General features: G+C 47.6%; 52 protein-coding genes, 2 pseudogenes and 1 riboswitch (2 of these 55 only partly in view). Of the genes and pseudogenes, 19 read left to right on the forward strand and 35 right to left on the reverse strand.

Annotated features, from left to right (window positions below; translation table 11 throughout):
- Positions 1-154: the 3' end of an NUDIX domain-containing protein gene (locus Q8L79_RS17230; protein ID WP_305273755.1), read on the forward strand. The gene continues 470 nt to the left of window position 1, outside the view; the window shows 154 of its 624 coding nt (coding positions 471-624); the start codon falls outside the window, past its left edge; it ends in the stop codon at positions 152-154.
- Positions 155-223: 69 nt separating this feature from the next.
- Here the strand turns inward: Q8L79_RS17230 and Q8L79_RS17235 are convergent, their stop codons facing one another.
- The 17 genes from Q8L79_RS17235 to Q8L79_RS17315 all read right to left on the reverse strand — a co-directional run bounded on the left by Q8L79_RS17235 (position 224) and on the right by Q8L79_RS17315 (position 17,960).
- Positions 224-529: an integration host factor subunit beta gene (locus tag Q8L79_RS17235; RefSeq protein WP_006893893.1), complete on the reverse strand. Its 306-nt coding sequence runs from the start codon at positions 527-529 to the stop codon at positions 224-226.
- 64 nt (positions 530-593) lie between these two features.
- The gene (gene rpsA / locus Q8L79_RS17240; RefSeq protein WP_305273759.1) at positions 594-2,255 is read right to left on the reverse strand and encodes a 30S ribosomal protein S1; all 1,662 of its coding nucleotides are present in this window, start codon (positions 2,253-2,255) and stop codon (positions 594-596) included.
- A 102-nt stretch (positions 2,256-2,357) separates the two neighbouring features.
- Positions 2,358-3,014: a (d)CMP kinase gene (cmk, locus tag Q8L79_RS17245; RefSeq protein ID WP_305273761.1), complete on the reverse strand. Its 657-nt coding sequence runs from the start codon at positions 3,012-3,014 to the stop codon at positions 2,358-2,360.
- Positions 3,014-4,333: a 3-phosphoshikimate 1-carboxyvinyltransferase gene (aroA, locus tag Q8L79_RS17250; protein ID WP_305273763.1), complete on the reverse strand. Its 1,320-nt coding sequence runs from the start codon at positions 4,331-4,333 to the stop codon at positions 3,014-3,016. The genes cmk and aroA overlap by 1 nt, the downstream gene beginning before the upstream one ends.
- A gap of 1 nt (position 4,334) precedes the next feature.
- Positions 4,335-5,213 (reverse strand): prephenate dehydrogenase/arogenate dehydrogenase family protein, encoded by an 879-nt coding sequence (locus tag Q8L79_RS17255; RefSeq protein ID WP_305273765.1) that lies wholly within the window; start codon positions 5,211-5,213, stop codon positions 4,335-4,337.
- Positions 5,213-6,322, reverse strand: coding sequence for a histidinol-phosphate transaminase (hisC, locus tag Q8L79_RS17260; protein WP_305273767.1), 1,110 nt, complete (start codon positions 6,320-6,322; stop codon positions 5,213-5,215). Before hisC ends, Q8L79_RS17255 begins: the two co-directional genes overlap by 1 nt.
- Before the next feature lie 53 nt (positions 6,323-6,375).
- On the reverse strand, positions 6,376-7,461 hold the full coding sequence (gene pheA / locus Q8L79_RS17265) for a prephenate dehydratase (RefSeq protein ID WP_305273769.1): 1,086 nt from the start codon (positions 7,459-7,461) through the stop codon (positions 6,376-6,378).
- A 31-nt stretch (positions 7,462-7,492) separates the two neighbouring features.
- Positions 7,493-8,572: a 3-phosphoserine/phosphohydroxythreonine transaminase gene (gene serC / locus Q8L79_RS17270; protein WP_305273771.1), complete on the reverse strand. Its 1,080-nt coding sequence runs from the start codon at positions 8,570-8,572 to the stop codon at positions 7,493-7,495.
- Positions 8,572-11,205 (reverse strand): DNA gyrase subunit A, encoded by a 2,634-nt coding sequence (gene gyrA, locus Q8L79_RS17275; protein ID WP_305273773.1) that lies wholly within the window; start codon positions 11,203-11,205, stop codon positions 8,572-8,574. Before gyrA ends, serC begins: the two co-directional genes overlap by 1 nt.
- A 238-nt stretch (positions 11,206-11,443) precedes the next feature.
- The gene (locus tag Q8L79_RS17280; protein WP_305273775.1) at positions 11,444-12,163 is read right to left on the reverse strand and encodes a dienelactone hydrolase family protein; all 720 of its coding nucleotides are present in this window, start codon (positions 12,161-12,163) and stop codon (positions 11,444-11,446) included.
- 4 nt (positions 12,164-12,167) lie between these two features.
- Positions 12,168-12,662, reverse strand: a complete 495-nt coding sequence (locus tag Q8L79_RS17285) for a low molecular weight protein-tyrosine-phosphatase (RefSeq protein ID WP_305273776.1) — start codon at positions 12,660-12,662, stop codon at positions 12,168-12,170.
- Positions 12,663-12,787: 125 nt separating this feature from the next.
- Positions 12,788-13,147 carry a hypothetical protein gene (locus Q8L79_RS17290; RefSeq protein WP_305273778.1) on the reverse strand — a complete coding sequence of 120 codons (360 nt, stop codon included), beginning with the start codon at positions 13,145-13,147 and terminating at the stop codon, positions 12,788-12,790.
- A 20-nt stretch (positions 13,148-13,167) separates the two neighbouring features.
- Positions 13,168-13,734 (reverse strand): HdeD family acid-resistance protein, encoded by a 567-nt coding sequence (locus tag Q8L79_RS17295; RefSeq protein ID WP_305273781.1) that lies wholly within the window; start codon positions 13,732-13,734, stop codon positions 13,168-13,170.
- 456 nt (positions 13,735-14,190) lie between these two features.
- Complete coding sequence (locus tag Q8L79_RS17300; protein ID WP_305273783.1) at positions 14,191-16,392, reverse strand: pentapeptide repeat-containing protein; 2,202 nt, start codon at positions 16,390-16,392, stop codon at positions 14,191-14,193.
- A gap of 127 nt (positions 16,393-16,519) precedes the next feature.
- The gene (locus tag Q8L79_RS17305) at positions 16,520-16,714 is read right to left on the reverse strand and encodes a hypothetical protein (RefSeq protein WP_305273785.1); all 195 of its coding nucleotides are present in this window, start codon (positions 16,712-16,714) and stop codon (positions 16,520-16,522) included.
- An 82-nt stretch (positions 16,715-16,796) separates the two neighbouring features.
- A complete protein-coding gene (locus Q8L79_RS17310; protein ID WP_305273787.1) occupies positions 16,797-17,117 on the reverse strand; it encodes a hypothetical protein in 321 nt (106 codons plus the stop codon).
- Positions 17,118-17,483: 366 nt separating this feature from the next.
- Complete coding sequence (locus tag Q8L79_RS17315; RefSeq protein ID WP_370870032.1) at positions 17,484-17,960, reverse strand: hypothetical protein; 477 nt, start codon at positions 17,958-17,960, stop codon at positions 17,484-17,486.
- A 360-nt stretch (positions 17,961-18,320) separates the two neighbouring features.
- On the opposite strand from Q8L79_RS17315, the gene Q8L79_RS17320 reads away from it, so the two are divergent.
- The 4 genes from Q8L79_RS17320 to Q8L79_RS17335 all read left to right on the forward strand — a co-directional run bounded on the left by Q8L79_RS17320 (position 18,321) and on the right by Q8L79_RS17335 (position 23,324).
- On the forward strand, positions 18,321-19,985 hold the full coding sequence (locus Q8L79_RS17320; RefSeq protein ID WP_305273791.1) for a multicopper oxidase domain-containing protein: 1,665 nt from the start codon (positions 18,321-18,323) through the stop codon (positions 19,983-19,985).
- 8 nt (positions 19,986-19,993) lie between these two features.
- Positions 19,994-20,638 carry a copper oxidase gene (locus Q8L79_RS17325; protein ID WP_305273793.1) on the forward strand — a complete coding sequence of 215 codons (645 nt, stop codon included), beginning with the start codon at positions 19,994-19,996 and terminating at the stop codon, positions 20,636-20,638.
- 126 nt (positions 20,639-20,764) lie between these two features.
- Positions 20,765-21,745, forward strand: a complete 981-nt coding sequence (locus tag Q8L79_RS17330) for an exo-beta-1,3-glucanase (RefSeq protein WP_305273795.1) — start codon at positions 20,765-20,767, stop codon at positions 21,743-21,745.
- 391 nt (positions 21,746-22,136) lie between these two features.
- Positions 22,137-23,324 (forward strand): D-alanyl-D-alanine carboxypeptidase family protein, encoded by a 1,188-nt coding sequence (locus Q8L79_RS17335; RefSeq protein WP_305273797.1) that lies wholly within the window; start codon positions 22,137-22,139, stop codon positions 23,322-23,324.
- Between the two features lie 334 nt (positions 23,325-23,658).
- Here Q8L79_RS17335 and Q8L79_RS17340 read toward each other — a convergent pair.
- The 4 genes and pseudogenes from Q8L79_RS17340 to Q8L79_RS17355 all read right to left on the reverse strand — a co-directional run.
- Positions 23,659-23,799 (reverse strand): annotated as a pseudogene (locus Q8L79_RS17340) (GTP-binding protein); the annotation flags it as partial.
- A 158-nt stretch (positions 23,800-23,957) separates the two neighbouring features.
- On the reverse strand, positions 23,958-25,973 hold the full coding sequence (locus tag Q8L79_RS17345) for a TonB-dependent receptor (RefSeq protein ID WP_305273798.1): 2,016 nt from the start codon (positions 25,971-25,973) through the stop codon (positions 23,958-23,960).
- 160 nt (positions 25,974-26,133) lie between these two features.
- Positions 26,134-26,646 carry a transcriptional repressor gene (locus tag Q8L79_RS17350; protein ID WP_305273800.1) on the reverse strand — a complete coding sequence of 171 codons (513 nt, stop codon included), beginning with the start codon at positions 26,644-26,646 and terminating at the stop codon, positions 26,134-26,136.
- Positions 26,647-26,851: 205 nt separating this feature from the next.
- The gene (locus Q8L79_RS17355; protein WP_305273802.1) at positions 26,852-26,986 is read right to left on the reverse strand and encodes a hypothetical protein; all 135 of its coding nucleotides are present in this window, start codon (positions 26,984-26,986) and stop codon (positions 26,852-26,854) included.
- Positions 26,987-27,691: 705 nt separating this feature from the next.
- Here Q8L79_RS17355 and Q8L79_RS17360 point away from each other — a divergent pair.
- From Q8L79_RS17360 to Q8L79_RS17380, 5 genes and pseudogenes are all read left to right on the forward strand, one after another.
- Positions 27,692-27,985, forward strand: a complete 294-nt coding sequence (locus Q8L79_RS17360; protein ID WP_305273804.1) for a hypothetical protein — start codon at positions 27,692-27,694, stop codon at positions 27,983-27,985.
- Between the two features lie 78 nt (positions 27,986-28,063).
- Positions 28,064-28,216: a hypothetical protein gene (locus tag Q8L79_RS17365; RefSeq protein ID WP_305273806.1), complete on the forward strand. Its 153-nt coding sequence runs from the start codon at positions 28,064-28,066 to the stop codon at positions 28,214-28,216.
- A 45-nt stretch (positions 28,217-28,261) separates the two neighbouring features.
- Positions 28,262-29,557: a J domain-containing protein gene (locus tag Q8L79_RS17370; RefSeq protein WP_305273808.1), complete on the forward strand. Its 1,296-nt coding sequence runs from the start codon at positions 28,262-28,264 to the stop codon at positions 29,555-29,557.
- 74 nt (positions 29,558-29,631) lie between these two features.
- Positions 29,632-30,135 (forward strand): annotated as a pseudogene (locus Q8L79_RS17375) (siphovirus Gp157 family protein).
- 114 nt (positions 30,136-30,249) lie between these two features.
- The gene (locus Q8L79_RS17380; protein WP_305273810.1) at positions 30,250-30,480 is read left to right on the forward strand and encodes a helix-turn-helix domain-containing protein; all 231 of its coding nucleotides are present in this window, start codon (positions 30,250-30,252) and stop codon (positions 30,478-30,480) included.
- Between the two features lie 303 nt (positions 30,481-30,783).
- Here Q8L79_RS17380 and Q8L79_RS17385 read toward each other — a convergent pair whose 3' ends face one another.
- Positions 30,784-32,847: a hypothetical protein gene (locus Q8L79_RS17385; protein WP_305273812.1), complete on the reverse strand. Its 2,064-nt coding sequence runs from the start codon at positions 32,845-32,847 to the stop codon at positions 30,784-30,786.
- 533 nt (positions 32,848-33,380) lie between these two features.
- Between Q8L79_RS17385 and Q8L79_RS17390 the strand changes: the two genes are divergently transcribed.
- Both Q8L79_RS17390 and pntB read left to right on the forward strand, forming a co-directional pair.
- Positions 33,381-34,943 carry a Re/Si-specific NAD(P)(+) transhydrogenase subunit alpha gene (locus tag Q8L79_RS17390; RefSeq protein ID WP_305273814.1) on the forward strand — a complete coding sequence of 521 codons (1,563 nt, stop codon included), beginning with the start codon at positions 33,381-33,383 and terminating at the stop codon, positions 34,941-34,943.
- A gap of 12 nt (positions 34,944-34,955) precedes the next feature.
- Positions 34,956-36,347, forward strand: a complete 1,392-nt coding sequence (pntB, locus tag Q8L79_RS17395) for a Re/Si-specific NAD(P)(+) transhydrogenase subunit beta (protein ID WP_305273816.1) — start codon at positions 34,956-34,958, stop codon at positions 36,345-36,347.
- Between the two features lie 66 nt (positions 36,348-36,413).
- On the opposite strand, the gene Q8L79_RS17400 is transcribed toward pntB, so the two are convergent.
- From Q8L79_RS17400 to Q8L79_RS17415, 4 genes are all read right to left on the reverse strand, one after another.
- On the reverse strand, positions 36,414-37,523 hold the full coding sequence (locus tag Q8L79_RS17400; protein ID WP_305273817.1) for a sensor domain-containing diguanylate cyclase: 1,110 nt from the start codon (positions 37,521-37,523) through the stop codon (positions 36,414-36,416).
- A gap of 227 nt (positions 37,524-37,750) precedes the next feature.
- Complete coding sequence (locus tag Q8L79_RS17405) at positions 37,751-38,305, reverse strand: MarR family winged helix-turn-helix transcriptional regulator (RefSeq protein WP_305273884.1); 555 nt, start codon at positions 38,303-38,305, stop codon at positions 37,751-37,753.
- 107 nt (positions 38,306-38,412) lie between these two features.
- Positions 38,413-39,468 carry a hydantoinase/oxoprolinase family protein gene (locus Q8L79_RS17410; protein WP_305273819.1) on the reverse strand — a complete coding sequence of 352 codons (1,056 nt, stop codon included), beginning with the start codon at positions 39,466-39,468 and terminating at the stop codon, positions 38,413-38,415.
- Positions 39,458-40,444: an ATP-grasp domain-containing protein gene (locus Q8L79_RS17415; protein ID WP_305273886.1), complete on the reverse strand. Its 987-nt coding sequence runs from the start codon at positions 40,442-40,444 to the stop codon at positions 39,458-39,460. Before Q8L79_RS17415 ends, Q8L79_RS17410 begins: the two co-directional genes overlap by 11 nt.
- Before the next feature lie 83 nt (positions 40,445-40,527).
- On the opposite strand from Q8L79_RS17415, the gene Q8L79_RS17420 reads away from it, so the two are divergent.
- Positions 40,528-41,235 (forward strand): HisA/HisF-related TIM barrel protein, encoded by a 708-nt coding sequence (locus Q8L79_RS17420; protein ID WP_305273821.1) that lies wholly within the window; start codon positions 40,528-40,530, stop codon positions 41,233-41,235.
- Positions 41,236-41,274: 39 nt separating this feature from the next.
- Here the strand turns inward: Q8L79_RS17420 and fae are convergent, their stop codons facing one another.
- The 9 genes from fae to Q8L79_RS17465 form a co-directional block, all read right to left on the reverse strand.
- On the reverse strand, positions 41,275-41,784 hold the full coding sequence (gene fae / locus Q8L79_RS17425; protein WP_027150261.1) for a formaldehyde-activating enzyme: 510 nt from the start codon (positions 41,782-41,784) through the stop codon (positions 41,275-41,277).
- Between the two features lie 117 nt (positions 41,785-41,901).
- A complete protein-coding gene (locus tag Q8L79_RS17430) occupies positions 41,902-42,750 on the reverse strand; it encodes a triphosphoribosyl-dephospho-CoA synthase (protein WP_305273826.1) in 849 nt (282 codons plus the stop codon).
- Positions 42,747-43,667 carry a RimK family alpha-L-glutamate ligase gene (locus tag Q8L79_RS17435; RefSeq protein WP_305273828.1) on the reverse strand — a complete coding sequence of 307 codons (921 nt, stop codon included), beginning with the start codon at positions 43,665-43,667 and terminating at the stop codon, positions 42,747-42,749. Before Q8L79_RS17435 ends, Q8L79_RS17430 begins: the two co-directional genes overlap by 4 nt.
- Before the next feature lie 9 nt (positions 43,668-43,676).
- Positions 43,677-44,660 (reverse strand): methenyltetrahydromethanopterin cyclohydrolase, encoded by a 984-nt coding sequence (gene mch, locus Q8L79_RS17440; protein WP_305273829.1) that lies wholly within the window; start codon positions 44,658-44,660, stop codon positions 43,677-43,679.
- A 5-nt stretch (positions 44,661-44,665) separates the two neighbouring features.
- Positions 44,666-45,757, reverse strand: a complete 1,092-nt coding sequence (locus Q8L79_RS17445; RefSeq protein ID WP_305273831.1) for an ATP-grasp domain-containing protein — start codon at positions 45,755-45,757, stop codon at positions 44,666-44,668.
- 13 nt (positions 45,758-45,770) lie between these two features.
- Entirely contained in the window at positions 45,771-46,757 is a 987-nt protein-coding gene (locus tag Q8L79_RS17450; RefSeq protein ID WP_370870035.1) for a beta-ribofuranosylaminobenzene 5'-phosphate synthase family protein, read from the reverse strand.
- A gap of 41 nt (positions 46,758-46,798) precedes the next feature.
- On the reverse strand, positions 46,799-47,461 hold the full coding sequence (locus Q8L79_RS17455) for an HAD family phosphatase (protein WP_305273833.1): 663 nt from the start codon (positions 47,459-47,461) through the stop codon (positions 46,799-46,801).
- Positions 47,449-48,384 carry a hypothetical protein gene (locus Q8L79_RS17460; protein WP_305273835.1) on the reverse strand — a complete coding sequence of 312 codons (936 nt, stop codon included), beginning with the start codon at positions 48,382-48,384 and terminating at the stop codon, positions 47,449-47,451. The genes Q8L79_RS17455 and Q8L79_RS17460 overlap by 13 nt, the downstream gene beginning before the upstream one ends.
- An 82-nt stretch (positions 48,385-48,466) precedes the next feature.
- Positions 48,467-49,189 (reverse strand): DUF5765 domain-containing protein, encoded by a 723-nt coding sequence (locus Q8L79_RS17465; RefSeq protein WP_305273837.1) that lies wholly within the window; start codon positions 49,187-49,189, stop codon positions 48,467-48,469.
- Between the two features lie 629 nt (positions 49,190-49,818).
- On the opposite strand from Q8L79_RS17465, the gene Q8L79_RS17470 reads away from it, so the two are divergent.
- The 6 genes from Q8L79_RS17470 to Q8L79_RS17495 form a co-directional block, all read left to right on the forward strand.
- Positions 49,819-51,447 carry a Na+/H+ antiporter gene (locus tag Q8L79_RS17470; protein WP_305273840.1) on the forward strand — a complete coding sequence of 543 codons (1,629 nt, stop codon included), beginning with the start codon at positions 49,819-49,821 and terminating at the stop codon, positions 51,445-51,447.
- A gap of 220 nt (positions 51,448-51,667) precedes the next feature.
- A riboswitch (cobalamin riboswitch) is annotated at positions 51,668-51,897 on the forward strand.
- Between the two features lie 122 nt (positions 51,898-52,019).
- Positions 52,020-52,217: a CbtB domain-containing protein gene (locus Q8L79_RS17475; RefSeq protein ID WP_305273842.1), complete on the forward strand. Its 198-nt coding sequence runs from the start codon at positions 52,020-52,022 to the stop codon at positions 52,215-52,217.
- A complete protein-coding gene (locus Q8L79_RS17480; protein ID WP_305273844.1) occupies positions 52,217-52,894 on the forward strand; it encodes a CbtA family protein in 678 nt (225 codons plus the stop codon). The genes Q8L79_RS17475 and Q8L79_RS17480 overlap by 1 nt, the downstream gene beginning before the upstream one ends.
- Positions 52,891-53,193: a ferredoxin gene (locus Q8L79_RS17485; RefSeq protein ID WP_305273846.1), complete on the forward strand. Its 303-nt coding sequence runs from the start codon at positions 52,891-52,893 to the stop codon at positions 53,191-53,193. Before Q8L79_RS17480 ends, Q8L79_RS17485 begins: the two co-directional genes overlap by 4 nt.
- Positions 53,186-57,247, forward strand: a complete 4,062-nt coding sequence (locus Q8L79_RS17490; protein ID WP_305273848.1) for a cobaltochelatase subunit CobN — start codon at positions 53,186-53,188, stop codon at positions 57,245-57,247. The genes Q8L79_RS17485 and Q8L79_RS17490 overlap by 8 nt, the downstream gene beginning before the upstream one ends.
- A gap of 208 nt (positions 57,248-57,455) precedes the next feature.
- Positions 57,456-57,671, forward strand: the beginning of a protein-coding gene (locus Q8L79_RS17495) for a putative cobaltochelatase (protein ID WP_305273850.1). The gene runs 1,680 nt beyond the window's last position; 216 of the gene's 1,896 nt are visible here — the first part of the coding sequence; its start codon is at positions 57,456-57,458; its stop codon lies beyond the right edge, outside the window.

Below are 57,671 nucleotides of genomic sequence, written 5' to 3' on the forward strand. Positions count from 1 at the left end.
ACGCGCTGTTGATTTTGATGAGGCCTATCTGATGCTGGAAAATGGCGACATAGAATCGGCAATACCCATTATCGCGATTCAATGGCTGGCATTGAATAGGCAGACACTTAAACTAAAATGGGAGGGTATAAAAAAGGAAGGGGTAAGGCTTTAACGCTTTTTACTCAAAAATTGTAACATTAAAGCTCTGCATAAGTTTTACAGAGCTTCAACGCACTAACTATTAGTCAACTATCTTGCATTTTTCCCGTGAAGCATCTACTCGATCACGTAGTTCTTTACCAGGCTTAAAATGCGGTACATGTTTTTTTGATAATGCTACTGATTCACCTGTTTTAGGGTTACGCCCCATACGAGGAGGACGCAAATGTAGTGAAAAACTACCAAAACCCCTAATCTCGATTCGTTCACCGGAAGATAACGCCTGATTCATTTGTTCAATGATGCATTTGACCGCTATTTCTACATCTTTTTGTGCCAGGTGCGGCTGATGTTTGGCAAGTGCTTCAATTAATTCTGATTTTGTCACATTCTATCCTGCGAAAACAAATAAAATTAAAGGGGTATGCATGAGCGCATACCCCTCATGATTTTTATTTTTCCATCTGCTTAAAGATATCAGCGAAAGTAGGTGCGCCAATCGTTTGCTGAGAATGATCTTTAATAGTATGAGACTCTTCATCGCTATCTTTAGCTTTAATAGATAAAGAAATTGATTTGCTTTTCTTATCTACGCCGATGAATTTCGCTTCAAGTTCATCACCTTCTTTTAACAAGGTTCTGGCATCTTCAACGCGATCACGTTGAATTTCAGAAGCTCGCAAATAACCTTCAACGTTATCAGCTAAAGTAATAACCGCGCCCTTGGCATCAACTTCTTTAACCGTTCCTTTTACCAAGCTACCTTTTTCATGAGTAGCCAGGAAGTTTTGGAATGGATCTTGTTCAAGTTGCTTGATACCTAAAGAGATACGCTCACGCTCAGAATCAACCGCTAAAATAACAGTTTCCAGTTCATCGCCTTTCTTGAATTCACGAACCGAAGCTTCGCCTTCATCTGCCCAAGAAATATCAGACATATGAACCAGACCGTCGATGCCGCCATCCAGACCGATGAAAATACCAAAATCAGTAATTGATTTGATTTTTCCTGAGATTTTGTCGCCTTTGTTGTGCGTTGCGGCAAATTCGTCCCAAGGATTGGTTTTGCATTGTTTCATGCCTAAAGAAATACGACGACGTTCTTCATCGATTTCCAGAACCATAACTTCGACTTCATCGCCTAATTGAACGAGTTTAGAAGGATTAACGTTTTTGTTGGTCCAATCCATTTCGGAAACGTGAACCAAGCCTTCTACGCCTTCTTCAATTTCAACAAAGCAGCCGTAATCGGTTAGGTTGTTGACTTTACCGAATACACGTGTGCCGGCTGGGTAGCGACGGGCGATGTTTTGCCATGGATCTTCACCCATTTGTTTCATGCCTAATGAAACACGGTTTTTATCTTTGTCGTATTTCAGAACTTTAACTTTAATTTCTTGACCGATTTCTACACACTCGGACGGATGACGCACGCGTCTCCATGCCATATCGGTGATGTGTAACAGACCGTCAATACCGCCAAGATCGATAAACGCGCCGTAATCGGTCAGATTTTTAACCACACCGGTAACAACTGCGCCTTCTTCCAGCGTTTTCAGCAATTCTTCTCTTTCGGCGCTGTATTCTTTTTCTACAACAGCACGACGAGACAGAACCACGTTGTTGCGTTTTTGATCGATTTTTATAACTTTGAATTCCAGATCACGATTTTCCAGGAAAGTCGTATCTCTGATTGGGCGAACATCAACCAATGAACCAGGCAAGAAAGCACGTAATGCACCCACAGCCACGGTGAAACCACCGCGAACTTTACCGGTAATACGACCGATAATGGTTGCTTCTTTTTCAAACGCATTTTCAAGTTCGGACCAAGCTTTATTTTTCTTCGCTTTATCACGAGAAAGAAGTGTAGCACCCAGGCCGTCTTCAAATAAATCAAGGGCAACCTCGACTTCGTCGCCAATGGCAACTTCTAATTCGCCATCGTTATTTAGAAACTGCCATTTTGGAATGACACCTTCAGATTTAGAATGCGTACTGACGATGACCATATCGTTTTCGATATCAACAACCGTACCCATTAACATGGCACCAGGACGCATTTCCGTCTTGATTAGACTTTCTTCAAATAATTCAGCAAAGCTTTCGCTCATTTTCCATTCCCAAGCCTGTCGAAACACGAACAAGCCTTTTCTTTATCAAAGTTAAAAAAAGACCACACCCAAACCATTTTGAGGTGATCACGTAAAAAATCCTTAACGGATTAAATTCAGTACTTCTTCAATAACAGATTCCAGTGTCATATCGGAAGAATCGATATAAAGCGCGTCACTCGCCATAGCTAACGGAGCGGTTTTACGCCCCATATCCCGACGATCACGTTCTTCTATCTCATTGGTTATTTTTACTAGATTAGCATCAATCCCTTTTTCTATCAACTGTTTATATCGCCTTTTGGCTCTTTCGGTAGAGCTGGCGGTTAAAAACACCTTATTTTCAGCCTCAGGAAAAACTACCGTTCCCATATCGCGACCGTCTGCAACCAGTCCCGGCAACTGTTTAAAATCTTTCTGTTTTTGCAATAAAACGTTCCTGACTTCCGGAAGGGCTGCAACGATGGAAGCAGCATTACCTGTACTTTCAAAACCTAGTTGGGCGGTTATGTCTTCCCCATCCAGCCTGACGACCAATTCATCACCGCAATCAAACTCCAGCATCATCGCCTGGGCTATATTGACAATGGCAGCTTCATCTTCCAAATCAACTTGTTGTTTTAACGCTGAAACCGCCAGTGAGCGGTAGATAGAGCCGCTATCCAGATAGTTCCAGCCCAGCTTTTTCGCTACCGCCCTGCTGACCGTGCCTTTTCCGGCACCGCTAGGACCGTCAATGGTTAGTACAGGAACAGTCACTATTCTTCCCTGCAAACAAGATCAAGACCCAAGCGCTTGGCCAAGTCCCTAAACTCGGGAAATGATGTATTCACATTTTCGCAATCACGAATAGTAATCGGCGAATTAGCGCGCAACCCGGCAATTGAAAACGACATTGCAATTCTGTGATCGCCATGCGATATAACCTCACCGCCACCAATCGAACCGCCCTGAATAATCATGCCATCCTCAGTTGACTGAGCGTCTACGCCCAATATTTGCAAGCCGTCCGCCATGACCTGAATACGATCCGACTCTTTTACCCTGAGTTCTTCCGCGCCGGTTAACCGTGTTTGACCTTCCGCACAAGCTGCAGCAACAAACAATACCGGGAACTCATCAATAGCCAGCGGCACCAAAGTCTCGGGAATATCTATGCCTTTAAGAGGACTGTAAACAACATGCAAATCGGCTACCGGCTCGCCGCCGACAGTGCGCTCATTAAGAACTTCAATGTTGGCGCCCATCAACCTGAGGATGTCGATGACTCCGGTACGCGTAGGATTAATGCCGACATGCTTTAATAGCAGATCGGAACCCGGCGCAATCGATGCCCCGACCAGAAAAAATGCCGCCGATGAAATATCGCTGGGCACATCAATATCGGTTGCTGTTAAACGGCCTTCGGCGGTAATGCTGACCTTATTGCTTTCTTGCTTCACCGGATAATTAAATCCGGTCAGCATACGCTCGGTATGATCGCGGGTAGGCGCAGGCTCGGTAACGCTGGTTACACCTTGCGCGTACATGCCTGCCAGCAGCAGACAGGACTTGACCTGTGCGCTGGCTATCGGCATCGCGTAATCAATGCCGACCAACTGCCCTGCCCTGCCCGTAATATGAAGAGGTGCCGTACCGCGCTCAGTCGTTTTTATATCGGCCCCCATTGCTGCCAATGGCTCCGTGACTCTTTTCATCGGCCTGCCGGACAATGATTTATCGCCGGTTAATACCGAGTTGAATGACTGACCTGCCAATAAACCGCTCAGCAAACGCATTGATGTCCCTGAGTTGCCCAGATACAAATCATTTTTAGGCGCTTTCAAGCCGTGCTTGCCGACTCCGTGTATAGTCAATTCGCCATTAACCGGACCTTCAATTTCAACGCCCATATCGCGAAAAGCCTGCAAAGTTGCCAGCGCATCTTCCGCTTCGAGAAAGCCTTTTACATGAGTTACACCTTCTGCCAGCGAACCCAGCATGATTGAACGGTGCGACATGGATTTATCACCGGGCACACGTGCCTCGCCTTGTAACACACCACCTGGTTGAACCTGAAATGTTATTGATTTTGACATATTAATTATTATCGAACTGGTCAAGAAAGCGTTGCCGTGCATTTCTGGCATACGTAAAGGTTTCAAAAAGTTGCCGGGTATCGTTAGTTTCCAGCAAGCGTTGTATTTTATCCAATTCTCCCTTTAACTGCTCAATTAAAGGGATGATCTCGTCTTTATTGGCGGCGCAAATATCTTTCCACATAGTCGGATCGCTCGAAGCAATCCGGGTAAAATCCTTGAAGCCGCCAGCCGCGTATTGAAAAATCTCGCTCTGCTCGTCTTTATGGCCGAGCATATCGACCAAAGCAAAGGCCAGAATATGCGGTAAATGACTGGTCGCCGCCAACACGCCGTCATGATGGCTCACATCCATCACCGACACCAACGACCCCAGCCGTTCCCAGAAACATTGGATTTTTTGCACCGCTTCCGGCTTGGTATTGCCGACCGGCGTGATAATCAATCGTTTATTCAGAAACAAATCGTCTACTGAAGCGGTAACGCCGCTTTGTTCCGCTCCGGCAATCGGATGAGCGGGAACCAGATTATCTGGAACAATGCCGAAAACCCGCTCTGCAGCGTTAATAACACTGCCCTTGGTGCTACCGACATCGGTATAAATTGCATCATCCGACCACAACGGCTTAAGCTGAGTAAAAATACTTTCGATACTCGCAACAGGCGTGGCAATCACAACGCAATCGGCGCCTTGAACAGCTTTGTCCAGGTCCAGCGTATAGTCATCAATAACGCCCAACCGCTTTGCCGTTTGCAGATTTTGCTCGTCCTGCTGACGACCATATCCGACTATGTTATTACTCAAACTCTGCTGCCGCGCGGCGCGAGCGATAGAGCCGCCAATCAAGCCGACACCGATAACGCAAATCCGGTTAAACATTAGGCAGATAAAATTTCAGTTAATGCCTGCAGAAACAGCTGATTTTCCGCATGCGTACCTATAGTAATACGCAGATGATTGGGTAATTCATAGACACCGACCGGCCTGACGATAACGCCTTTACGCAGCAAAGCCTCGTAAATCGGCATGCCAGGTTGTTTCAGGTCGACCAACACAAAGTTACCTGCCGATGGAATCCATTCCAGCTCCAGTTTTTTAAAGCCTTCGGTTATAAATCGCATGCCTTGGGCATTAACTGAAATAGTGTTCTGCAAATGCTCAGTATCTGTTAACGCCGCTTCGGCGGCAGCTAAAGCCAGCATATTATTATTAAAGGGTTGGCGCACACGATTCAGGATGTCAGCTAGCTGGGGACTGGATAAACCATAGCCGACGCGCAGGCCGGCAAGACCGTAAGCCTTGGAAAAGGTACGGGTAATTAATAAATTAGGATATTTTTTCAGCCAAACGATTGAATTATCGGCGCTTTGATCACCAACAAATTCACAATAAGCTTCATCAAGTACGCACACGCAAGTGTCCGGCAGCGCCTGAATAAATGACTCCAAACTGACATGATCCAGCAATGTGCCGGTAGGATTATTGGGGTTCGCTATAAATACCAGCCGCGTTTTGTCGGTTACTCTTTGCAGCATGGCATCCAGATCGTGGCCGTAATGCAAAGCAGGAGCTACAACCGCCGTAGCGCCAACTGCTTGAGTTACTATGGGATATACTGCAAAAGCATGTTGCGAAAAAACAACTTCAAATTCCGGCGTCAAAAACGCCCTTGCTACCAGCTCCAGAATCTCATTGGAACCATTTCCCAGAGTAATCTGGTTCATATCGACAGCATATTTTTTAGCTAAAGCGAGCTTTAAATTAAAGCCATTACCATCCGGATACAAGGCCAAATCCTTTAAAGTGGCCTGGATCGCAGCCAAGGCTTTTTTTCCAGGCCCTAAAGGATTTTCATTGGATGCAAGCTTTATGATGTTAGAAAGCCCCAGCTCGCGCTCAAGTTCTTCAATCGGCTTGCCGGGCGTATAAGGGATAAGCTTTTGCACGCCAGCCACGGCAAGGCTGTAAATTTTATCAGTGTTGTTCATGGAGTTTGTTTGGGAGTGTTTAAAACTCATGCCGAAAGGATGAGAAAGAAATGTTAGAGTACGGCTTTAGGATAAGAACCCAAAAGCTTGAGCATGTTAACGTTGTCATTCAATAGTGCCAAAGCTTGGGCGACATCATCATCTTCACAGTGACCTTCAATATCAATAAAAAACACATAATCCCATAATCCCTGACGTGAAGGCCTGGATTCAATATGCACCATACCAATATTCAATCTAGCGAAAGGCTCAAGTATTCTATGCAACGCACCGGGTTGATTGCCTGTAGAAACAACCAGCGAGGTTTTATCGTTACCCGTAGAAGACGATATTTGCTGTCCGATAATGATAAAACGGGTAGTATTATTGGGTTCGTCTTCGATATTTTTTTCGATGACATTTAATTTATAAATCTCAGCTGCAACAATGCCGGCTATCGCAACGGCCTGTTTATTGGCTGATGCTAATCTTGCAGCCTCGGTGTTACTGTTGACCGCAGTTCGTTTGGCATTCGGCAGATGGGTATCCAGCCACTGCCGACACTGCGCCAGAGATTGCTGATGCGAAAACACCTCGGTTACTTCGTCCAGGCTATCCACCAGACCCAACAAGTTTTGATGCACCCTGATTTCAACTTCGCCGCATATTTTCAGCGGTGAATTCAAAAATCTGTCCAGCGTATGGCTAATGACACCCTCGGTAGAGTTTTCGACAGGTACGACGCCGAACTGGCAGTTGCCGTTTTCCACCACATTAAAGATATCGTTAATGGTTGCAGCCGGTATGGTTTTAACTGCTGAGCCGAAATGTTTAATTGCGGCTTGCTGGGTAAATGTACCCTCGGGGCCTAAATACGCCACATCCAAAGGTTTTTCGAGTGCTAAACACGCCGACATCAACTCCCTGAAAAAGTGAGCCACCGTATTATCGGATAAAGGCCCCTGATTTAAGTCTTTAATGCGCCGCAATACCAATGACTCGCGATCCGGGCGGTAAAATGTTCCCTGCTCACCCTGAGCAATCTTGGTCTTGGCGACTTCCATTGCACAAGACGCACGCTGATTAATCAATTGCAGAATCTGCTTGTCGATTGTATCAATATTGTCTCTTAATTCAGAAAGGGGTGTGACAGATGACATGATGGCCTGATTCAATTATTTAGGTTTTCGATTAGTGGTTACGTTCAAATTCAGCCATAAAATCGATCAAGGCCTGCACACCGGCTTCCGGCATCGCATTATAAATACTCGCCCGCATACCGCCCACTGAACGATGACCTTTCAACTCAAACAGGCCATTGGCTTCCGCTGCCGCCAAAAAGGGTTTATCCAAATTTTCGTCGGCCAGAATAAACGGCACGTTCATACGTGAACGGGACGCAATTTCTACAGGATTGGAATACAAAGCCGACTGGTCGATGGCCTGATACAGTTTCGCCGCTTTAGCGATATTGCGTTGCTCAATAGCCTCGACACCGCCCTGCTCTTTTAACCATTTAAGCACCAGTCCGACTAAATACCAGTTATAGGTTGCTGGTGTGTTCAGCATGGATTGGTTTTTTGCCTGCTCGGCATAGTTAAAAACAGAAGGCACTGTTTTAGGCGCATGACCGACTAAATCGTCCCTGACGACCACTACGGTAACGCCCGCAGGACCCATGTTTTTCTGCGTTCCAGCATAAATCAAGCCGTACTGACTGACGTCAATCTTGCGGGATAAAATATTCGATGACATATCCGATACCAGCGGCAAGCCCTTGCTGTCGGGACAAGACTGAAACTCCACACCGTGAATGGTTTCATTCGAGGTATAGTGCAGATAAGCGGCTTCACTGTCGATTGCCCAGCTTGAAGCCTCCGGAATCGTGGTGAATTTTGTATTCTCCGAACTGGCGCTGACCACCACATCGCAATAAGCCCCTGCATCCTTGATGGATTTTTCCGACCAAGCACCTGTATTCAGGTAACAGGCTTTGGCTTTGCCGTTCAGGATGTTCTGAGGTATCAGCGAAAACTGCGCCGATGCGCCGCCTTGCAGGAACAAAACTTTATAGTTTTCAGGAACAGCCAGCAACGCTCTCAGGTCGCTTTCCAGTTCTTCGGCAATAAGTGAGAAATGCTTGCCGCGATGGCTCATTTCCATGACCGACATGCCGCTATCGCGCCATTCCAGCATTTCTTGTTGTGCTTGCTGCAATACCGATTCAGGAAATGCAGACGGGCCTGCGCTAAAATTATAAACTCTGGACATTACGATTCTTCTCCTGATTCAATATCGTCATTTGTTATTTCTTCCGATGCACCCTGTTCTGATTCGACACCTTCCAAAAGAACATCTTCATCGGCATCGTCCACCCCTGCCAAGCCTTCGATACGGTCAACGCCGATCACTTTTTCATTTTTACCCAGCTTGATAATGGTCACGCCCTGGGTATTCCGCCCAACCACAGAAATGCCGTCAACTGGTGTCCGCACCAAGGTGCCGCCATCGGTAATCAGCATGATTTCGTCATTGTCGTTGACCAGCACGGCGCCAACCACAGCGCCGTTGCGCGCGGATGTTTGTATCGCAATCAGACCCTGGCCGCCGCGTTTATGGCAGGTAAACTCTTCCAGTTTGGTGCGCTTGCCGTAGCCGTTCTCGGTAATATTCAGCACCGTACCTTCGGTCGAGATAATCAGGGAAATGACTTTTTGCCCTTCCTGCAAACGAATTCCGCGCACACCGGACGCCGTTCTGCCCATGGAGCGCACATCCGCTTCATTAAAACAGACCGCCTTGCCGGTGCTGCTAAATAACAGCACGTTTTGCTGGCCGTCGGTCACGGCAACGCCCACCAGCGTATCGTCTTCCCTTAAATCGATGGCGATTTTACCGTTAGCGCGCTGACGCTCGAATTCTTTAAGCGGAGTCTTTTTAACGGTCCCCGCCGATGTCGCCATAAAAATGAATTTAGTGTCGGTGAATTCGCGTATCGGCAATATCGCATTGATTTTTTCGCCTTGCTCCAGCGGCAGTAGATTGACGAAAGGCTTGCCTCTGGCCGCACGACTCGCAACCGGCAATTGATAGACCTTAAGCCAGTAAACCTTGCCCCGCGAGGAGAAACATAAAATAGTATCGTGAGTATTGGCTACAATCAGCTTATCGACATAATCCAGCTCTTTAGTGGCTGTCGCCGATTTGCCGCGACCGCCGCGCCGTTGCGCCTTGTAGTCGCTCAAAGGCTGAGACTTGACATAGCCTTCGTGCGACATGGTCACCACCATATCTTCTTCGGTAATCAAATCTTCATCGGACAAATCCGAATGATTTTGTAAAATTTCCGTGCGCCGTTCGTCGGAATACTGCTCTTTGATAGCGACCAGCTCTTCCCTGATGATTTCCATCAGGCGGACATCGCTACCCAAAATAAACAGGTACTCGTCAATCTGTTCCAGCAGCTGCTTGTATTCATTAACTATTTTATCCTGCTCCAGACCGGTCAAGCGATGTAGACGCAAATCGAGAATAGCCTGAGCCTGGGTTTCAGACAGGCGATAAATCCCTGCATGAATACCGAAAGCCACCGGCAAATCTTCCGGCCGGGAACGATCCGCATCGGCACGTTCCAGCAGTGCAGAAACCAGTCCTGCATCCCAGTTTTTTTCCAACAATCCGACTTTAGCCTCGGCCGGATTGGCAGCCGCTTTAATCAGCGCAATCATCTCGTCGATATTGGCTAAAGCAACCGCAAGTCCTTCTAAAATATGCGCTCTTTCCCTGGCCCTGCGCAGATTATAAATCGTTCTGCGGGTGACGATTTCCCGTCTGTGATTAATAAAGGCACTGATAATCTCGCGAAGATTCATGCAATGCGGACGGCCATCCAGCAGGGCAACCATATTGATGCCGAACACGGTCTGGAATTGCGTCTGCTTGTACAGATTATTTAACACCACCTCGGGCATTTCGCCGCGACGCAGCTCAATGACCATGCGCATGCCATCCTTGTCCGATTCGTCGCGCAGACCGGAAATGCCTTCAAGTTTGCCTTCTTTAACCAGTTCGGCAATCTTCTCCAGCAGTCTGGCCTTGTTGACCTGATAGGGTAATTCAGTGGTAATAATCGCCTGACGACTGCTGTCGCCGATGTCTTCAAAATGGCATCGTGCGCGTAGATAGATTTTGCCGCGGCCGGTGGTATAGGCATTGTAAATACCGGAAGCACCGTTAATAATGGCCGCCGTAGGAAAATCGGGCCCTGGGATATGAGCCATCAAATCATGCACAGTAAGATCGGGCTGATCGATCATCGCCAGACAGGCGCTGATCACTTCAGTTAAATTATGCGGCGGAATATTGGTCGCCATACCCACTGCAATACCGGATGAACCGTTAATCAATAAAGTCGGTACGCGGGTCGGCAATACCTTAGGCTCGGACTCCGATTCGTCATAGTTGGGCGCAAAATCGACGGTTTCCTTGTCCAGATCGGCCAGCAATTCATGGGCAATCTTCGACATGCGCACTTCGGTATAACGCATCGCCGCAGGCGAGTCGCCGTCAACCGAACCGAAATTGCCCTGCCCGTCGATCAGCATATAGCGCATGGAGAAATTCTGCGCCATTCGCACCATGGTGTCGTAAACCGCCGTGTCGCCATGAGGGTGGTATTTACCGATCACGTCACCGACTACACGCGCTGATTTTTTATAAGGTTTGTTCCAGTCATTGCCTAACTCGCTCATCGCATATAGCACACGGCGATGTACCGGCTTAAGGCCGTCTCTGACATCTGGAAGGGCTCGACCGACGATAACGCTCATGGCGTAATCGAGATAGGACTGTTTCATCTCGTCTTCGAGATTAACAGGTATTATTTCTTTAGCGAAGTTTGACATTGATCCCTATATACAGTGTGCCGTTAATACATGCCGGCATGGTTTCGTGACTAAGTATGAACACACTTTTCCTGATTTTTTTCGTTTAAGTGTAACTACATGACACGAAATAAGCGTCAGATTATAGCAAATTGTCTCAATTGTGTCGAAGCTGATAGTGTTTTATATCAAGGCAACTTATTGGGGAATGCAATCCACATTTGTCGACATTAAGTTTCTATTCTTCAGGCACTTATTGTCAGGCGAATATTTCCGTCAAAAAGTTTTGCATCGCTACCCATGAACGTCGGTCTGCAGCGGGCTGGTAGACAGTACCGAATGCCGGATTATTGGCGAGCGGATTGGTGAATCCATGCATGGTATGACCGTAAGTATGCAACTGCCAATCCGCGCCCGCTTCGGTCATTTCCTGCTCAAAGGCAAGCACTTGCTCAATCGGAACCAGCGGATCATCCCGACCACGCAAAGCCAGGATTTTTGCCTTGATGGCGTTACCCTGAGTATTATCCGGCGCATTCAGCAGTCCATGAAAACTGACTACGCCTTTAATGTCAACGCCAGTCCTGGCCAGATCAAGCGAACACAAGCCGCCAAAACAAAATCCAATCGCTGCGATTTTGCTATCGTCAACCCAGGGCATCAATTTCACAGCGGACAAAGCCGCTTTCATGCGTTTTTGCAGCATTGCCCGGTCAGCCATAAAAGGCTGCATGAGCTTCATGTTTTCTTCCGGACCCGAGCCTAAAACACCTTTGCCATACATATCAACCGCAAAACCGACATAGCCCAAAGCGGCGAGTTTTTTAGCTTTCTCGGCAACAAAATCATCCCTTCCGGCCCATGTATGGTTAATTAAAACGGTAGGTCTGCGACCTGAAAGAGCATCATCAAATGCAAAAAAAGCTTCCAACACTACGTCGCCATCCAGATAAATTACGGTATTCGATATAATTGCCATGACATTATCCTTTTTGTTTAATGTTGCCCGATTCCCGCAAGGCTTTTAAAAAACCGGCAGAGGCCTCTTCTATCATATCCAGCACTCTCTCAAAACCGTATGCACCGCCATAGTAAGGATCGGGCACCTGACGTTCGTTTAAGTGTGGCGCGTAATCGAGAAAATATTTGATTTTGGCTTTATATTGCTCGGGACAAGCATTAATCAGTATTGAATAATTTTCATCATCCATTGCCAGCAAAAAATCGAAATCCTCAAAATCTCCGTTAATGACTTTTCTGGCTCGCAAAGCGGACAAATCAATGCCCCGCTCAAGAGCTGCCGCTTGTGAACGCAAGTCGGGCTCATTGCCGACATGATGCGCATGGGTACCGGCTGAATCGATAATAAAATGCGCTTCCAAATTATGATCCCTGACCAGTTTAGTAAAAACGCCTTCAGCCGTGGGTGATCGACAAATATTGCCCAGACAGACGAAAAGAACCTTTATTTTTTTCATATTGAATAAGACCGATGAGTTAACCGTAATGGCGCATATTGTAACCGCCCGAATCTAAAAAATCAGTTAGCGTATCGTAATGACGTGAGCATTATTGCCCTTGGGTGCCCCGACTTAAGCGGTAGTTAATCTTTATTGCTATTCCCCACCGTCATCAGCGTTATCATCAATAAAATAATGATTAGCACAGGCCAGAAATAAGGCGCCATGATAAAAATCCCCATCAATGCAGCAAACATGGCGAACATAAACATAAACACACCGACGCCTAAAAACAGCAGCACCATCAGTATGCCGGTGATAATCATGATCAACAAAAATGTGGGACCGGCGGCAAAGCGAACCAGCGGCTCTGCGACAAGTTCGCCGTTGAGCATAACACTGAGTTGCCTGATGCCGGGATGAAACAAATAGCTCAGAATGGCGATGACTGCGCCGGTTATCAGCACTTTTACGATCAGTTTTTTATTGTGTTTTTGCTGCATAAGCAACCACCTTAAAAAGCTTAATTCGGTTTATGGTGCAGGCTTATTTTAACCAGTGACCAACCCAGAAAAATCATGTTAATACCCAAAAACAAACCTAACAGCCACTGCGCCGAGTCAGCCCAACTAATCCAGATAATAAGCGCAAAAACCAAAGCAGTAACGCCGCTGAACATAATCAACCCCCAATTAGCCAAAGGGCGCATCATCAATGCCAGGGAAATTTTGGCGATGCCCTCCAGAGCAAAAAACACCGTCAACAGCATCGTCAGTGTCACGGCACCGGCAACCGGCTTGATGATAAACAGGTAGCCAATGATAATCTGCAAAATGCCCATGAATAACCACCAGCCAAAGCCCGGCATACTGGAAAACATAAAGGCCCGGCTAATATGAATTATCCCGCCAAACAGCAAAATCCAGCCCAGGAATATGACCGTCGCCACCGTAAAAAACTGTGGTATCACTATGGCGCAAAGCCCAAGGAAAATGAAGAAAATACCTTCCGCTAGAAACAGCCGCCAATGCGTTTGTAAATAGTTTTGCATATGCTGTATTTCAATGTTGATGTCGTCTATTTTGTTCATAGTTTTTTTCCTGTCATATTTAAAAAGATACCGGCAGCCTAATCTGTAGACCTTCTTTAAAACCTTAACGATGAGCAATAAGTCAAAACCATAATCCGGAGCGCCGGTTTATCGACCAGCAACCTAATGACAGTATCATGCATCAATACTGATTTGAAATAATAACTATATTTTTTGGTCAACTTTCAACCTAAATCCCGGCTACTTTGTTTTTCCGCCAACTCAAAATCAGCTGTCGAGTTGAGCATGTGTTCGTCAAAACTTCAACTCGACTCATGGATCTCGCCGTGGAGCGGCGAGATCCATGCAACAGCTGCTTAAATCGATGGCTCGGGTGCTTTTTACCGGAAAAACCAGCTTCAAAAACCTGGAATATCTTGTTAACCGTCCATTATAATTACGGTACAGCTACGGCAACTAACGTCTCATAAGAAACATTCGGCAGTACAGCTTGGCTTATTGCTGTTGTTCTGCTGTTTCCCGTAATTTTTGTCGAGTTTGTTCGAACAGTGCGGACAAGCCTGCGCAAGGGTTTGGAGTATCCAGTGCTTTAAGTAAGGCTGCTGCCAGGCCAAAATCGGGATCATTGTTCGTGGATTTATTGGAACCGCGTTTTGCAATGCCTGCGGCAATTGCTGCATCCGAACAAGCCAATTCGACCAGTTTCGGATGTAGCACGTCAGTACGGTAAACATCCAGTTGCAACAGATTGCGGTATTCGCATTGAAGTAAGGTTGGATTATCGCTGTAGCAGCCTGTTTGGCTAACCGGTTTTCCCGACGGTAATGCCGTATTGGCAGAGCTCATACGCGTCTGAAATGCGCTGAATTTTTCACTATCCAGTATCGGTTTAAGTGTTGATTCCAGCTTGCGCTGTTGCTGCTCGTTCCAATCCGATATCAAGTTTTCAGCAATAAATATGCCATCGAGATTGGCTTGTGACCAATTAACACCCAGCAATTCCGCATTACGGAGTTCTGCACCCTGTAGCCCGGCCAAGGTCAAGTCCGAGCCTTGCAGTTTCGCATAGACCAAATTCGCCCCCTGAAAATTCGTCTCGCGCAAGTTCGCTCCCTGCAATTTTGCTCCGCGAAGGTCCGCGCCCTGAAGCTTCGCCCCGTTCAGGTTTGCACCTTGCAAATCCGCTCCGCGTAGATCCGCACTCTGCAATTTTGTCCAACCCAGGGCAGCCCCCTGCAGATTCGCCCCGCGCAAATCTGCGCCTTGCAGATCAGCCTCGATTAGCCCCGCCCCCTGTAATTGAGTCCCACCCAAAATTGCTCCCTGCAATTGTGTTTTATCCCAACCGACTACGCCTTGCAGCTTCGCTTTTAACAGAATCGCGCCCTGCAACTGGACGTGGCGAAGATCGGCTTTAGGTAACACGGCTCCAAAAAAATTGGCAAAGCGCAAATCGCGGTTTTGCAAATTAAGCCCATCGAATTCTTTGAAGGCTGCATCACGTACTTGTTTATCAGGATCTATTGCCCGGATCAATAGTGATAAAGACACACCTTTGGGTACCAGTCTGGCTTCTCTGAGACTTAGGTTACGCGGAAATAAGCCCAAATTGAACCAGGAGCAGGGGCCTAGCATTACCTTAAGAATAGATGCTTCCGACTTTTCAGCCGCTGCTAGCGAGGTGCAGGAAACAATATCATATTTATGGACAGCAACACTCAGCCATGCTTCAGGTACCCTGCGGATCAACCAATCTTCGAAGTAGCTGGGAGCATCTTCAGGCATGTCCTGTTGAGATTTATCTTTATCCGGGGCGTAATAAGTTTGTACGGTAATACTGCCAGGTATGACTGCAATAATACTGATAAAAACAATCACCGGAACAGATATTAATAAGAACATCATACCCTTAGGTTCAACTCCAGATCGCAACACAGGTTGGTGGGCAATTTCACGCGCGGGCAGGTTCGGCCAACGACGCTGGATTAATCGCGTTAACCGGTTCCATCCAAGAGTGCTCAAATACCGCAGCCAAGCCGGCCAATAACCAAGCAAGCGAACGCCAAAGTTTCGCCACCATTCCCGTGCTCGGTCCTGGGGTGAGGCGATCAACGGCCACAAGGTAATCAGCATAATTGCATCAATCCAAACCGCGAAGCGTTGCGACCAAGTGATGAATTCATCATGAAACGGTAGAAAGCGGATTTGTGCTGCCAGCAACATTAATAAAGGCAGGGCGATGACAGTAATGCCAACCACCAAGGATAACAGCCAGCGGATCAGCCAGACTTCAGAACGCCCTGCTATAAGATGTGTGAAGGGAAAGATGAACAAGCGGTCGCGTACTTGTTGCCCGGTTGGCGCATTAGGAAGGTCGCGATCCAGATTCCAAAGCTTGCAAGACAGCAACTCCAATTGCATGAGCAGGTTGAAATGCAACAGGACTACCATCCACGGCACGAAGCAGTAAAAAGTGGTGAGCGGCAATTCCACATCCAGAATCGGCAGTTTGACCGGACTGATGCGCAGCAGATCATCGTGCGTTGTGCCCCAGACAATGACGCCAAGATAGGTGACAAACGCCATAAATGCGACATGTAGCGCCGCCACTGTCTGAGATGCTGAGTTGGCTGCTTCCAGAAGCTTCTCGATATGCGATGAGAGTTCGTCGTTGATTGTCGGTACCGAATCAGACATGGCGATTGAGATAGTTATTGAGGATGCTTAATTTTGTGAAGTATAAATCAAATGAGGCAGTTCATATGAACTCAACGCAGCTATCATTTGTGCAGCCCACAAACCTGCTATCAATCAAAATCCTCATTTACTCCAGCCGTTCGCGCATTCCATGCCAAAGCGCAAAGTTAAACCGACCGTCTGATGTGTGACTCAAAACCATTTGTTGAATATTTTTTGAACTTAATGGTGTTGCTTTAGGATAGATTAACGCTAGCGGAGTTCCAAAAATGCAGTGGTGCAATGTGGGTGTGATAGCCTCTACTTTGAGATGATCGGCCATTGTTCTTGCTGATAAATTGGCTTCGACCGAGGGCCGAGGGCGTGAGTCTATTGTGAATAATTTCTTTTTGTGTGAAAAACTATTAAAAACTATCAGCCTTTGCCCGCGCTTCTTTTGCCCCTGCAAAATCCTGCTGTATTTCTCTGGCGTGAGCTATCAATAACCAACAGTGCTTTTTCAACGCATTATCCGTAGAAGCCAACAACGCGGATTTTTTTGCCAAATCTTCTGCCAAACGTGGTTTTGACTGTTGTAACCTTAATAAGGCCAACTTATAAAACAAAGTCGCATTTCTGGGTTCAATTCTGATGGCGCGTTCAATTGAGGCGGCTGCCGAATCAAGATCACCGGCTTTACTGTTTTGATTGGCTGCTGAAACCAGGGCACCTACTACAGGCGACAACCGAACTGTAGCTTCTATTGGCTGAAACGGTGTTAATTCCGAAGGAGACGGAGGTGGTGGTGATGACGGTTCCAGTGCGTCTAATGTAGCAGGCTCTGTAGGTGTCGGTTCTGAAGATGGCAGCTCTGAAGGAACCAATGGTTCGGACTTTATTGCCGAGAAGTCTTTAAGCGGCTGCGTTTTAACAGTTTCTTTAGATACAGAGCCAGACGGCCTGGCTTTTTTTTGTGAACTGGGCGAAGGTTTTTGACTCTTCGGTTGCCCCCCGTAAACTGGAGCCGGAGGCTGCGAACCATAAAACTCAGCGCAACCGGCGAGAAAAGACGGCAGCGCGCAAATTATAACTAATCGTTTAAGTAACATCGTTTAAAAAAGCTCTATATTATCGGACTGATCTTCTTCTTGATGCGCATTTTTTATCGCAAGCGCTTCCTCTACAGACTTACCCTCTACAATAGCGTCGAACATCAGTTTTTCAGATTCCATTGTGTATCGGGAACGGATTTGATGCTGGAATTGCCTCCATTCAACCGGGTTATAAAGGCGATTTGGATCTTCTACCAGTTCAGATAAGCCCTTCAGATTTGAGGTGACATGTTGCAAACATTGCTGCATCCGATCATAAAACTGAAAAGCAATAATAGATGACTGAATTTTGTCGGTTGTTTCCGAGCAGCAAACTATTGCTTCATCCCTTACTTTGCAAGAATCAAGGGCGAGCAGATGCGTATTAATGGCCTGCATATGTTCAACAATGGAAGTAAACGATTCTGTTAGCGTATTGACCGACAAATCCGCGTCATTCAACATATCTTCAACTTGAATAGCCGATAAAATGAGCATTTTTGACGTTTCCCTTACTTGGGTCCAATCAAGGTCTGGGTTGTACGAGTTCGAATTAGACATACTTTAATACCAAGTAAAGATTTGTATAAGTAAAGACTGAAAAAGGTTGACGCTTTTTAATCTTATGTATCACTTAAGAGAAGCCCCCTTTAAACATTAAAATTTGGCACAATTATAGCAAGTATACCGTCTGGCGGTGTTATTTAAATAAAACCAAGCGCCCAGGGTAAGATTAAGCGCATGGATGTTTTGTTGTAGCATAGGCTTTCACATAATAAAGCTTTTAAAAATGCACCTAGGTTTTAACTTGGCCGCCATTTACAATAGCTGTACTTTGTAGAAATTTTCTGTCGTTATATGTCTAAAAGATCCCTCCTTTTATTAATTCTCTTTGCCATCCTTGCATTAGTCACCGTCGCCGTTTATTTTTTACCGACCTCGCTACAAAAAGCCGATATTACCCCGCCTGCGACGGTTTTTAACCGGTCAGGAGAAACTGTGGCTGTGGAAAAACCTTGTTCTAACGAACATCCCGAATGGCGGCAAGCGCAAGTCATTGACGGCGTAAAAATCGATGAGGCCTTGGCGTGCGAACCGGACAATCCTTACGACATTGCGGTTGCGGTTAAAGGCGCCAACAACGTGTCGATGCAGACTTTGATGCAGACGCATCTGGCTCAGGACGCATTGACCCTGTCTGATGATCTGGATGGCGATGGCGACCCCGACATCATTCGTATCAAACTGGAAATTGCGGAGCTTAACGGCGCAAGTCCCGATGGCGATTTCCTGATTAACACGTTCGACATTGCCCCCGGCATCCAGCCTGGGCTTTGGGTGTTCGCGCCCAAAGCCAGCGGCATGGCGCTTAAAAACTTTAATTCGGTAGTCGCCAATCCGTTACTGCGTGCGCCATCGCCGGTGATTCGTGTTGAGCAGGGCGACAAGGTTTATATCACGCTGGAAAATACCCATTATTTACCGCATACCATTCATCTTCATGGTGTGGATCATTCCTGGGTAACCGCTGCCGGTGACGATAACGACGGTATGGAGGAACACCCGGTGTTCCCCGGCAAAAGTCATACCTATGAAATCCAGCCCCGGCATGCCGGAACCATGTTTTATCATTGCCACGTACAAACCGCCCAACATTATATGATGGGCTTGAACGGCATGTTTATCGTCGAAGAAAACCGGCCGAATAATTGGGTGCAAACCTTTAATATCGGCGCAGGTCAAGTGCGTCACCCAGCGGTAGCGGTGCAAAAATCCTACAGTCAGGAATACGATTTGTATTATCAGTCCGTTGATAAAAAACTGGCACAAATCATACAGGGTGCGAATGATCCAAGACTGATCGCACACCGAATGAGCCGCGAATACAACATGACCGAATCGTTTGAAAACTACTTCATGCTGAACGGCCACTCCTTCCCCTACACGCTGAGGGACGCGGTGATCGTCGCCAATGACAATGAAGATATAAAACTGCATGTCGCCAACGCCCAACGCTCTTTGGTAGCGCTGCATATCCACGGTCATAAGGCCACCATCACCGCTTATGACGGCGTTGAACAACCGGCCGGATTGCAGATCACGCGGGACGTATTCGACATCGCTCCGGCGCAACGGCTTGATTTGCGTCTGCGCACCCAAAACAACGGCTTGGACAGCTACGGCCCCGGCTTGTGGATGTTTCATGACCATGTGCCGACCGGCACCACTACCGACGGCATGGAGCCGGGCGGCAACATGGCGATCCTTGCCTATAAGCCGTTGCTTGACGAGCAAGGCATGCCGAAAATGCATGATACCTTGCTCGATCAGGTATTTAACAAAGATTATTATGCAAAAAAACAGGCCGTGTGGGGTGAAGGCGATTTTGCGCCGTTACTCGGAGAAGCCGGGTTAATTGCGCCTGATTATGTTCGCATCATCGTTTTTGGCTTGGCGGCCGGATTAGCCATAGGACTGCTTGTTTTTGTGGCGCTGATTTACAAACGGAAACAAAAGCTATGAAATGTTTAGTGACACTCTTGATAATGCTGGGCTTGCATTCCCACGCGGCACTTGGGGATGAGACCATGGCAATGATGCATCACGGCAGCATGATGATGGATGAAAAAGGCATGATCATGAATGCCAACAGCGACAACCTGCCCAAAGACTGCCCGAAGATTTCAGGCGATGTCAACATCACCATCCATGCCGGTCAGAAACACGCACTGAAATTTCCAGGCAAAATGTTTGCCTTCGACAATCAGGAATGGGATGTTGCGCCCTGCTCCCGGATTAACATCACCTTTATTAATGATGACCAAATACGCCATCAATTAATGATTCACGGCTTGCCGGGCTATTTATACCCTCAGGGCATGTTTCACCTCGAACTTTACGGCCAAGGCGAATTGAAGGCTTCGCTGATCGTGCCCAGCCAGAAAAAAACCTATCTGGTGCATTGCGAATTGGCGCAACATATGGAAAAAGGTATGAAGGCGCAATTAAAAGTCGATGGCGGTGATGGAGATTTGCCCAGTATTCCCGGTATCAGTAAGCCGGTCAAAGCCGACATTTATCCGGTGGATTGGGGGCAAACAGCTTGGGCGGTCTTGATTCTATGTGTATTGATAGGCTGCGTTATCCCGTTTTTTGTCATAAAAAATAAATTCTAGGTATTGGCCGATTAATTAACGCACACGAAGAATTCGTGTTTTCGGGGTGTTTTTTGGCTTGCATAATACTATCAAATACTAAGCTAACGCTTACCTAACCCAGATGATTTTACTTTAGAGGCTTTTATGAAACAGTTATTGTCAGTCATTATAGTTTTCATCATGTTAGTTGTGAGCCACAGCGCATCGGCACGCGAACAATCCACAAAATCCACCAAGAAAGATGCGTTACAGTGTGCAGCCTTCAGTCCCTATGTAGGCAAGCTCAACCCCGATTACGGCGCGCATCCGTCCAAAGAGTTAATTAACCAGCTACTGGACAAATTAATCAAAGACACTCCTTTCCGTTGCATCATGACCTACGGAGTTATGAATGGCCTGGAATACACCTTCGCCGCCGCCGAGGCACGGCATATCAAGGTCATTGCGATCATCTGGCTGGATGATGACATAGCCGTCAATTCACGCTCCATAGCCAGCGGCATTGAAGTGGCAAAAGCTTTCCCCAAAACCATCATAAAATTAAGCTGCGGTTCCGAAGTCAGAACCCGTCACGATTATGCCTTTGATGGCGAAATCAGCCGCTGCATAGACAGTTTGCGCAAAGCAGGCGTATCCCAACCCATCACCACCATAGATACTTGGTGGGAATGGTGCAACCGCGTTTCGCCCTGCCACCAAACCAATTTCGGCGCGCAAGTCGACTGGATAGGCATCAATGTTTTCCCGTGGTGGGAAAACAAACATTCCGATGTTCTTCCCTGCACTCCGGCCAAAAAGGCGGCTGATTTTCATATAGCCAGACTTGAAGATATTCGCCGCACTTATCCCGGCAAAGAAGTGATTCTGACAGAATTCGGCTGGCCGAACGGCCCCGAAGGCGGCATTGAAACCAATAAGTTCACCCAGCAGCGTTGCGGCGTTGCCGGCAAGAAAAACCAAGCTCTGGTCGTTAAATCAACCTTCAAAAAATTGGCTGAAAAAGGCTGGTCCGGCGTAGTATTCGAGGCGTTTTCAGAAAACTGGAAGCCCAGCGAAGAAGGCGACTTCGGCAGTTTCTGGGGGATTTGCCAAGGAGAGCCGCCTTATACCTGCATAAATTTTTAGAGCATAAATGCGCTGAAAACCTACTGAAGCGCATTAATATCAAACATCTATCACAAACGATGCGCCTCGTGCTTGGGCGCGTCCTACGCCCCTGCTAACTGAAAACTAAAATCCGATTATTCATTATAATCATCGCGGTTTATAATCTGCATCTTCTGAATCTTGCTGTGCATAGGATGCGCTTTGTTCCTCTGCATTCCCTATTGCATTAAATATTAACCCTTGAGATACGTGGCATGACCTTGTCGCCTACGACTGCATGGATGCAGGAGGTAGAGTAATGCAGGAGCAATTACCGAAAGCGCCTACTTTTGGTGCTCGGACAATCATGGTCAGAGGAATAAAACCTGTGCGCGTTTTCGATTATCGATCTTTTTGAGAACAGTTTTAAATGACTAAAGTTAAACTAACGCTACTTATTTTAAATGCCGTATGGCTATTTGCAGTGTCCGAAGTCAGTTATGGCCGTCATGCCGCCATTATTATCGACGCGGACAACGGCAATGTTTTGCATGAAGTAGACGCAACTCAGTCATGGTATCCTGCCTCGCTCACAAAACTGATGACGCTGTACATGACATTTGATGCCTTAAAAGCAGGTCAAATTCATCTGTACGACACCTTAACCGCATCAACTCACGCGTCACAACAACCCAATAGCAAACTGGGTTTGAGGCGCGGCGAGCATTTAACCGTCGAAGATGCTGTTTTAGCCATTATTACCCGTTCTGCGAATGATGCGTCTGTTGTTCTTGCCGAACATCTGGGTAACACGGAACAGGATTTTGCCGTTAATATGACGGCAAAAGCGCATTCATTGGGCATGTACAACACCAATTTCATGAACGCGACCGGCCTTCCCAATAACTGGCAAGTCACCACATCCAGAGATATGGCTGTTCTGGCATGGAAAGCACAGCGCAACTTTCCCGAGTATTATCATTACTTTGCTGCACACAGTTTTAACTTCAGAGGTGCCGAACTACGCGGTATCAACAAGTTTACAGCCAATTATCCCGGCGCCGAAGGCATGAAAACAGGATTCACCTGCGGCTCCGGTTTCAACCTGATCGGCGCGGCGCATCAGAATGGCAGACACCTGATCGGCGTAGTCATGGGCGGCATGACCAGCAAAGAACGCTATCAGTTAATGATGCAAAAAATGGATGCCAGTTTCGCTAACCTAACCAGCTTCGATCCAGTCAGAAATATCACCACCATGCCTGTAAGCGCAGCAGGCAGTCCGCCCTATCAACTTGATTGCGGTAATGGAGGCGCTACGCATTCAATACCAGCCTCTAATCGTGTTAACTATACGCCTAAGCGTAGACATATCAGCCGAATCAAAACCAGTACCCGAGGCACTAAAACGACTCGGCCTAAAACTGTTGCCCGGACCAAGACCAGTATCAAGCCCGTTAACAAAAGCAAGCTTTTGCCAAAAGCCGCCAAACAGGCCAAGGCCAGTGTAAAACCTGTCAGTAATCTCCAGGTTAAAAATAAAAACTTTCATAAACCCAAAGCCGACACTAAAGCATCGGCCAAAACAAAGAGTACGCAAAAAGTCGCGCTCCATTAAGTTAAATCGTTCGCAATAGGCCAGCTTCATCTAAATGTATTTATCGCATTTCACAAGCCGGCAATACAACGCCCTCAATATGTATAAATAACTCGTCATACCAAGAGGTATCGCTACGCGCTACCTCCGACTTCCCGCCTGACACCCTTCGGGTTAATGTAAACCCGTTCCTGACAGATTTACGCCGGACCCGTCCGATCGCAAAACGAATCCAAAAACCATGGCTGGTAATATTCAATCCAACCGCAATCTTGCCATAGCAAGGTAGATGAAGACCGATATTTTTCCGGCCCCTCCCCCAAATAATGACAATGCTTGGCTGTGCTGGCTGGCTAATGTTTATTTCGCTCATGTCATTGACAATCACGGCTATCTTTAAGCCCTCACGGTTGGCGAGAATGTGATTGAGCAGCGTGGTTTTACCCGCACCTAAAAAGCCGGACAAAACGGTGACCGGTAAGCGTTTTTCAGTCATAAATAGTCTGTGTGATCGTGCTTACGTTGTTGGTTGATTTTCTTGCTCAGCCAAATAGTTTGCCCGTTTTATTAAAAGCGATACCGTGTAAGGTGCAGCCCAAGTGTTTTTTTTGCGCACAAAAATTGGGACGGGTTGATGGATTTTTAACACGTTCATCAGTAACTCACCCTGAACCCTATCTCCGCACCACGGCCCGGTTCCGGAGCAAAATTACGCAGGTATGAGGTGGAGTTGCGTATATTTTCATTCAACAGGTTATTGGCTTTAGCAAAGACCATCACATCGGCATCGTGCAGATCCAGAATTTGATATTGCGTACCGAGACTAAGCAGCATATATCCGGCCGTAGTCGTATCGTTATCACCCGCATGGGTCTGAGCTTCACCGCGAGTCAGACGCAGATTGGTATTCCAATTACCCTTGACGTGATCGAGTTGAAATCCGAAGCGCAAAGGCGGCATGCGCGGCACATCGCCGCCGTTGGCGAATTGACCACGGGTATAATCGCTGAACAGCGTTAAATCAACCAGCCCAATATGGTTTTGCATCAGCGGGAAAATCAGTTTACTTTCGTAACCCATGAAAGTAGCATCGGCCTGACGCGTTTCGAGCACCGGCGCACCGTCTATGAACTCGCCATTGCGTTGCTGGTAAATATAATCGCCCGCCCAGTTGTGGAACAGATCCAGCTGGGCTCTGACCCAGTCCGATTTAAACTTATAGCCCAAATCCAGGTTGTAGGATGTTTCTTCGCGCAAATTCACATTGCCGACTTCAAAGCTACGGGTGGCGTCATGAAAACCGTTAGCCAGCAACTCCTGTACTTGCGGCGCTCGCTGTGAGCGTGTTATCGCAAGATTAAGGCTGTTGCTGTCATTCAATTTCCACACGCTGGAAGCGGAGGCGCTGACCGGCACATAACTAAAACTGGAAAGTCCTTGCGGGTTTAGCGTTGTATCTTCAACCCGGATACCGAGCTGGTTAGCAAGCGCACCGATATTGAATGATTCCACAGCAAAGATACCGTAACTATTAGTTTGCGTTTGCGGGACAATCACTTCACTGGTTGATTTATCAATCGCCGCAAAATCGCTGGCAATGGCTTGAAAACCAACCAACCCGCGGAATATCCCCAGAGGGTTATGGGTTAGCTCTAGGCGGCTTTCGTAAGTTTTATTGGTAAAAAAAGCGCCTGGCATGCCATCGGCAATTTCCGTATGCTGGTAATCGGTATAACCCAGTTTCATACGCAGGGATTCTGCGTAGCGAAACGGATTTTTCAACTCGCTTTTGAAGTCGTATTTGCTTTGTTTGAGATCGATACGGGTAATCTCGCCGCCCGAACCGTCCGGCGCAATGCCATAATTATTTTCCAAACGGTTAATGGAGACACCGGCAAAACCCGGATCACCCACCAGAGATACGCCAGCCGAACCGCTAATTGCATGGGCAGACGTGTTGTCGATGTAGCCTTTGGTGTTTTGAATAACATCCAATGTCGGATCGGTAGCTTGAGCGGCATTGACATCAATGGCCGACCCGCCGATGTCGAGATTATTGCGGTCGCGATAAAAACCGTCCAGATGGTAAGCCAGATTGCTTTTACCGCCTTCTATTTTCATTACCGTAGATGTTTCATCGGAAACCGAGTCGAAACGCTGCTCAAGCGCACCGCCCAACAATTTGTCCGGGAGTTTGTCCGGAATCCGGTTGTCGATGACATTGACCACGCCGCCAATCGCACCGCTGCCGTAGAGTAAGGTAGAGGGGCCGCGCAACACTTCGATGCGTTCCGCCAGCAAAGGCTCGACGCTGGTCGCGTGGTCGGGACTGATTGCCGAAACGTCATTACTGCCGATACCGTTGTTCAACACCCGCACACGCGGCCCGCTTTGACCGCGAATAACCGGTGTGCCGACCCCTGGACCGAAGGACTGGCTGGTAATGCCCAACTCGTTTTTTAGCGTTTCACCGATGCTGTGTCCGACTTTCAAACGCAACTCATCATCGCTTAAAACGGTGACCGGGATGGCGGACTCGGAGACTTTTTCTTGCAAGGGTCCGGTGACAACCACTTCATCTAATTCCAGAACATTCTGTTCGGCGGCATAAGCTGTCGGCGTTATCGCGGCTGCCAAAAGGGAGAAATAAATAACGTTTTTTTTACTCATAGGATGCTCATTTATATTTAACGAAAAATAGTAAGTGAAAGGGTGAATCTCATTAAATTTATATGTTATAACATAACGTTTTGAAGTAATTATTTTCTTTTCCAAAAATCTCTTTACACGGTCATGATGTTAGAAATAACACCCGGACATTCTCAACACGTCAATTTTGATTACCTTGAGACTCTCTACATTTAACGCAGATTCCCTGAGCTTCTATTGCCTTGCTATAAGCAACAAAACCGGCTTGAGAAAACTCTTCCGACAGGGCTGTCATCACTTTAGGGGCGGGGCGTTCTTCGACTTCATTGCAGCGCTTACAAATTAACAGTAACAACTCATGCTGATGACCTGAACAACTACAACCCACAAATGCGTTAAGGCTTTCCACTCGATGGATCAGGCCTTGTTCGATCAAGAAATCCAGTGCGCGATAAATAGTCGCTGGTTTTGCGGCATGTTGCAGAGGTTTGATACGATCCAGCAAATCATAGGCTTTGACTGCTTTGTGGCTGTCCCAAATCAATTCCAGCACTTGGTGACGAATGGGCGTTAACTGTACACCACGGACCACACACAAATGCTCGGCAATGTCCAAGGCTTCGCTGACACATTTTTTATGATCGTGTTCTAAGGGATGAGGATGGCTATGGCTTACTTCGGTAGAAGGATGCATTGTAATGGGCTGCTTATTCAAATAGTGATGTTATATTATATCGCTTGCTATCCGACGTCAATTCTCTTTTCCGGTCCCCATCATTGCCGTCAAGGCATCTTTTTCGCTCACAACAGGGAGTCGCTCACTCGGCACTGAATTAGCCGCCTGCCAATACATCGAGAACGATATGCAGTCCAATACCATAAGCATAGCGTCGATTAAGTCAGAACAACTCATGGATAGTCGGTGGGGCTTCGCGGACGATCTCGGACTCCAGCTTTTCCCATTGCTCGAAGAAAGTCAGTCCGTCAAACTTCTTGTATTCCATCTTTTGCTGCCCAATCAGTCGGTAGCTCAAGACTTTGCCACGTACCTGTTCAAGAACCTCCGCGTAAGACCCGATAAAACAAGTGCTGTTTTGATCAATCGGTTATTCAGCCAGTTAACTCGTCAACAGAGCGAAAGCCGCTAAGTCAGGGTACGGTAGAGAACTCTTGAGAAGATAAGATTTACCTTGCAGACTGACTCCTGATCAAGACCTCGCGGTTGCAAGGTCTCAAACTCTTCGGATATATCGCGCTTAACATCGGCCCTGCCCCGTTTTGTTTTTAGGAAGTTTGGCTGGCATGGATTACCCCATTTGTGCTGCGTTCCATACCTTGAGCGAGGACATATCGCCGCAACAGCACACAGACATAGTAACTGCTGCTATCCATGTATCACAGCAAGCCTTTACCGAGCTTGTTCTTTTTTACCCCGCAAAATACGACGCAAAATACAAACAGTTCGCTTCCGGCTTTTTCTTTGGACATTTTGGCGGTTAAATCGGCCAAGAATTTTTATTTAAACTATTGTATTCATATGTTATTTGCTTTAATATGAATATATTCATATTAAATATGACGTGTATTTTCCGCTAGATTCAGGGTGAATAAACAAAAGAAAGCGGGGGAATATTTTTCTGGTTAGTTGATTTGCGAATCAAGCGATTTACAAGTCAACTAACCGGCTTAACTTATGAATATATTCATAAGTTATTCTAAATGAAGTCCGTGGAGGCCTTATGTTAGTTAGAATCGTTGATAAACAACGCCAAGCGGTTAAGGTGATTAAAACCGCCCTTTTATCAGTCGGTATGATCGAACGCGCTGTTTGCGTGCAAGTCGATAGTCGGCGCGATCAATACGAAGGAGGAGAAAACTATTCGGTTTTTGTATCCGCACCCACTGGGGCCAATATTGAACCGTTTTATGTGACAGGTAAAACCCTCGTGGAGGCCGTTAACAATATGATCTGTTCGATCAAAATAGGGCAAAACAGCGCTAAAACGGAAGTTTCCGAAAGAGCGCCATTCTAAAGCGTTTTCGCATGATCCAGGGTAACCAACCGCCCGGCTCACACTTCCCCAAGTTCGCACATTAGGAATATTTAGATTATGTCATCTCAACAAACGAATCCGGTTAAGCCGCTTTCTTTGCCAAGCCGTCAGCACGGCGAGCAATATAATGCTCAAGTTTTGATGCTTGGCGACCGGACTTTTTCCGCTGATCAGCTACCCGAAATACTCAGCACACTAGCGGGCTTGTAGCCGCTTGCTCCGCCTTTTATTTTATTTGTATATTAGGAATTTGTCATGTATTCGACAGAACAATTAGTTGACCGGGTAACGCCGGTTAAAGATCAAGAGTCACAACTGGCGGTAATTCCCGCCAACCCGTTGGATCTCCCTGCAAGCACCTTTCAAGAAGGTTTGGATCGCCGTAAGCAAAACAGGGCTGCATTAATGACGTGGATTCGTGATGCATTAGTTGATGGTTCCGACTTCGGGAAAGTCCATATTGCCAGCCGTTCAAAATGCCAGGCCAGCAAAAACTGCCAAAATCCAAACCATTTCAGTAAATCAAGCCTGTTCAAGCCAGGCGCTGAAAAAATATGCGGCATGTTAGGCGTTACCGTGCGTTATCCGACGCTACCGGAGTATGAAAAAGCCGCACTCACCGGCACCAACCTAAGCCAAATTATCATTCGCTGCGAAATTGTCGACGGCTCCGGCCGGGTAGTGGCGGACGGTATCGGTGCGCGCATTATTTCCCAGGACAACGGCGACATTAACAAAAGCCTGAAAATGGCCGAAAAATCCGCTCACATTGACGCGACGTTAAGAATGGCCGGACTTTCTGAAGTGTTTACCCAGGATATTGAGGACATGGTTCAGCGCCGCGAAGCCGAAAGCATACAGCGGGCCGAGACCGAGCTGAATACGGGCTTTGCAGGCATTAGTAAAACTCAGCATCAGCAACTTGAAACTAAAATTAAGGAACTCGGACTTGATCGAGCCAGGGTTAAAGACTGGATGGCTAAAGCATCGCATAACCGCTTCACCAGCTTTTTAGAACTCAACCAGGACTTTTACCAAATTCTTTATAACAAGCTTGAGCAATTCGCGGAAAGTGGCTCAATGAGTGTTAAAGAGGCCTTATCGATTCTGGGCCTGAGTGCTTTTGCCGATCAGGAAGCTATCAAAACCGCCTACCGGAAAGTTTGTATTAAGTATCGCCCAAACAAAAATCCGGCAGGCCTGAAAATGATGAAAGCAGTTAATGCCGCTTATAGGTTTTTGAAAGAAACTGCCTATAACGGCGCAGAGCATCCGATCCAGGAAGAAGTAAACACCGATTTTGGTGATATGTTGAATGACGCGATAAATGCAGTTATCGGCTTGGACGGCGTCAGTATTGAGATTTGCGGTGCCTGGGTTTGGCTATTTGGTAACACCAGGGCCCATAAAGAATCGATAAAAGCCTCTGGTTATCGGTGGGATAACAAAAAAGCCGCCTGGTACTTTCGCCCAACCGATTCCAAAAACCGCAATAAAGGTGATTGGGGCATGGAGAAAGTAAGCGATACCTACGACAGAGGCACGCTATAAAGCTACTTTAGACCACTAAGTCACATCAAGAGCGGCGGTTTTAATCGCCGTTCGACCAAGTTGAGAAAACTATTATGAATAGATTATCCTTATACGAGTTAAGCGCAAACTACCTGCAAGCCTTGGACTTTCTGACCGACCCGGAAATGGACTTACCCGTTGAGGCCGTCAATGATACCTTGGAAGCTTTGGGTGGAGAGCTGGAAGACAAAGCTATCAACGTTGCCAAATTTCTTCGCAACATGGAAGCCACCGCCGATGCGATCAAAACGGCAGAGGCAGACATGGCTAAACGCCGGAAGGCCCTGGAAAACCGAGTACAGTGGCTGAAAAACTACATAAAAGGAAACATGGAGATCTGCGGCATCAGTAACATTGAATGCCCTCATTTCAAGCTCTCGATCTAAAAAAACCCGGTCATTGTTAATATCCTGGATGAAAGTGCGATCCCGGCACAATTCAAAGAGGAAATAACTAGCTGGAAAATTGATAAAATAGCGATCAAAGATGCCATTAAATCCGGTTCTATCGTGCCTGGCACAGAGCTGATTAATGGTACACGTCTAGCTGTTAAGTAATAGTTTCAACCTAAAAAGAGCCGCAGTAGCGGCTCTTTTTTTTGCTCAAATTATTAGTTCATTCATATAATAACCAAATAATACTTAAAAATTTCACTCATGAACGAGTACCTAATGCAAATAGGCGACATTGTAAAATGTAAAAGGCTTGATCTTAGCTTGATTCAAAAAGAGCTTGAATCCCGGTCTGGCGTGACCCAATCGATGATTAGCAAAATCGAAAACGGCAGCGCCGAAAACGTTTCCATTGATATACTCAGAAAACTGGCTAAAGCTTTAAACTGCGCCTTGGTTGATTTACTGCCTGAAGCGGACAAAAATACAAATAAAAAAGATTTTTTATAACAAGGTAAAGAAAAAACGCGCGATGGGGGGCAGGCCTTACATTTGACATTCTCCACTCTCTGTTTATGTCAAATGTAAGGCCTGCCCCCCATCTTTTGCATCCTGCCGAGCTGGGTTGGATGATTTTTGGGCGCCTAGGATTGAATTAATAAAGATTGCAATACAAAATTCACTGGATAAATCGACATACCCGTTTGGCCATTGATTTGCCAGCCGCTATTGCTTTTGTCCCAACATGTGATTAGCTTTACAAATCAATGAGTCAAAAAATCAACGACACTGGCCTCATTGATTGTGCTTGAGTCAGCGTTTAAACGAAAACAAGGAGCTGCTTGTCGCCACCAGCGTCTTATCAATGAGCCCTAACATATAATACAAAGACCTCACCCGACCAATCTTGGTTACAGTTATAGTGTCATAAGCATTCTGTTTTAAATCAGTGTTTTTGACTAACATCGAGCTTCCATCGCCTTCTCCCAGTGTTGCTTTCGTTTGTGTCATTATCTCGTTTTCTTCATCGTAAGCATTGAACTCATTTCCCGTTGGCAACTCCATTGGCTCCTCCGTTAGATTGTCAGTCACCACCGCCAACCAGCCCCCGTCATCTAAACATTCCTCCACGGTTTTAGTGCTGCGGTATATGCTTCTAAAGCTTAATTCAACAGCCGCACACCATGGGCAGGTTTCCTTCGGTCGGTTGAGTCCATTCCCGACCTTTCCTATCCCCTCATAGGGAAAACAGATAACCACATCACAACCTTTACCAAACACTGATGAAGCACACACCAAGGCGGCGGGCTCAGCGCAATTTAATGAGTGCCATCCACAGATCCATAGATCGGCGCCCGTCGAGACAGTCTCCAGCTTTGTCAATAATAGTTTGTCGCTGCCCTTATTCTCTCGAAACGACACGTAACTCATCAGTGCTTGGCGAGCCGGTGTTCTTAGTCCAAGAGCCGTTCTAATGCGCATTTCAATCGAGGCATCATTTGTTCTCTGTATCATCGTTTCATAGTTTGTCCTTAGCACATGCTTTAATTCGCAGCCCTTCTGTTCTTCATTGTGGTCTGTTGTTATTTGCTTTTTGGTATTTTCTAGCCTCGTAATTTTTTTCGCCGCTTCTTTCGCCCACGGGCTTTGATTGTCCGTTCTTCTGGCTATGATCGTTCTATCTCTTCTAGCGTTCAGTGTCTCGCCATCTATCCCAGTCGTGTTAGCTTTAACGGGTATGAATGTTTCATGTTCGGTTGATTTTGGTAACGCCAGATGCCGTAGATATTTTTCAAAGTATACGGCATCCACCTCGCAATCTACCGCACTTGACACACCCAATATAGGTATATACACATACTCACCCTTATTCGCGTCTCTGTGATACGTCCAAGATATACACACGCAACCAACAGATCTGACAAGGGGGTGATCTTCCTTGAGTTGCACGGTGTTTAGCTTTAGCATGCGTGTCAGAGCTGCAACGTCATCCCCTATTATGTTGTATTTTCGCATCAGGTCATCGGATGTATCTTTAAGTTTCGCGTAGTTCATAATCGGAACAGACCGAATCACCCAATCCTTCTTAGGAAATATCGCACCCACCGGAAGACCCGAAGGACTCACCACGAAGTTTTCCTGCATTAGCCGTGCCCTTATAGCCGACCCGTAGAGCTGTTTAGCTTCTTGTTTCAAGATACTTTGTTGATTCCCCTTAGCCTTACCCCAATCGATATCAAATTTTTTGACCGCTTCTCCCCATTTTTCCTCATTCATTAGTTGCGGGGCATAAAACGCTTCATCCTGCGCCACGAGCCCTTGTAGAACCTCCTTCGTATACGTTTCCTCTTCTGCTAGTACCTGGTTCACAAGTTTCGACGCATAAATCCTCATATCATCCCCGAGTTCCCATGCCGTCGTTTTACTGTAAAAGATACGGTCCAGAACATCTTTCGGGTTTCTTGACCAGGAGTCTTTTACTGCCTTTAACACCTTTTGGTACGTCTTAACGTTCGATTTGGCTCTTTCTCTCGTCTCTGAGGCAAGTCGTTTGCGTTGTCCGCTTTCCAGATGCTTGCTCAATACCCCATCTATCAAGAAAGTCCCGGCACGCAAATACTCCCGTCCATCATTTAAATAGTTACCATCCACCTTAAATATTGGATACCAGTCATATATTTGTTTTCCTGTCTTATCATGTTCCCTATTAATACCGATCTTTTGGTTCGGACCTCTTCTTGATTGCATCACGAAATCATCTTCAATATAAAGCACATCATAGCTGCTTACTTTTCTTCCGGTGCATCCATCGAAAAGCGATCCATTCAGTATTCGAACCAAGTGTGTAGTGCCTGTTACGAAAACTCTCTTTTTCATTACTTTCACTTTTTGTTTTTGTGAATAAGAAGACTACGTCTGTAGGGTAGCTCGTAAAATAAAATAACATAAAAAACAGGCCCCCATTGGCTGCGGCTGCCGAGGATACCCTACCAAATAAATATTAAATATACCATTGTTTTTTAAGGTAAAACTTGTAATACAATGCTTACACAATGTAAGCAAAAAGAAACAAATTTAAGAGACCGAAAAAAGAAATAAAAACTTGATCACGCACAATTGGACCGGCTCTGACACTATATATTGCGGACACTCACGATTTGCGCCTTTTTGAATACCTGTCCGGCAGAAGTTTGCTTGGCAGAAAAGCTCGATAGTAACATTCACTTCGCCGTTGGCACGTAGAACATGTACCTCTATCTGGCTACCCGCCTACAAAACCAACATTCCCCCTCCCTTTTATGTTTTTTATTGAAAAACACCGCCTAATCTCCTATCCTCCCTGCTGAGGTTTTGACTGAGGTTAAAGCTTTTTGCTCGCTATGCTCTAAACTACTCGCATTGGAGACTGTATGAAGATTGGTATACCTAAAGAGATTCACCCAGGTGAAAAACGTGTGGCCACTACGCCTGAGGCCGCAGAACAAATTATAAAACTGGGTTTTTCCGTCCTGGTCGAAAGCGGCGCGGGGCTTGCCGCGAATATTTCTGACGAAGCCTACAAAGAAGTGGGCGTTGAAATCGTTGACAATGCCAAGACCCTGTGGAAATCAGCGGACATCGTCATGAAAGTTCGCGCGCCCGAACAGCACCCCGAGCTGGCGCTGGACGAAATTGACATGTTGTCCGAAGGCGGTCGTTTAATCAGTTTTATCTGGCCTGCACAAAATGATGTATTAATGCAAAAACTGGCGGCCAAAAATGCCACGGTACTGGCTATGGACAGTGTGCCGCGTATGTCCAGAGCGCAAAAGCTCGATGCGCTGAGCTCCATGGCCAATATTGCCGGTTATCGCGCCGTTATTGAAGCCGCACAGCATTTCGGGCGGTTTTTCACCGGACAGATTACCGCCGCCGGTAAAATTCCACCGGCCAAGGTACTGGTGATCGGTGCCGGTGTTGCAGGTCTTGCCGCCATCGGTACCGCAAAGAGCATGGGCGCTATCGTCAGGGCTTTCGATACCCGGCCCGAAGTTAAAGAACAAATTGAGAGCATGGATGCCGAGTTTTTGATGCTGGACTTTAAAGAAGAAGGCACCGGCACCGGCGGTTATGCCAAAACCATGTCCAAGGAATTTATTGAAGCTGAAATGGCCTTGTTTGCCAGACAGGCGATGGAAGTGGACATTATTATCACCACCGCGCTGATCCCCGGCAAACCGGCACCCAAGCTGATTACGGAAGGCATGGTTAAATCCATGAAGCCGGGGAGTATTATTGTCGATCTGGCTGCCGAACAAGGCGGTAATTGCGCATTGACTGAGAAAGATCAGGTTGTCGTCAAACACGGCGTGACGATTATCGGTTACAGCAATTTACCCAGCCGTTTGGCTAACCAATCGAGCCAGCTTTATGCTACTAACCTCAGGCATTTGTTAACGGAACTTTGTCCTGAAAAAAACGGTACGATCAACGTCAATATGGACGACGAGGTGATACGCGGCACCACGGTCATTAAAGAAGGCAAGATCACTTGGCCGCCGCCACCGCCCAAACTCTCCGCCGCCCCTGCCCCGCAAACCGAAGCACCTGCTTATGCATCAGTACAAGAACAAAAAAAGTCTGTCGTTCCTGACTCGATTAAACAATTTATACCTTTAGTTATTGTCGGATTGGCTCTGTTCGGCATTGGATCGGTTGCCCCTGCATCGTTTATGACGCACTTTACCGTGTTTGTGCTGGCGTGTTTCATCGGTTATCAGGTGATATGGAATGTGTCGGCATCGCTGCATACCCCTTTGATGAGTGTAACTAACGCCATCAGCGGCATTATTGTAATCGGCGCTCTGGTGCAGGTTTCCGCGCCGGACTCTAATATCAGCATCCTTGCCGGATTAGCGATACTCATTGCATCTATCAATATTGCCGGTGGCTTTTTAGTCACTCGTCGTATGTTAGAAATGTTCAGAAAATAACAGGAGAATATGATGTCCCAAAGTTTAGTTACGATGTCTTACATCGTCGCCACCATTCTGTTCATTTTCAGCCTGAGTGGTTTAAGTAATCAGGAAACAGCCCGCAAAGGCAATTATTACGGCATGTTAGGCATGGCGATTGCCATCATCGCTACCGCATTAAGCGCATCGGTTACCTCCTACGCCATTTTGATCGTTGCGTTGCTAATCGGCGGCGCTATTGGCGCTAGAGCTGCATTAAAAGTTGAAATGACGCAGATGCCGGAGCTGGTCGCCATCATGCACAGCTTGGTAGGTATGGCTGCCGTGTTGGTGGGTTATGCCAATTTTATGGATAGCTCTACCAACCTGGTCGGTGTAGAAAAGAATATCCATGAAATTGAAATTTATATTGGCATTCTGATCGGGGCCGTTACTTTTTCAGGTTCGGTCATTGCTTTTTGCAAACTCAGTGAACGTATTAGCGGCAAACCGATGTTATTGCCGGGGCGTCATTGGTTAAATCTGGGTTTACTGGTTGCAGCCATCGTTCTGGGTTGGATGTTTTTACAACAAACGGAAAACGGCGGCGGTTCTCTCCCCTTATGGATTATGACTGGGATTGCGCTGGTGTTCGGCATACACATGGTCATGGCTATCGGCGGCGCTGATATGCCGGTGGTGGTGTCCATGCTCAACAGCTATTCAGGATGGGCCGCTGCGGCAACCGGCTTTATGTTAAGCAACGATTTATTGATTGTGACCGGCGCATTGGTCGGCAGCAGTGGTGCTATTCTGAGTTACATTATGTGCCGCGCGATGAATCGCAATTTTATCAGCGTTATTGCAGGGGGATTTGGCACCGGCTCGGGTGGCGAAGCAGCCGTCATTGAAGGCGAAGTTCAGCCTATCAGCGCCGACGAAACCGCGCAATTATTGCTGGATGCAAAAAACATCATGATCATTCCAGGTTACGGTATGGCGGTTGCGCAAGCTCAGCACACCGTTAATGAAATCACCAAGCTGCTGCGCGATAAAGGCAAAAAAGTCGGTTTCGGCATCCATCCGGTTGCAGGAAGAATGCCCGGTCACATGAACGTGCTGTTAGCCGAAGCCAAAGTACCTTACGACATCGTTTATGAAATGGACGAAATCAATGAAGATTGGGCACATGTTGACGTATCCATCGTCATCGGCGCTAACGACATCGTCAATCCGTCAGCGCTGGACGATCCCAACAGCCCGATTGCCGGTATGCCGGTACTGGAATGCTGGAAAGGTGAAACCACTGTCGTACTTAAACGCAGTATGGCGTCAGGCTATGCCGGTGTCGGTAATCCGTTATTCGTATTGGAAAACACCCGCATGTTGTTTGGCGATGCCAATGCGACTATGCAGGCGGTATTGAAGGCGTTGAAGGGGTAAGGCATTTATCGCGAAGACACGAAAAAACGAAGTAACAGCTTCGTGTCTTTGCGGTTAATTGTTTATTTATAGCGCTTGTTTGTCCGAAACAATTCCGCCATTTTCCACACGATTCCGGCCATTATGCTTGGCTTTGTATAAGGCGGAATCGGCTGATTTAACCAAGCGGGTAGCAATTTCACTGTTGATTGAAATAGATGTGCTATCAGGCACGTAAGTCGACACGCCTATAGAAACGGTGACCGAAATGGAAATATCATTAACTGCAATGACTAACGTCTGAATAGCTTTGCGTACCCGTTCTGCAATTTCCAGAGCCCTGGGCGCATTGATATTTGATAATAAAGCAACAAATTCTTCTCCGCCGTAACGAACAAAGATATCATTGTCTCTCAACTGGTTTTTGATGGCGGCCGCCACCATAGACAGAACCACATCGCCACCTTGATGACCATACTTGTCATTGACTGACTTAAAAAAATCTATATCAAAAAACTGGCAGGATAACGGCTCTGCGTTGCGTTGACAGTAATTTAACTCTTCGCCTATCCGCTGCTCCAAAAAACGTCTGTTATTAACACCTGTTAATGCGTCGATGTAACTACCCCGTTTTATTTCTTCGAAGTGAAGATTATTTTCCAGGCAAACACTAATTATAGAACTGAGGTGTTCAATGAAATCTGTAGCCATATCATCGGCGAACCTATCCAGATGATAGCTGCCGAGATTTAAAGTCCCCAGATATTTGCTTCGTCGAGTTAAGGGCGTAATGGCAACACTGACTGGCTGTTTTTCAGTGTGCGAGAAAAAGTCAGCGCATTGGCTATCTTCATACACGCCAATATAAGGCTGAATGGCAGTTGATTTTATAGGCGTTTCGCTACCCAATAGCATTAAACCGTTTGTTGAGCCGCATGGATAACCATTATCAATAAGCGTTTTTTCGATTTCACCTGTTTCATCAATCAGGCATAAGCTGATCACATCAAGATCAAAATAGTTTTTAGCCTCTTCAAGCAGATGGTCAATAATGTCAGGTAAGGAATTGAGCTTTAGCAATCTTATTTCAAACGCCCGAAATTTCTGTAAAGTAATGCTGTTTTTCTGGACGCGCTCAAACAGGGTTTCTAAATGGCTTTGTAGCGCAGCTAAATCAGTGGTTAAATCTTCTTCCACGTTATTCTCTGAATAATTAAGGCAACCCTGTAAGCCTAGCAGTTTTCTGGAAAACTGCTGAGACTGTCATGTGTATACTGCGTAGAGTGTTGATGTTATTTTTTATGTTTGTGCTTAGCCGCTGTCTATTTGTTCTTGTTCCGCTCTACTTTATCAGGCTTATTAATCGTTTTTATTTAAGCTGGTATTGACTGGCAAGAGCAACCGTTTCTTCGGTCATTCGACCGTCAAAAAACGGTATGCTCCTGGCATATTTTCTCGCTATCGCTTTGACTAAGCTGTTCTTTGGTTAAGCCGCAGACAAAGCCATCCGAAGTTCTGGTGAAATATTTACATGTTTTGCACAGCCCGAATGATTGGGATTTATTGGCTTTTTGCAATGCAGTCAATGCATTAACAAAAACATTTTCCTGGCTTTCATTTTCTTCGAATATTACCGAGGCCTGACTGTATAAATCTGTCGGGCGGGCTTTATTCAAGATAGCATCGCCCTCAGCCACAAGGCTAAGATGCACCATGCGCCGATCATTTACATCGGCTGTTTTTTTTATGTAGCCTTTTTTTTCCAGCAACAGCAAAGTTTGGGAAACGGTGCCGCGGGTCATACCCAGGTAATTGGTGAGCGCTGCCGGGGTATCGCTATAGCGGTTGCAGCGAGACAAATAGTCCATTACCTGCAAATGGACCGGTTGCAAGCCTAATTCTGTACACTTTTTACGTTCTTCAGACCGAATCAGCGCTGACATCCGCTCGATCAGATCAAATACATCAACTTTTTCCATAGAGCCTGTAAACATTTATTAATGTTGACAAAAAATAATATTTTATCACAATTTATTAAGTATCGAATCGATATTGTTGCTGTGTCAGTAAATTTTCACGTGTTTGTTCAGTAATTGAATTTATTTGTTGCCGCTAAATAGGCTATAGCAGCGGCAGGGGCACAGTCCGCTATGGTCATATCTGATTGAATGATGGTTATCGGGAATAAATCGGAAAAATCCAGATAAGGACGGCCTAAGTTTAATGCAATCTGTTTAACCAGAAATCGACCTACCCCGGCACCGATTAATGGGCTGTTTTGTGGAAGTTTATGTTGGGATAATCGAGTTTCGCAGCCGCGTTGTATTTGCTGTATTTGTCGGCCTCGGATGTTTTCGGCGAATTGTTGCCAACGCGGCAGTTCATCGGGATAAAAATCACAACCTATCATCCTCGATAAACGTCTTGCGCTGGCTAAAACAGTTTTTTCCGCACCATCCGCAGTGTCGGTTTGATCGTGCATGTCATTGAGTTCGCCGGTGACCCGGTAAACATCGGCCATGGTGGCGAAATACTCAGCCATCAGACCGATTTTTTGGCCTTGATCCTGTGCTGTTTGCGTAACGGCCATCACCGCAGTCCTGACAATACCGGTATAAATCAATTCTTCAGATATTAAACGCTGATAATCGGTGTAACCTTCCGCCAGCACTTGCCCGTCATTGAGTAAGAGTATATCCGTGGTGGTGCTGCCGGTATCGACAAAAAGCCCGTTGCCCAACTTTTGCGCGGCAAATGAAGCACTCGCCAGCCAGTTGGCAGAAGCGATAGACGTATAATGCCTAGCTTCAACCTGCGTGTCTTTCAGAAAACTTTCCTGGCCTGCAAAAACCAGTATTTCTGATACCGGCAACAGGTTGATCATGGTTTGAATGATTTGCTTAACACCATCATTCCTGTTATCAAACAAATCGACCAGTTCACCGGTCATGGTTATGGCATGACGAGAAGTTGAGTCCGGCAGTTCCTGCATAATAGCGGTTACAGCATGTTGCAGCTGAGCTAAGCCCTTCCACAACGGACACGGTTGCTGATAAACGGCGATAATCTCACCACAGCTATTGATTACCGCTGCTTTAACATGAGCGCCGCCTATGTCCCAACCCATAATGTTAGTTTGCATGAGTTTCCTGTTGTGCTTGAACGGTAATGGGTCTGTTGTAGGCCGGGTTGAGTGCCGGCTCGCCATGCAGTAACTGCAAAACAGCCTCGACAATATTGATGCCTAAAGCATCATAGATACCGACAAATGAAGTGGTCAGGCGGGGATTTATTTCGAGCACCCAGGTCCGCTCGTTTTCTATCAAATCGATACCCGCATAACCCCATAACTCAGGCAAGGCTCGGGCTATTTTATCAATCAATGGCTGATACAGGCCAAGGTCTGGATGGTGATTCACCACGATGTCTGTCAAGTGATATTGTTGGTTGATAAACTCAAAACGCTGTAAATTGGCACATACTAGCCAGCCGCTGCCTTCCTTGAATAAACACGAAAGACTGGTTTTTGTGCCGTGAAGATGCGGTTGTATGACATATCCACTTTTTCGTACAGTCATCTGCTCAAAGTCCTGCCGGGTTGTGAGAACATAACTGTCCGCACAACCCACGCCATCAATCGGTTTAACTATCCATTCACCGGAGGAGGAATAATCATCAACCATTCGGGTAGGAACAGCGGCTATATGATGCCGGTTGAGTAGCTCATAAGTTTTGAGTTTGTTACCGGCAATAGCAACGGCCGTTGCAGGTGATGTCAGTAGTATCTTGCCTAATGATTCAACCGTTTGACACAAGGTTTGTAAAATACCGTCAAACTCCGGCGCTATCGGCCATATCAAGTCGGATTGCTTAACCAGTCGAGCGAATTCTTCTGTAATGTCATGCTCCGGCCTGATAATAACGGCGTTTATGCCTGTCATGCCTATTGAATCGATAAGCCGCCAGTCGAACATGACGGTTATTTCAAAACTTTTTAATTGGATCAGGTTATCGAGCAACGCATTGAGCATCAATCTCCCTTCACTAGCCAGGGAGTCCGGCAGCTCCTGCTTATTAAAGCCGCCGCCAGTGATATATTCGAACACCAGAATTTTCACAATACTCAATAAACAACTATAAAATAGAATGTAATATTGTATCATCAGTCCAAAACTTACTTTGGACTCAAGCTTTGTTTTTTATGAAAATAATCCCGGTAATAGATTTAAAAAACGGTGTCGTAGTGCACGCTCGGCAAGGCAATCGCGAACACTACCAACCCATTAACACTGACTTGTGCAAGTCCTCTGATATTTTTCAGGTTATTGAGGCATTCCTGGGTATTTATGAGTTTGATACTGTCTATATTGCAGACTTGGATGCGATCACTCATCAAGGCAATCATAACCATTTAATAACCGACGTACTGACTCGTTTTCCGCAAATAATATTTTGGATAGACAAGGGTTATCAAAAATACGACGAGGGCACACAGCTTCCCGGCAACACTCTGCCTGTTTTAGGAAGTGAATCTTATCGAAATGATACTATTTCAGAAATCAAAGCCTATAAAAACAACTTTATTCTTTCGCTGGATTATTCAAATACGAATACTTTGGGTGCGGACAGTCTTTTTTCAGACCACACTTTTTGGCCTGAAAATATCATCATCATGACGCTGGAGCGCGTGGGCAGCAACCATGGTCCCGACTTGAACAAACTAACTGATTTTTGCAGGCAATACCCGGACAAAAAATTCATTGCCGCAGGCGGTATAAGAAATAAACAGGATTGTGTGCTTTTGAGTAAGGCGGGAATTCATCAGGCGCTTGTTGCCAGTGCGTTGCACTCATGCACTATTAAATCTGAGGATATTGCAAAAATTTCAGGCAAAAAAATACCCCATTAAACCGGGGTATTTTTAGCATTCTTGATAACTAAATAAAACTTAGTTAGCAGCGAATGGATGTACAGCAGTACCTTTAGCAGCAACAACTTCAGCTGCAGTAGGAGTACCAGCAACAGCACGTTTCAGAGCTTCTTTAGTAGCTTCGTAGTTGTATTGTTGGATTTTAGCATCGTCTTCTGCAGCCCAGTGAATGAATACACCAACTGATACGAATAAATCATCAGCTTCAGCAGCAGGGATTGTGCCGTCTTCTACACAATCAGCAACAGCCATAGCAACACCGCGTTGTGCTGGGCCAAACATTTGAACAGCTTGTTTTGCGCCTTTGATTGTTACTTTGTTGAACATAACAGTTGAAGGTTTAACCATCAAGTTAGGTGCAACAACAGCTAACAAGCTAGAAAAGCCGTCTTTGTTGTTTGTTAAGCAGTTTGCAAATGCAGTTTCAGCTGCTGAACCACGTGGTCCAACCATCAAATCGATGTGGGCAACTTCGTTGCCTTCACCAACTAAAGATTCGCCAACACATAATTTATTGATTTTAGCCATGCTTGTTATCCCCTGTGAAGAAAAAAATGAAAAAATTGAATCTACTATCGACATTATTAATGTCCCCTTATTTGTTTTTAACAAATTCCTTTTGAAGCCCTATTAGTAACCGTATTGTTACTGATTAAGATCCTCTAAAAATGCCGTCAATACTGTCGCCACAATCATGTCGGCTGTAGTACCCGGATTTATATCATAAAGCTTAAGCTCCTGATCCAGACAAAAAAGCAATGGCTTTATTTGCTCAGGATTATCAGTTTTAGACAGCTCCTCACTGAGCTGGGCCATTTTGGTAGCTATCATCTCAGAGTACTGATCTCCGTATTTCCTTTCGATATGACTATCGGGAAATTGACTCAGCATGTCAGCATACACTGCCACTGCAGCCCAATTCCGGTCACCCCATCGATCAAGACTAATATTATACCTTAAAAGTAGGAAATTAAAAATATCTTGATAATCAGTTGTGTATTGGAGTGCAATACGATCTTTTGCGCCGGCTATTTTCATCGCTTCAGTCAATGTAACCGAGGCTTTTTCATTGACGTCCTGCTGATCGGAACTACCCAAACCACCCGGCGATGCCAACGTTATGGCCTTAAAAACCCAATCGGCATCTTCTATCGTTGTCTCGGCAATAACCTTGCTGACCGCCTGCCTTAAGGTTAATTCTGAGTCTTTGTGACTGATAGCCTGAATCAATGGCGCACAAAGTAAAACAATACCTAAATTGGTATTGCAACCTACCGCCTCGCGGGTTGCCTTGACGGCATAATAGATTTTCTCGCCCAATGAATAATCGGGATTACAAAGAGGTTCCGCACTGACTTTGGCACTGGTTCTGAAATCGGCCACGGTCATATCATGACCCTCCGCATAAACACTGACATTGCCGGGCTTAAATGCCTGCACGTCAACCTCGCAGGCTTGCCGATAAAGCTCGCTGAGTTGCTCCGGTGAAATCATAATGCGGCTACACGCAACTCAGGTTTGTTTTTGTTCATCTTGCGGGTAATTAAATCGTCCGCCATCAGCCCGGCAATATTGACATCGCAAACGCTTTCCAGTCCTTTCCAGGCCGGTATGCTGTTAACTTCAATGACCGTGCAACGCCCTTCCCTATCCCGAATAATATCGACGCCGGCATAATCCATCGATAATGCGGTCGTCGCTTTAACGGCCAAATCGACCATTTCGGGTTCCAAATCAATCAGCTCGCAGGTGGCGCCACGGGCAACGTTATTGAGCCAGAATTTTCCGCGTCTGCGCATCGCTGCAACCGCCCGGCCGTTAATCACAAAAACGCGATGATCGGAAAATCCGGCACCTTCGCAATGAACAAAACGTTGCAGGTAGTAAACGCCATGACTGCCGGTCAGCCAGAACAAGTCGGTCGATTTTTCAATGCGGCGTATACCCTCGCCTTGCGAACCGAACAAGGGCTTGCTGATCAATAAATTACCCTGCTTCAATTCGGCTTCCGCAATCCTTAACGCCTCATCCCGATCACGCAATACCCAGGTCATCGGCGTCGGCAGTCCGGCATTGTGCAGTAAAAAGCTGGTCATGGCCTTATCGACACTGCGCTCTACCGCATGGCCGTCATTGTAGACAGGAATCGCCATCGCCTTTAGCGCATGCAGAAAATCCAGATACAGCACCACCTCTTCAAGCGAACCGCCGGGAACGCCGCGCACAAAAGCCGCATCGGGAAGCGCGTGCTCAAAGCCTGGAATAAAGATCGGTTGCCTACCGGGTTCGATTGCAAACCGGCATTGGGTCAGCGAAACGTAATCGCAGGTGTAGCCACGACTGGCAAAGGCCAAGCTTAATTGTTTGCCATGCCAGCCGGGATCATCGGTAAAAATTGCTATTCGACCCACGCCTACGCTCTACGCCCCAAACGACTGGTCCAACAAAGCATTATCGAGCTTGCCTGCGCGGAAACTTTTGCCGGATTCCATCGCAGTCACAATAACGCTGGCCGGACTGAACAACATCGCATCGATTTTAAAGAAGTCGTATTCATACTGCTTAAAGATATCCGCAAACGGTTTACCGTAATCTTTAGAGGTTGAACTGGGCAGCTCATTAGCCAGCTTTTCAGCCTCTTCGTCGCTGCCTTTTACAAAGATATGCACCTGACCGGCAAATAAAATCGCATCATTGGTACGCCCCATGGCTTTGACAAAATTCGGATGCGGAGGACAGATAGGCGCGCTGCCGCTACCGTCGATGATATTTTCCAATGGAAAATGCAAGGCATGAGCCTTGTGCATAGCGACTTCCAATACTCGTGCAACAACCTGTACGCCACCGGCCAGACTGCTGGTCGGAGTAACAATGATAGTCAGTTTGGATGGATCGAGCTTGCAGGCGGCGGCGACTTTTTCAACGATTTCAACCGGCGGAACCGCATCGTTTTCAATCACTAAGACAGTGGAATCATTGCTATCCTGATAACCCAATTCTTTGTACAAATCTTCAACCGGTTCCTGCTTGCCGTTTTTTAGCTTGGTTGCCATAGCACGCGCAGGGCCTGAACCTAAGGCGTAATATTTCTCATGAGACAAGCTCCAACCTGCATATTGACTACCCAAACAGCCCAGAACCGGATTCCCTGTGTGTACGTTTACCGACAGTGGCCAATTATCGGTATAAGTGCTGTGACTGATAGTTACAGTGCCCATGCCGCCCAGGCAGATTTCAGCAATAATGCGCCCCGCCTCGATTCCGCCCGGCACTTTAATGCCCGCGTCGATGATGGTGCAGCCATTGGCTAATTTTTCCACGCCTAAACGCAATTTGTCGGCATTATCGAGCAAATGCTGCACCAAGGGCTGGGTCAATTTGTTAACGCTGGCTGTATATTCCATGAGGGTCAAAACCTTTCTAGTTTATTAATGATAAGTTGTTGTTTAGTCAGCAGCTGCTCTGCAACTGACCGTGAGTTTTTTGGGTGGGCAATAATACTGCACAATGGCTGTCCTGCGCGACACATATTGCCGGATTTGGGCAAATCCATACACCAATCCGGCCATTCGAAATGATCGGGAATAAGTAAATCACTCTCGGCATAAACGATTTGATAGCCGGTCTGCGGGGGTCGCCCAGTTTCTGACAACTGGACGGCTAAAGTCGTCCCCATGCAGGATTGAATATGTCTGCCCAGCAAATCCTTGCCATATAACTGCATACTGGCTGAGGGCCGTGGATTGATTTCCAGAACATAACTGCGATCATCCGCATGAATAAAATCCAGCGAATTTAAGCCTTTCAGCGCAAACACCGGAATTATTTGTTTTAGCCAGTCCGTTAGCACCGCTTTGTGTGCATCCGGCAGATCAGCACTATTGCTTACCCCTGAAAAAACAAATTCCTGAGCTTCGCTTAAACGAACAGACCATTGGCTATTAAAACCAATAACTTGCACCTGCTGACCGTCAGCTAAAAACAGCGCCGAATACGACGCACCGGCTTGAAATCTTTGCCAGTAAACCGAATTATCGGCAGCATCGGCATGATAACGTTGTATCCCGACACCGCCCTGCCCTTGCATAGGCTTAATCAGCCAACCCTCTGTATAATCAGGCGGGCTAAAAACAACTTGAGGATACGGAATGTTTAATGCATCGAGCCTTGAAAAAAACGCCTGTTTATCCAGTTGCCTTGCAAAAATATCAGGTTGATTACCCAGTATAATCAAGCGACTATTTAGATAATGCAGACTTTCCGGAAAACATTCAAAACCGCTGCCGTAAATAACACGGGTTACCGCATAACGCTCGATAAAATAATCCACGGCAGGAGTCAGGTCTTGTTCGGCTAATGACTTTACCTGACGAAAATCTTCTGCATAAGCTTGTGTGTCCAGATCGGCGAACAGGTCAATGACCAGCGGCCTTAAGCCCGTATTTTTTGCAGACTGCGCCAGCATTCTTGCTGAGCCGGCAACTATCAATATCGTTTCCACGCTACATCACATGCTAATCAACAAAAACAGCGCCTCCACTATTCCGCGCACTGGCAACAACAAAACTCAATTTATCGAAATGCGCAAATTCCCGTCTGGCCTGATCGGCAATCGATTCAGCCAACTTCACTCCATCAATAGCGCAAAACCCGGTCGGCCCCCATGAGGTCTGACCAATAGCCACCGCACCTTGTCGTTCCAGCCATTGCATGGCAGCGGCAACTTCGGGACTGGTAAAAACGCCGCCCTGAGCCGAGGAAAAATGCTCGCCAACCGAGCGTTGCAACTGACTGATCACATCGCCGAAATTAATAATGTCGTTTTCAGCTACCGCAGGGAGTCCTTGCATCAGCAATAAGTAGCATAACCGCGCGGCTTCCTGTTGGGGAAAAGGCGGCAGCTTTTTAAAGGCCTGTATTTCCTGTTGACCATGCAAACCCTGACCGCGCTGATCGAACACCAGAATAAACCGCCAGTCATCGGGTATATCCATGTGCGCCAGCACCGGTGGCGTGATGGTTTTTTCGCCGCGACCGCCATCGACAACAAGCCCGCCCTGCTCAAAAACGCCGATGCCGATACCGGAACGCAAGCCTCGGTCGGTCACGGCGGCAATTTCACGTATGCTAAGCCCCAAGCCGTAAAATTCATTAAGCGCCGTGCCGATTGCCAGGGACATTTGCGTGCCTGAACCCAAGCCTACATGCTCAGGAATAGCGGTTTCAATGGTTATATTGAGTTTGTCTGATACGTGTAGAACCTCGCACAACATGGACACACACTTTTCCGCCCGCTGTGCGGCGGGACCGGTGACGGCGAGTTGTTCGGCAGCGGCTACCGACAGGCTGGTGCTGATTTCATTAAGCGCAACGCCGATGCTGCCGAAATGCCGGCCCAATGATCCGCTTAAATCAATAAACCCCATATGCAATCTGGCAGGGGCAATGACTGAGATTTTAGAGTGTTTAACTATCAAGGTTTGTGCTGTGTTGTGCTGCAAAAATAGCTCGAAGTATACATGATCGACCTATCGGCTGCGAACTAAGCGCGAATGATATGGGTCAATTGTTCCAAATCGCTGATCATCAAGTCGCACAGTTCAACTGTCAGCGGATCGACTCGCGCTATCGATGGTATAAACACCGAAACTGCCCCCGCTCTGGATGCCGCCACGATACCGGTATGAGAATCTTCAATCACCAGACACCGGCTGATGTCTACTTGCAACAACTCGGCGGCTTTTAAAAAAATATCCGGTTCCGGCTTGCCTTGCAGGACGTGATCGCGGGTGATAATGATTGAAAAAACCTCTTCGATTCCTGCCAGTTCAAGACATTCCAGTGCATTTTCGGCCAGGCTGTTAGTCGCCAGGCAATAAGGTATTTTTTGCCGGATCAGCAATTCCAGCAATCCGATAAAGCCGTGTTTGATTTTTATACCGTGAATATCAACGTGTTCACGCCAAAAGTCGCCACTTAAGCGATTAAACGTTTGCACATTAAACTCAGCCCCGCAATATTCAATCAGTTTCAGTTCTACATCCTGATAATGGCGCCCTGATAGCGACCGGCAAAAAGCATCTGAAAAATCATAGCCCATAGCGTTTGCAGCCTGTTGCCAAGCGATAATGTAGGTACTCTCGGTATCCAAAACCAAGCCGTCCATATCGAATATAACCGCAGAAAAATCAGCTAACTTAAGCACGGAATAACCTTGATATATTCCCCGTGTGCTTCACGACTGGAGCCGACTACGATGCGTTTAACGCCGTGTTGGGATTGTTCCAGCACGCCCGACACTTCGACCATTTCACCGTTAACAGCCTGCCCTGTATAAGTCGCCGTAAAGCTGACAATAGCATTGATCTGCTGATGATCTATTTTAAATTCAGCCGGATAGTCGAACGCGTGAGCATCATTAATCACCCTGCACTGTAAAGTAATCGCCCCGCATTTTTGATACACGACAGCCTCGGAATTTGCGCAACGATCAATAAAATTCAAATCGAATTTTCGTCCGTTAATCACGGCCTTGTTGCATTTGCGCCGCTCATGCCAGACATAGTCACCAAAACTCAACTCGCACGAACGGCGCTCGTAAGATTGCTGCCAATCCCGATCATTCAAGGCCTGTAAATGTCCCTGTTCGATAAGCTTGCGGGTAATTGCCCGGCATTGGTGAAAAATATCCCTACCGTAACAGACCAAATCAATATCCGAACTTTGATTTTGCACACCGACCAGAATGGATCCGGTGACGCCGGTTTGCGCCAAATCCAGACCGTATTGCTCAAATAATTTGCATAACCTGAATAAATCGCGTTCGACAGCATCATGCCGGGGTGCCTGCATAAGCTGTTGCAACCTGTGTTTGGGCTGATGATGCTTGACGATCCGGTCTGCGTCGACCGCATGCAAATGCGCATCCAAGACCGTAGAGTAATGCAGGTAATCGGAATGCTGTTGTTGCAGAAGATTATTGGCTTGCTCAGTTGCAACCTTTTTCCAGCCGGAAGGCGTAAGCACATAGCGCAAAAAGCACAGCACTTTACCGCCTTCCAGACCCTGTTCCACTACAGCAAAAATAAGCCCTTCAGCGGTTTCAATAAAATCCTTGGCAAAAAACATGACTTAAGAGATGAGCCGGGCTATTTTTTGTCGCAAGCGTAAAACGCATGAAACCCTACTAGGCAAGCAGCACGCATCATGCCTAGTAGGCGAATTTACGTTGATCCATTGCGGCTGGCGCGGTGAAGAACTTTTTAAAATAAGGCATAAAGCTGACAGTAATCGGTATGGAATAAAAACAATACATCGCCGCCGCTTCGCCGGTCGACACGCCGAATACCCACTGAGGCATAAACAGCGTCATAATCGCCATGCCAAAATGATACGAAGCGATGCGCCAGTTATCTTTCCAGACAAAACCGCTAATCGCCAAAGCAAAAAACGAACCGTGCGTAACCAGCAAACCATATGCACTGGCGATGTGGTAACCGATATGGTATTTACCTATAAACAAACACGAGACCATATTGCCTATAAAATTCGGTGCAATTTCGAATAGTTGTAGTTCTTTTGGCAGAAAACTGAAAATCAAAAATGACGAACTGAGGATTACCCCGGTGATGGTGGCTTTTTTCAGCGCGGTTTTATCGGATGAATAAGTCGCCAACGCAGGCATAATCGCCAGTGCTTGCAAACTGATATGGTAGACCGATAGCTCACTCAGAAATTGATTCATGCCATAACCGCACTGATCTGCGACCGGATAGCCAAAATACTGAATAAATTCCATCAACGAAAAATGAAAAATGGCATAAGACCTGGCAACCCGAACCCACAACGGCTCGCTTTTATCCAGATAAGTAACACTAGATGCGGCCAGTCCAGCCAGACCCAAACCCAGAGACATATCAGCACTAAAACACATAAATTATTCCATAACTCATTGTTGTTAAAAAATTGCGCCAAAAAATTACCTTTAATTTTTTGTAGAAGTTTTTTTATTTTACAGGCTTGAAAGTATCATGACCACCCGGTCTGGTTCAAAAATAATTATTTTGCTTCTGAAACCAGCGTATGAGTAATTGCGATAGCCGTTCAAGTTGAATCTGGCAGCATACCGGAATAAGGAGCTTGCGTAATATGGGATTTCCTGGCTTCGAATACCCTGTATCCCGGTGCACTTCACGTATAGCGATTTCGATGCACAGGTGATACATTCTATGCATGTCCCTATCATGATGCAAACCGCAGCGGCTCAAAGCAAGATTCCTTGTGTATATCATTAAGAAAAAAAGAGGCACTCGCTCTTGTTCCTCTGAATAACAGAACCATTATCCAAAAACAAACAGAGCAACACTCCGAGACAGAGTAAGAAATTTCCCGATAAATGATGATTTTTTGAAGCTGTTTTACATTTCAACGGAATTTTATCGTACCGTTGAACATCACAAGCCCCGCTTAATAAACAGTTTATAACCTTAGCAATAAAATTTTGGCCGCAAATAAGGCGCGATTTAAGACTTTTGAATATTTTCGACAAAATAGGAAAAACGTATGACCAGTCTTTACCAGATCAAGATAGTCATTCTACTGTTAATAGCCGTGCTCGCTTTGACAACGGTCGCGCGCAAGCTTGCCATTCCTTATCCCATTCTGCTGGTGGTCGGGGGTTTGGTCTTGAGTTTCATACCCGGCCTGCCCACAGTTCATCTTGATCCGGATCTGATATTTCTGGTGTTCCTGCCGCCGCTTCTTTGGGCGGCCGCCTATTTTACATCTTGGCGAGATTTTCGTGCCAACGCCCGCCCGATCACACTATTGGCCGTGGGCTTGGTACTGGCCACGACGGCAGCAGTTGCTAGTGTCGCCTATGCCGTGCTGCCCGGCCTTGGGTGGGCCGAAGCCATTGTTTTGGGAGCCATTGTCTCTCCCCCCGACGCTGTCTCGGCTACTGCAATCATGAAGCAACTTCATCTCCCTCGCAGGGAAATTTCCATACTGGAAGGCGAAAGTCTGGTGAACGATGCGACCGCTCTGGTACTTTATCGGGCAGCGCTTGTAGCGGTGGTCAGCGGAAACTTTGAGCTGAGCAATACAGTCATGGACTTCTTTCTTGCGGCAACCATGGGCATCGCTGTCGGGATCGTCGTGGGCGTCGTGAGTTGCTGGGTTTTACGACTGACCGAAGATAGTTTCAGTGAAATCGCCATTACGCTGTTGGTGCCTTACATTGCCTGGGTCCTGGCCGAACAGGCCCATGCCTCTGCTGTCTTGGCTTGCGTGACTGGAGGCCTTTATATCCGCCAACACTTCAGCGCAATCGTCGCACCCATTACCCGAATTCAGGCCAAGGCGGTGTGGGATCTTCTCGTATTTATTCTCAATGGCATCATTTTCATCCTCATCGGTCTGCAACTTGACACTCTCCGCGAGGCGATTCCGACCAGCCAACTAGGTCTACTCACCGTGAACGGCTTACTGGTAAGTGCGACAGCCATCGTTGTCCGTCTGGTATGGGTTCCTGTTGCGGCCTGGGTACCACGATTCCTGAGTCCCTCGCTACGGGCGCGCGACCCGATGCCGTCCTGGCCGAATCTGTTTATCCTCGGCTGGAGCGGCATGCGCGGCGTTGTCTCCCTGGCTGCCGCATTGGCCCTGCCGTTGGCCACTGTCGCTGGAACTCCTTTTCCCTTTCGTGCGGAAATAATCTTGATAGCTTTCATGGTGATTCTGGTCACATTGGTATTGCAAGGTTTGTCATTTCCGATGTTAATCCGCATCTTGAATTTAGATGACGACAAAAGTATCAAGCATGAGGAAAGGCAAGCCAGGGAACGCGCAGCAACGGCAGCGCTGGCGCTTCTTGATGCCATGACCAATGAAGACTGGCCGGTTCCTGATCATATCGAACAGCTGCGGATCCATTACAGTCGTCGCTTGCAACGCAATGTCGATGTCGAAGTTCCCGGCAAGGAAGGTACGAAAGACGTAACCGAGGCATTCAGGCGTTTGCGGCACGAGACCCTGACAGCGGAACGATTGACTGTGATTAGTCTTCGGAACGACGACGTGATCAGCGACGATGTCCTGCATCGTCTTGAACATGAGCTCGATGTCGAGGCACTACGGATCGGCATCGGCGAACTGCGAGTTTCATCCGGTCGGCACTCTAAAAAGCCATAGGCATTGAAAGTTACTGTATAAAACGTAGCCGTTAAGCGCATTAATCCAGATATTATTGGGGCTAGTACTCAGTCAGTCTTGTTATGTCGCGTAAAAATTGTTTAGCTCAGCGTAAATCCGCTCATCCTTCGACAGGCTCAGGACGAACGGATTTACTTTTACCCGTGAATACCGAAATGCCTCACGCTTGCTAGTTTTTTATCCAGTGAATATACTAGCCTCCGTATAATTTGCTTCAGGTATTCATGGACTATCGTCCGCAGAATTGAAACGGGAAGTTGGTGAGTTTGCTTAAGATGCAAACAAAGCCCGCGCTGCCCCCGCAACGGTAAACAAGAAAAAGGTTGGTAAACGCCACTGTGTGACGCATGGGAAGGCGCTAACCTTGAAAGTTCACAGATGACTTTCAACTTGTAAGCCCGGAGACCGGCCTGAAGTGATAATCGAATTTGTGCGCGGAGGGCGCCCAGATGGATTGCTCTCCTTCGCGTCCGTCCTGCACTTTCTCCTGTACAGATTATTTCCGCCGGAAACGTACCGGCTTCGCTGTCTCTTTACCCAGGAGAAAACACATGTCATCAACACCTGTTTTGCTCGATAACGCTCAAACCCAAGCCCGTTCTGAAGTCTTAAAAGATAAAATCCTGCCCGCTATGCTGGCCGGTATGCTTGGATTATCTCTGCTGTATGCCGCCGGTTTCGCCGAAACCGCACAATTGCATAACGCTGCCCATGATGGACGACATTCCGCCAGTTTTCCGTGCCATTAATGTTTAATCTGACGACCTTCAGAGAGCTTGTTGTTGCGGCTCTCTGGACGGGCTTACTGGCGGGTTTGTTATTAACCGCCGTTCAACAAATTCAAGTCATCCCGACCCTGCTCAAGGCCGAAGTGTATGAGGAAGCTGCAGTCGTTCCCAACGCGGAGAATAGCCACGAACACCATGACTGGCAACCTGAAAACGGCTGGGAGCGGACGTTTTTTACTGCAGTCGCTAATATCAGCCTGGGCGTTGGTTTTGCCTTATTGATCGGTTCAGTCATGTGCTTACGAGATCGCCCCGACAATTGGCGCAAGGGACTGTTATGGGGACTGGCAGGCTACCTGACCTTTTTCGTTGCCCCGTCTTTGGGCTTGCCGCCGGAAGTTCCCGGCACCGAAGCTGCCAAACTGGCGGACCGGCAGAGTTGGTGGCTGATAACGGTGCTTGATACCGGTTTCGGTTTATCCCTGCTGGCTTTTGCCCTTACCAGGACCAACAAATTTTTTGGTGTGGTATTACTCGCAGCCCCCCATTTAATCAGTGCGCCGCAGCCGGAAGTTCACAGCAGTGTCGCACCTGCCGAATTAGTGCAATCTTTTATAATCGCCGCTGTTTTTGCCAACGCTGTTTTTTGGCTGGCTATTGGCGGTTTGATGGGGCAGTTTTACAAAAAGGACTTATGAGAACCCACAACAAACACGTACTGATGTGTACAGGCCCGCGTTGCTCTGGTGATAATACGGAAGCGTTTCAACAGCTGGGCCAAAAAATCGATGCCCGCCCCCAGCTCAACGTAAAACGCACCCGCTCAAACTGTTTTGCGGTCTGCAAAAATGGCCCGATCCTGGTCGTTTATCCTGAAGGCGTATGGTATTCCTGTGCCGACGAGTCGGTGCTGGAGCGTATCGTCAGTGAACATCTCGAAAATAACACCGAAGTCAGCGAGCATGTTTTCCACCGCTTGGGTACAGGCGATGTCTAATATAGCATTGCTGACCCATGCGCCCAACGACCTGATGGTGCTGCAAAGCGCACTGGCGCAAATGCAGGAAGGTTTCCCGCAAGTAACCGGCATTAACTTGCAGGCATTGGAAAACGATGCGCAAATGGCCGAGCTGTTGGAACATCAGCTTGCTTCGGCGCGTATCATCGTGCTGCGCGTACTGGGCCGTCTCGGCAGCGTGCCCGGCTTTGCCGATCTGGTGCGTCAAGCCAAAAGCCAGGGACAACACTTAATCGCGATCAGCGGCACCGGAGAGCCTGACCCGGAATTAGCAGCCGCATCCACTGTATCATCCGATGTATTGCATCAGGTGCAGGCTTATTTTCAGGCGGGCGGCAGCGTCAATATGGCGCAGCTGTTACGTTATCTTTCCGATCATTTCTTGCTGACCGGCTTTGGTTTTGAACCCGCAGTCGATTTGCCGGAACACGGTATTTATCACCCCGATTTATCCCAAGATGCCGGCATGGAAGACTGGTTTGCCCTGCAAGCGCCGGAAAAGGCCAGCGTCGGCATCGTGTTTTACCGCGCCCATTGGATGAGCGGCAACACGCGCTTTATCGATGCGCTGGTTGACGCCTTAGAAAAACGCGGCCTGGACGTACTGCCTGTGTTCACTTCGTCATTGCGCGCAGGTCGCAGCGATGATGCCCTGCCCACGGCATTACAATACTTTAGCGGCGAACAAGGTGCGCATATCGACGTGCTGATCAACACCACCGCATTTGCAATGGGCGAAATCACCCCCGGCGGGGCCACACCCGCAGGCTGGTCGGTATCTGTACTGGAGCAGCTCAATGTCCCCGTGCTGCAAGCCATCACCAGCGGCATGATGCAACAGCAGTGGGAACAATCGGCGCGCGGCCTCAACCCGCTGGATGCGGCAATGAATGTGGTATTGCCGGAATTCGACGGTCGCATCATCACCGTACCGCTCTCGTTTAAAGCAAAAGCCTCCGGCCTGTCGAATGAACTGGTCGAATACGAACCCGTGCAGGATCGGGTCGCGCGCATTGCCCAAATCGCCTCGCGCTTTGCGCGGCTTAAACGCCTGGGCAATGCCGACAAGCGTATCGCTTTTGTGTTCACCAACTCCAACAGCAAGGCGTCGCAAATCGGCAACGCGGTCGGCCTGGATGCACCAGCGTCACTGATCCGGATACTTCAAGCCATGCAGACTGCCGGTTATAACATTGGCAAGCTGCCGGAAAGCGGCACGGCACTGATCCACGAACTGATCGACCGTTGCGCTTACGACAATACTTACCTTACTACCGAACAGCTAAGCCATGCCGTGGGCCGAGTATCTGCGACTCAATATGCAATGTGGTTTGACGACCTGCCCGTTGAGATGCAACAGAAAATGACTGCACAATGGGGAGCGGCACCGGGCGAGGCTTATGTGCATGACGGCCATCTCGCATTGGCAGGCATCGAGCTTGGCAATAGTTTCGTGGCATTACAGCCGCCGCGCGGTTACGGCATGGACCCTGACGCTATTTACCACCAGCCCGACTTACCTCCCACTCATCATTACTACGCGCTGTATCGCTGGTTGCGCGACGAATGGAAAGCCGATGCAATAGTGCATGTCGGCAAGCACGGCACGCTCGAATGGTTGCCGGGCAAAGGCGTGGGCTTGTCGGAAAACTGTTTCCCCGATGCGCTGTTGGCCGATATGCCGTTGTTTTACCCGTTCATTATCAATGACCCCGGCGAAGGCGCACAGGCCAAGCGCCGCGCTCATGCCGTTGTCGTCGATCACCTGACGCCGCCGATGACCACCGCCGACACTTACGGCGCATTGGCTCAGCTAACCCAATTGGTCGATGAATATTATCAGGTGGAAGTGCTTGATCCGGCCAAACTGCCGTTGTTACAGCAGCAAATCTGGGACTTGGTAAAAGAAACCAATCTGGATACCGATTTGCAAGCCCGGCTGTTGCATCATGATCACGATGACGACCATCATGGGCATCATCACGAACATGAGCATCACAATCATAGTCATGGTCATGACCATGAACACGATGGTGAACACCAACATAACGACCACGAGCATGACGGACACGACCATTGTCACCATGAACATCACGATCATAACCATGTCGATGAGCATGACGAGCACCACCATGCCGACCATCATCACCACAATCACGACGATGATCATGACCATGACGACGAAGACGGCTTACCCGAACTCCTAACCAAAATGGCCGGCGCCGATGTCGCGCATTTGATCGAAGACCTGGACGGCTACCTGTGCGAACTGGGCGCGGCGCAAATTCGCGACGGCTTGCATATACTCGGACAAGCACCCGAAAACGAACAACTAACAGACATGCTGGTCTCGCTGACCCGCTTGCCTAATCAGGACATTCCCGGACTGCCGATAGAAATTGCTAAGTTGTTCGGCCTGAGAATGGACTCGCTGCTGGAGCATCAGGGCCGCCGATTGGATCAAGCAATTCCCGAACTTGAAAAATTGGCAGGACGACCTTTACCTACTCACGCCGATGTTTTGGAAACTATCGAAGCGTTATGCAAGCAATTATTCAATGAATTGCAGGCACACGCTTGCTCAGAATCAGCCATAGACTTAGCCATTAGTGAAACCTTTGGTAACAGCACTGCCGATTGCAACGGTATAACACGCATACTGAACTTTGCCTGCCGCGAATTAGCGCCCAACCTCGCCCGTGCCACCGACGAAATCGACAACCTGCTGCGCGGCCTCTCCGGCGGCTATGTACCCGCAGGCCCCAGCGGTTCGCCGACACGCGGAATGGCGAGTATCCTGCCAACCGGACGCAATTTTTACTCGGTCGATCCGCGTAGCGTACCCTCCCAATCAGCCTGGCGCGTCGGCCAGCAACTTGCTCATGAAGTGCTGTCGCGCTACGTCCGCGAAACCGGCGATTATCCCGAAAGCGTCGCCATCAGCATTTGGGGCACCAGTGCGATGCGCACCCACGGCGATGACGTGGCGCAGATTTTAGCCCTGCTCGGTGTGCGCCCGGTATGGCAAGCCGAAAACCGCCGCGTGACCGGCGTCGAAGTCATCCCGCTGGACGAATTAAAACGCCCACGCATCGATGTCACGACCCGCATCAGCGGTTTTTTCCGCGACGCCTTTCCGCAACTGATCGATTTGATTGACGATGCGGTTAATGCCGTCATTGCGCTGGACGAACCGCTGTCGCAGAACTTTGTCCGCAAGCATTATCTTGCCGAACTGGGCGAATGGATAGGCCAAGGCCTGACCGAAGATGAAGCCTCACAGCGCGCAGCCTTGCGCATCTTCGGCGCCAAACCCGGCAGTTACGGCGCGGGCATCTTGCCGCTGATTCAGGAAAAAAACTGGCAGGCCGATGCCGATTTTGCCGAAGCTTATGTTAACTGGGGCGGCTATGCCTATGGCCGCAGCCAACAGGGCAATGATCAGCGCGATGCGTTCCGCACTAGGCTGTCCGGCGTCCAGGTGGCATTGCACAATCAGGATAACCGCGAACACGATATTTTCGACAGCGACGATTATCTGCAATTTCACGGCGGCATGATCGCCACGATCAGAGCCTTGACCGGCCAGCAGCCGCGCAAGTATTTCGGCGACAGCCACGATCCGTCACGGGCGCAAGTGCGGGACTTGAAAGAAGAGACCTTGCGGGTGTTCCGCTCCCGCGTGGTCAATCCCAAATGGCTGGACAGCATTCGCCGTCATGGCTACAAAGGCGGACTGGAACTGACCGCGACCGTCGATTATTTGTTCGGCTACGACGCCACCGCCCAGGTGATGGACGACTGGATGTACGAGCAAGTCGCCGAAACTTATGCGATGGACCCGGAAATGCAACGCTTTTTGGAGGAAGCCAATCCGTGGGCGCAAAACGCCATTGCCGAACGCCTGCTGGAAGCCGCCAGCCGCGGCATGTGGGCCGAGCCCCAGCAACAGACGCTGGACGCATTACAGGCTTTATACCTGCATAGCGAAACCTTGCTGGAGGCGCGCGGCGAGACACCGCGCGGGGCATGATGCCTATAGAAATATTTCTTTCTCCACGAAAAGCACAAAAATATTCATATAGCGAAGTAGGCCGGAATAAGGCCATCCAAGCGCGTAGCGCGAGGTGGCGTTTCCGGCGGATTCAGATGCTTGCCGGAAACGCCAATTCTCGCTATCGCTCGAATCAGCTTATTCCGGCCTACTTTGCCAACAATGCAGACTTGGGAACGAGCGTAAAATGAATCAAGCCACTTTCCCATTTTCCGCCATCGTCGAACAAACCCAGCTCAAGACTGCGTTGCTGCTGTGTGCCGTCGATCCGTCGCTCGGCGGCGTACTGATACGCGGCGACAAAGGCACAGCAAAAAGCACGGCGGCGCGGGCACTGACCGACATTCTGCCGCTGATCGAGCGGGTTGATGGGTGCGCGTTTAATTGCGCTCCCGGCGTGCCC

This window comes from Methylobacter sp. (assembly GCF_030680395.1).
Taxonomy (GTDB): domain Bacteria; phylum Pseudomonadota; class Gammaproteobacteria; order Methylococcales; family Methylomonadaceae; genus Methylobacter_A.

What these genes read in the sequence shown, in the direction of transcription:
- rpsA (WP_305273759.1), bottom strand. Translation starts at nt 2,255, where the DNA reads ATGAGCGAAAGCTTTGCTGAATTATTTGAAGAAAGTCTAATCAAGACG.
- aroA (WP_305273763.1), bottom strand. Translation starts at nt 4,333, where the DNA reads ATGTCAAAATCAATAACATTTCAGGTTCAACCAGGTGGTGTGTTACAA.
- Q8L79_RS17255 (WP_305273765.1), bottom strand. Translation starts at nt 5,213, where the DNA reads ATGTTTAACCGGATTTGCGTTATCGGTGTCGGCTTGATTGGCGGCTCT.
- hisC (WP_305273767.1), bottom strand. Translation starts at nt 6,322, where the DNA reads ATGAACAACACTGATAAAATTTACAGCCTTGCCGTGGCTGGCGTGCAA.
- pheA (WP_305273769.1), bottom strand. Translation starts at nt 7,461, where the DNA reads ATGTCATCTGTCACACCCCTTTCTGAATTAAGAGACAATATTGATACA.
- serC (WP_305273771.1), bottom strand. Translation starts at nt 8,572, where the DNA reads ATGTCCAGAGTTTATAATTTTAGCGCAGGCCCGTCTGCATTTCCTGAA.
- gyrA (WP_305273773.1), bottom strand. Translation starts at nt 11,205, where the DNA reads ATGTCAAACTTCGCTAAAGAAATAATACCTGTTAATCTCGAAGACGAG.
- Q8L79_RS17280 (WP_305273775.1), bottom strand. Translation starts at nt 12,163, where the DNA reads ATGGCAATTATATCGAATACCGTAATTTATCTGGATGGCGACGTAGTG.
- Q8L79_RS17285 (WP_305273776.1), bottom strand. Translation starts at nt 12,662, where the DNA reads ATGAAAAAAATAAAGGTTCTTTTCGTCTGTCTGGGCAATATTTGTCGA.
- Q8L79_RS17290 (WP_305273778.1), bottom strand. Translation starts at nt 13,147, where the DNA reads ATGCAGCAAAAACACAATAAAAAACTGATCGTAAAAGTGCTGATAACC.
- Q8L79_RS17295 (WP_305273781.1), bottom strand. Translation starts at nt 13,734, where the DNA reads ATGAACAAAATAGACGACATCAACATTGAAATACAGCATATGCAAAAC.
- Q8L79_RS17300 (WP_305273783.1), bottom strand. Translation starts at nt 16,392, where the DNA reads ATGTCTGATTCGGTACCGACAATCAACGACGAACTCTCATCGCATATC.
- Q8L79_RS17305 (WP_305273785.1), bottom strand. Translation starts at nt 16,714, where the DNA reads ATGGCCGATCATCTCAAAGTAGAGGCTATCACACCCACATTGCACCAC.
- Q8L79_RS17315 (WP_370870032.1), bottom strand. Translation starts at nt 17,960, where the DNA reads ATGCTCATTTTATCGGCTATTCAAGTTGAAGATATGTTGAATGACGCG.
- Q8L79_RS17320 (WP_305273791.1), top strand. Translation starts at nt 18,321, where the DNA reads ATGTCTAAAAGATCCCTCCTTTTATTAATTCTCTTTGCCATCCTTGCA.
- Q8L79_RS17330 (WP_305273795.1), top strand. Translation starts at nt 20,765, where the DNA reads ATGAAACAGTTATTGTCAGTCATTATAGTTTTCATCATGTTAGTTGTG.
- Q8L79_RS17335 (WP_305273797.1), top strand. Translation starts at nt 22,137, where the DNA reads ATGACTAAAGTTAAACTAACGCTACTTATTTTAAATGCCGTATGGCTA.
- Q8L79_RS17345 (WP_305273798.1), bottom strand. Translation starts at nt 25,973, where the DNA reads ATGAGTAAAAAAAACGTTATTTATTTCTCCCTTTTGGCAGCCGCGATA.
- Q8L79_RS17350 (WP_305273800.1), bottom strand. Translation starts at nt 26,646, where the DNA reads ATGCATCCTTCTACCGAAGTAAGCCATAGCCATCCTCATCCCTTAGAA.
- Q8L79_RS17360 (WP_305273804.1), top strand. Translation starts at nt 27,692, where the DNA reads ATGTTAGTTAGAATCGTTGATAAACAACGCCAAGCGGTTAAGGTGATT.
- Q8L79_RS17365 (WP_305273806.1), top strand. Translation starts at nt 28,064, where the DNA reads ATGTCATCTCAACAAACGAATCCGGTTAAGCCGCTTTCTTTGCCAAGC.
- Q8L79_RS17370 (WP_305273808.1), top strand. Translation starts at nt 28,262, where the DNA reads ATGTATTCGACAGAACAATTAGTTGACCGGGTAACGCCGGTTAAAGAT.
- Q8L79_RS17380 (WP_305273810.1), top strand. Translation starts at nt 30,250, where the DNA reads ATGCAAATAGGCGACATTGTAAAATGTAAAAGGCTTGATCTTAGCTTG.
- Q8L79_RS17385 (WP_305273812.1), bottom strand. Translation starts at nt 32,847, where the DNA reads ATGAAAAAGAGAGTTTTCGTAACAGGCACTACACACTTGGTTCGAATA.
- Q8L79_RS17390 (WP_305273814.1), top strand. Translation starts at nt 33,381, where the DNA reads ATGAAGATTGGTATACCTAAAGAGATTCACCCAGGTGAAAAACGTGTG.
- pntB (WP_305273816.1), top strand. Translation starts at nt 34,956, where the DNA reads ATGTCCCAAAGTTTAGTTACGATGTCTTACATCGTCGCCACCATTCTG.
- Q8L79_RS17405 (WP_305273884.1), bottom strand. Translation starts at nt 38,305, where the DNA reads ATGGAAAAAGTTGATGTATTTGATCTGATCGAGCGGATGTCAGCGCTG.
- Q8L79_RS17410 (WP_305273819.1), bottom strand. Translation starts at nt 39,468, where the DNA reads ATGCAAACTAACATTATGGGTTGGGACATAGGCGGCGCTCATGTTAAA.
- Q8L79_RS17420 (WP_305273821.1), top strand. Translation starts at nt 40,528, where the DNA reads ATGAAAATAATCCCGGTAATAGATTTAAAAAACGGTGTCGTAGTGCAC.
- fae (WP_027150261.1), bottom strand. Translation starts at nt 41,784, where the DNA reads ATGGCTAAAATCAATAAATTATGTGTTGGCGAATCTTTAGTTGGTGAA.
- Q8L79_RS17430 (WP_305273826.1), bottom strand. Translation starts at nt 42,750, where the DNA reads ATGATTTCACCGGAGCAACTCAGCGAGCTTTATCGGCAAGCCTGCGAG.
- mch (WP_305273829.1), bottom strand. Translation starts at nt 44,660, where the DNA reads ATGGAATATACAGCCAGCGTTAACAAATTGACCCAGCCCTTGGTGCAG.
- Q8L79_RS17460 (WP_305273835.1), bottom strand. Translation starts at nt 48,384, where the DNA reads ATGTTTTTTGCCAAGGATTTTATTGAAACCGCTGAAGGGCTTATTTTT.
- Q8L79_RS17465 (WP_305273837.1), bottom strand. Translation starts at nt 49,189, where the DNA reads ATGTGTTTTAGTGCTGATATGTCTCTGGGTTTGGGTCTGGCTGGACTG.
- Q8L79_RS17470 (WP_305273840.1), top strand. Translation starts at nt 49,819, where the DNA reads ATGACCAGTCTTTACCAGATCAAGATAGTCATTCTACTGTTAATAGCC.
- Q8L79_RS17475 (WP_305273842.1), top strand. Translation starts at nt 52,020, where the DNA reads ATGTCATCAACACCTGTTTTGCTCGATAACGCTCAAACCCAAGCCCGT.
- Q8L79_RS17480 (WP_305273844.1), top strand. Translation starts at nt 52,217, where the DNA reads ATGTTTAATCTGACGACCTTCAGAGAGCTTGTTGTTGCGGCTCTCTGG.
- Q8L79_RS17485 (WP_305273846.1), top strand. Translation starts at nt 52,891, where the DNA reads ATGAGAACCCACAACAAACACGTACTGATGTGTACAGGCCCGCGTTGC.
- Q8L79_RS17490 (WP_305273848.1), top strand. Translation starts at nt 53,186, where the DNA reads ATGTCTAATATAGCATTGCTGACCCATGCGCCCAACGACCTGATGGTG.